The organism is Caballeronia catudaia, assembly GCF_001544755.2.
In the GTDB taxonomy this organism is placed as follows: Bacteria; Pseudomonadota; Gammaproteobacteria; order Burkholderiales; family Burkholderiaceae; genus Caballeronia; species Caballeronia catudaia.
On sequence record NZ_FCOF02000017.1, the window covers coordinates 57,672 to 113,742 of the forward strand.

Below are 56,071 nucleotides of genomic sequence, written 5' to 3' on the forward strand. Positions count from 1 at the left end.
CTTAATCGGTAAGACGCTCGCACTTCCTTATGTGGAACTCTCGGACATCGACGTATTCGCATCAGACTTGAAGTCTCCTGCGGAGCTGGCCAAAGCGCTGTCGATGGAGAAATGGTGCGCATGGCAAGCAGTCTATGAATTAAGCATGCCAGGCGTGTACAGCGAATATTTCGATTTATATCTTTCCCTTCTTTTAAATCCGGAAACAGAGCAATTCGCTTATCCGCCTGACGTCGTTCGATATGCTCGCACCCGTCCTGTCAGAATGCTTATGGGACTGAAGAAATTGGGGCAAGCAGAACTTGTTGAACGATTCGAACAAGTGATGTCGGCCGCCATACTGGAAGACGAGAGGCGTAGAAGCGATTCAGACCTCTCCGAGTAGGTCCGGTGGATTTGGAAGTTCACTGCCTTGTCACGCAGTGACTGGATGGCCGCGAGAAACTCGTATCGAACAGGAGTATTGTTATCTGATGCTATCGCGTCCCGATGCGCCATTCGACTCATCGGACGCGGCTGGCGGCACCCCACATTTTCGATGGAGGCAGTGATGAGCAAAGGAACAGGCGGCAGCCAAGGTGGCCCGCGCGGCAACTCGGGAGGCGCATCGAAGGGTTCGTCCGGCGGAGCCAAATCAGCCGGGAGTGGCGGCCGGTCGGGAGGTGGCTCTTCAGGCGGTAACTGGCCGAGCACGACTGGAAATCCGTCGGGCGGACGGCGTGGCAACGCCGCGCCTCGCGGAAGTCGTTGACGAACTGTGCGTCGAGGGTCGCACACGCGCACTGCCGGTCCGCCCAAAATATTTTTCTGGAAATTCCCCCCAGCAGACGGCGAGACTTTTAAGCGCGGACTCCAAACAAGAAATCATCACTCCTGTTGCGCGGTATACATAACGCTGCCCGTTCCGCGGAGCAGCCGCGCGACTGGTCGGACATCAACGGCAGCGGTCGCGGGATAGCCGGTGCTGTGGGATAGCCTTGAGACACCGGACAGGGTGGCGAAGTTAGCGCCCAGAGGCGAACGGCTGACGGGCGACGCTGGCTCGGAAGTTAGCTAGGTAAGCGTGTTTCCTTGGCGGTGCTGTTTGGCATGTACCCAACCTTTCGGGCTGCCTCTTGGGTACGCTGGATAACATCTTCGCGTACGACGTCTGGCCGGCGAAGGGGCGGGGAGCTTTAGCATCCGAGATGATGCTGCTGGGATAGCGGAGATGGTCGCCGTTGTCGCTGATGAAGCCGTTGAACATCCGCTTGACAGCTCGGCCTCTCCACGTATGTGCGCAGGTTCCGACATTACTTCTTCATGCTCGCGCCGAGGTCCGCGCAGAACGAGTTTCGTGGCGGAAACACTCGATGTCACAACCAATGCGAAGAAGCCCGCACGAAGCGGGCTTCCGGACAACACGAAAAGTGGGCGTTTAGGCGGCTGCGTCCTTCAGCTTTTTGAGAGCACGAACCTTCAGGCGCACCGTCGCCGGCTTGGCATCAAACCACCTGTCCTGCCCCGTGAACGGGTCCTTGCCGAAGCGCCGCTTCTTTGCTTCCACCTTTTGAACGTTGATTTTCAGCAGGCCGGACAGCGTAAATTCGCCCAGTCCTTTTTTGTGCACAGAACCCAGAATCGTGTCTTCAAGAGCGGCAAGCACTGCTTTCACCTGTTTTGGTTCAAGACCCGCCTGTGTCGCAACGTGAGTGACGAGCGACGCTTTGGTGAACTGGTCCTTCACCGGCTTGAACGTTGTGCCGGTGGCGGCTGCCTTCTTCGCCGGAGCTGCTGCTTTCTTCGCTGGCACTTTGGTCACAGCCTTCTTGGCTGCAGGTTTTGCGGTCTTCGTTGCCATTTGCATCCTCTTCATCGTAGATTGAGAGATGCTTAAGACGAAGCACCCCAGAGCACGGTCGCCTGGCACATGCGTCGTCGTAAGCTGTGGGCTAGCCTAGCAACGGTTCAGGGGTTTAGCAATAAGAAAACCCCTTGAAATAAGGCATTTTCGCGAGCTATGGGCGAATTTACAACGGAAGCGTGCTCAGCTTTCGAAGATAAGCCAACCGACGGCCTCGTCGGGGTAGTTCTGCGGCCAACGATTCGTGAGCCATTCGCGAGCGCGTCGGACGCGCGCTTTTGTCTGCTCTTGACGGCGCCCAGCGACATTCGAATCGTGGCAACCGAGCGGATGCCCCGCTCCTGCGAGGCGTCCAGGTTTCTCGCTCCCGGGCACGTCTTCGACTATTGCCTCCAGAATCTCCTGAGCGCAAGTGACTCGGTCGAGTGCACAGCGTAGCCGTGCGACCATCTCGTCGCGAAGTCCGAGTTCTCGTGCGACGACCGCAACGTCCGTTGCAGCGTCCGACGAGAGGAAGTCGAGCAACTGCAACAGCCGGGGCGACGAGGGGAAGGCAGGCGGACTGCTTGAGCTCGCGGAGTTGAGTGTGTTGTTCATCCGCAGTAAAGCGGATGCGCTTATACCTGGCGCGACGCGGGGCGTTACAAGTTGGGCCATGCCTTAGCGCTCGCAGCTTGTGCCTCCGTGGAGCCTTCAGGTGCCAGATATTCATCGCAAACGGCGATAGCGCGTGATACATCGGGCGTTGTTGCGTCTCCTCGCGCTAACAGCTCTTGCCGCCATCCTAAGACGTCTGCCCGCCCGCCGTGATTCAGATTCCAGACGACGAATCAAGAAGGTCGACCAACTCGCTGGCCGCGATGTCTGTTAGCTCTGCTCTTGCCATCATCTACTCCCTCCCGCTGCGCTACTGCATGAGCATTGCCAAGTGCGAGGTGTTTGACCTGCGCTCATTCGACGCTTGCGCTCATATCACTCGTTGTTCGGCTCAAGCCTTTATGCACCGTCCGCAAACATAGTGCTCAGCGTGAGCGTGCGAAAGGATTGATTGGCTGCACCTTATTCCGGTCTTTTACTCGCTCGAGCAACTGCACCGTGTCCCAATCGGCCGACATTGCTTCCAGTTCCCGCACGACGTTTGATTCCAGCGCCTGCAATCCCACGTCGCCTTGAAAGTTCGATTTGAATGCGTGGAGGAGGCGGTGCTGAAGAAGGCGGGTCACGCCCTCGACTCGTCGGGGCGCATTCACGTCAGCGAACAGAACCGACTCAGGTGAGAACGGGTCGTAGTAAATCAAGTTCTGATACTCGGTGTTCACCGCAACCTTCGGCTCGTCGGTGACTAGCAATGAGCCGAGCAGCTGGACAGAGCCCTTCATCCCCTTCGGCGTTTTGAACACCCACAGGCGCTTCGGCAACCGCTCCTTGAGTTCAGAAATCTTCGCGCTGTTGGAGCCAAAGTACCCCACCTGGCCGTTCTTCAAGTCCTGTTCGAACTTCTGCCAATAGTAAAAAATATCCATTTCCCGCCTGTCCGCCCTTGTCGGTTGTAATCATATTCGAGGACCTAATGGTACCAACTGCGCACGGCGAGCCCGATGAGGCATTTTCAGTTTCTTCGCGTGTACCCCGCACTTAAGCGTGGGAACCATGTCCGGCGGTTGGGAGCGTGGTCGCTTCCCTCCGGAAAACAAGAACGGAATGTTTCCGAGTTACCAACAGAAGCTTTGTCGGGTGTCGCAATGAATCACACACGTCGCTGCCGCGGCCCGGCGGCCTAGAGGCGATGGCTTCAGAATTGGTGTTTGTAAACAGTAAGTTAGGTCTGTTTGTCGTGACAGAGCGCGCTTGGCACAGAACGTGGATGGAGCTAAGCGAGCGTAGATTCGAACCGCTCATTCACATCCCGTCCCTTGCGCCAACTACTTTTAAGGTGAATCGAAATGAGCACACTCACTATTGTTGACCTGCATCACGAAGAAGAGCTGTCTCGTATTGAGATGGCACGCGTCGTCGGTGGGCATGACGTGGAAAAAGAGAAAGCGCTCGTCGAACTCTACGGCGTTATAAATTCGATAAACACTTTGGAGAACACGCCCGACCCGGCTCCCGGCCACGTGTCGATGAAGCTGTAATTACCGGCCCTTAATAAAGTGCAAGCGTTGTTGCTTCGACGACTTGCGTCCCGCGTGGCGTAGCATCTGCACCGCTTTCGTCACGCGGCGCTTGCACTCGAAGTTGCACGCCGAAGACATGAAGCAAATTCAGGAACCGATGGCCTTCATGGTTAGACCTCGAACGGGTTGCTAGTGTCTTTCGTTTCGGTACTAAGGTTGTACTCGGCGCGCACAGCCTTAAGCACGCCCTCAATGTCGCGCTCGAACCCGACTGCGTTCCCGAAGTTGGTCATGTTCCAGTTGCAACCGGTTTTGTCCGGCTCTTGCAGCTGGGGCCGCGGCACACGAATCTTCACTCCATCCTCGACGACTTCTTGCAGTCGATGAATTCGACGGTCGACCTCTTGCTGAAGCCGCGAAGCATTAAGCGTCTTGCGTATCACCCGAGCCTCCTGTCGAATATCTAAGCCAGTCTAGCGCACTAGCGGTGTACCGCGACCTATGGTCGATATGCGGCTTGCCATCAGAAACCGCTCGACCGGTGCGTCAGGGAGCATCGCCAAGTTGAGGCGGCGAATCACGGTGTCGCGGCAGCCAATGGTACGACCTTGATGCGCTAGCTCCGCTCCCAACGCCCTCGTTCGCCGAGTGCATCGTTACGCTGCAAGTCGATGCTCATAATATGGCCGGTCTCTGTCATCGAGGATGGCGTACATCGCCTTCAAAGCTGACGGATTCGGATTGAGCCACGCCCCAATATTCTCAGCTCTGATGGGCACAATGCACCGGTCGTGGCCTGCAGCCTCGACTTCCGGCGGCGGCTCATCCGTAATGGCAGCGAATGACAGCAAGTCGGGCTGCCCTGGCCCGGTCCATTTCGACCAGAGGCATGCGACGTGCATCAACTGGCCGTTGTTCGGACGGAACTCGAGGACGACCTTCTCGTCTTTCTCATGTGTCTCCAGCAGCGTGCCTTCCATTTTGGCTTTGCTGACGTTCTCGTAGAAGACATCGACGAGTATCAGGCCGTGCGTATAGCCGAAACACGGCTTCCAGAATCCTTCAAGATTGTCGCGTCGTGCGTTGTAGGTGCCTGGATACTTCACGTCGTAGTTCGCTGGTTTGCCAGCAATTCGGCACTGGTAACGCATCGGCTTGACCACGTACTTGTCGTTCTCCATGACAAGCACGGGTGCATAGGTTCCAGGAAAAATCCGTGAGTCGCGCGGCTTCGCCTCGGTTCGGTTGACGTCCTCGAGGCGGCGCAGCGACGCGTCGATTTTGTCTGTCGCGATGCGCTTACTCTCGGTGGCGGCCTTCGTTATCTTCGACTGCAACGTCCGCTCGGCATCTGCGAGGCGGGTTCGCTGCTTGAAGAGTTCCTGCTCGAGCTTCGTCGTCTGTTCGGCGTTGAACCGGTCGATAGACGCTTTTATTTGTCGCTCTTCATCTGTTTGCGGGTCGCGAAAGCTGTCGTCGACCGCCTTCGGAATCTTCGCCTTGCTACCTTCAGCTCGTTCGAAGTAGAGGCGCGCAAATTCCTCGATGTCCATGTGTGCACCGAAAGTCTTCACGTACTTGCGATAGTCCGCCTGGATTTGGGCCGAATAGCACATGGGTGGTTTCTATTGGTCGATTTGATAGCGGGCCAGCTCAAAGCGATTCCTTGCACAGCTTCATCATCTTCTGGACCACCGTGCTCGCGCGGTTGAGCGTCATTTCGCCGGTGAACAGTGCCGGCACGTCGCTCTGCCGAACAGCGATGCCGGAGTCCTGCAGCTCGTTCTTCGCAATCTTCAGCGCAAGCTGCCCGAGGAGCACTCGGTCGAGCCAGTGCATTGCCACGGCGTTGCGCGCGAGCCAGATTCGGCAGCTCTCGACAAGATGGTCGATTCGCCACTCATACGTCAGCGTTCGCGACGCAGCGAGGGTTGCGACCAGGAAACACAACAGGTCGGCGCGCGCGCCCGGAAGTTCGTCAATGTCGAGTCTGTCCATTTTCGCTGTCAACTGCGCTAGGGGTCCATGTCGTCAATATCAACGCTCTTACGGACATTCAGCGACCCGGCTAATTCCCGAATCGACAGGGTTTTCGCTCTGACGAGCACATCACCCTCGGGCGTGACGTGCCAGTGTAAGCGCGTACATGACTTGGCGTTGAGCACCTTTCTGACTTGAGCGGGGACGGTTGTTCGCCCCCTGGATGAAATTGTGGATTCAGCCATACACCGCTCCTTGCATCTCCGAGGGATAAGCACTGGCATTGACGGTCAGCATAACCCTTGGCGCGTCCAGTGACGACCTAAAAGGGGCAATTCACTGCTTCGGATTTTGAGTTACGATACTGTATAAATATACAGTGCTTTCGAGAAATGGCTGCCTTGCCCCAACACATCGAGTCGATTCATACGAGCCTCTGGCGCGGGTCTCAGCTCGCCCGTGCGTACTGCAAGGCAGTCGATACGGGGTATGCGGCCCTGAGCGCCGAGCTGCCCGGCGGCGGCTGGCCACTGGGAGCGTTGGTGGAGTTGCTCGTCCAGCAACCCGGAATAGGCGAGATGCGGTTGTTGAGGCCCGCACTCTCCGAATTGAGTGCCCGACCGGTGGTGCTTTTGCAGCCACCGCACATTCCCAACGCGTTGGCGTTTCCGTTTCTCGGGCTGCCGATGAACAAGCTGATGAGACTGCGAGCGCCGAGGACGGCGGACGCGCTCTGGTGCGCCGAGCGCGTGCTTCAGGCAAAAACCTGCGGCGCCCTCGTGTTCTGGCAACAGCACATCCGGGCCGAGGCACTGCGACGGCTTCACCTCGCAGCGCAGGCGACGGAAACCTTGCTGGTGCTAATCAGGCCGCTGGCCAGCGCTCAAGACGCATCGCCGGCGACGCTCCGATTGGGAGTCAGACCGGCTGACGGCGGCCTCGTCGTCGATGTTGTAAAGCGACGAGGCCCGACACGAACCGAAACATTGTCCGTCGCTCTGCAACCGTCACCGATTCTTCTCAGTCCTTATGGCCGTGTTCGTCGCCATCTTCCTGCCCCGGCTTTCGCTGGAGGTGTTCCGTCCGCGGTGGTCACCGCCGACTGAGCACGGGTGCGTCGTGCTGGAGCGCGACAAGGTGATTGTGATGGACTCAGTAGCGCGAGAAGCTGGGGTGCTCCCAGGAATGAAGCGAGGCGGAGTGATAACGCTTTCGCCTGACGCGGCGGTCTACGACAGAAGTGTAGAACGCGAGCGGGAGATGCAGCGCGAAGTCGCTTTCGGCTTATTGCGCTTCTCGCCGCAGGTTGCCGTTTGCGACGAAGAAACCATCGTAGTCGACGTGACGGCGAGCCTGCGTCTGTTTGGCGGCATCCGCAGTATCTGTTCGCAGCTGCGAAACGTCGTCAAGTCGATAGGCGTGACGGCTCGCATGAGCGTTGCACCAACAGGACAAGGTGCATGGCTGCTTGCAAAGCGTGGCCGATGCCGCGTGCTCAAGATGCGGTCGCTCGAGCGAAATCTCGATGCATTGCCGTTCATGGTTGTGCAAGAAGTTCGTGCGTTCGCCGATTGGTTCCATGGCCTCGGTTGTCGAGTGTTGAGTGATATACGGCGCCTGCCACGTGCCGGATTGAAGAAGAGGTGCGGCGTGGACTTGCTGGATTCGCTCGACCGGGCCTACGGTCTATCACCTGAGCTATATGAATGGCTGGACGTTCCTCCAACGTTCAGCGCGCGAACGGAACTGCCGGATAGGGTGGAGCACGCCGAAGCCGTTCTCTTCTCGGCGCGCCGGCTCATCGTTCAGCTCTGCGGCTGGTTGAGTGGGCAACAACTTGCGCTTACTCACGCGACCGTATCGCTCGAGCATGAGCGAGGACGTCAAGCTATTGAACCCACCGTCATCGAAATTGCACTGGCGGAGCCGACTTGGCATGAAGAGCATCTCGTCCGCTTGCTGAAGGAACGGCTTGGTCGCATCGAACTCGAGGCAGCTGTAATCGCTGTTCGTCTCACTGCATCAAAGGTTGAGGCGGCCGAGCCGCCCAGCGACTCGCTCTTCCCAGACCCGGGCGGTTCGGCCGAAGACCACAATCGTCTCATCGAACTGCTCGTGGCCAGACTAGGTGCCGAGAACGTGCTGCGCCCGGCACCAACGTCCGACCATCGACCTGAGGTCGCTAATCGATGGGCGCCGATTCAAGAAGACGTGAAGACGACCGCGTTGCCGCAGGCGTTGCCACGACCGACGTGGTTGCTGGACGCTCCTTTGCGCTTGATGGTCAAGAATCATCGCCCGTTCTATGGCTCACCTCTGAAACTCGTCTCAACTGGCGAGCGCATCGAGGCCGGTTGGTACGACGGCGAGTTGGTCACCCGCGACTATTACGTGGCCGAGGCGGATGACAAAAGTTGCTACTGGATTTACCGCGAGCGTCCAAGCGCAACGACGGAAGAGGTCCGCTGGTTTCTCCACGGCCTCTTTGGATAAGAGGGTGCGGTCGTGGACTTGCTATCGTCGATGCTTCCCGCTTACGCGGAGCTTTTCGCCTTCACGAACTTCTCTTTCCTTCACGGCGCTTCGCATGGAGAAGAGTTGGTGCTGCGCGCCTCACAGCTTGGCTACTCTGGCCTCGCAATCACCGACGAGTGTTCGCTTGCCGGAGTAGTGCGAGCGCACGTTCAAGCGAAAGAGGAGAAGCTACCGCTAATCATCGGCTCGTATTTTCGCCTCGTGCATGCAGACAAGAGCCCGGCGTTCGGCCTCATATTGTTAGCTCAAAATCGCAATGGTTACGGCAATCTGTCCGAACTCGTCACACTCGGACGTATGCGCGCGGTGAAAGGGACCTACCTGCTCACGCCGCATGACATTTCCAAGCCAGAGAAGGACTACGCACATCTGCGCGGGATGCCCGACTGCCTCGCTATTCTTGTTCCGGACTTTCCTGCGAAAGAAGACGCGCTTGCCGCTCAACTTGAGTGGATGAACGATGTCTTCGCCGAGCGGGCGTGGGTCGGTCTCACTCTGCAACAGCGCGCGATGGACGACATCCACCGCGGTGTCGTCGAGTACATCGCCGACCAATATCGCATTCCCGTCGTTGCGACGGGGAACGTCGTCATGCATGTGCGGTCGAGAAAGCCGCTGCAAGACACGATGACGGCAATCCGTATTGGGAAGCCCGTTGCCGAATGTGGTTATGACCTGGCGCCGAACGCAGAGGGGCATCTGCGCTCGCGGTTGCGCCTGGCAAATCTCTATCCACCGCATACGCTGTCCGAAACGCTCAACATTCTGGAGCGATGCAATTTCTCGTTGGACGAGCTTCGATACGAATACCCCGACGAACTCGTCCCCGAGGGGTTCACTCACGAGGCCTACCTGCGCCAAGAGACGTACATCGGCGCACATCGCCGGTTCCCGTCCGGCATCCCGCACGCGGTGCAGGAGCAGATTGAGCACGAATTGCAGCTCATCCGTGAACTGCGGTACGAGGCGTATTTCCTCACCGTCTATGACATCGTCCGCTTTGCGCGTAGTCAACACATCCTATGTCAGGGCCGCGGTTCTGCTGCTAACAGCGCCGTGTGCTACTGCCTCGGCGTGACCGAGGTTGACCCTTCGCGCGGCAACATGCTATTCGAACGCTTCATCTCGAAAGAGCGAGGCGAGCCGCCAGACATTGACGTCGACTTCGAGCATCAGCGTCGCGAAGAAGTCATCCAGTACATCTATCGCAAGTACGGTCGCGACCGCGCCGCGATTGCCGCTGCTGTTTCGACTTATCGTCCTCGCGGGGCGCTGCGCGAAACAGGGAAGGCGCTCGGCATCGACCCACAAATCGTCGACAAGGTCGCGAAGGCGCATCAGTGGTTCGACCATTCTCGGGACCTGCTCCGGCGGTTCGAGGAATCCGGCCTCGACCCTTCGAATCCACTCATTGCGATGTGGGCGACGCTCGCCGCGCAGATACTGAACTTCCCGCGCCATTTGTCGCAGCACTCTGGTGGGTTTGTCATCAGTCGCGGCAAACTTACGCGGCTGGTCCCCGTTGAAAACGCCGCCATGCAGGACCGGAGCGCGATTCAATGGGACAAGGACGACCTGGAGGCGCTTGGCCTGTTGAAGATTGACGTGCTCGCGCTCGGCATGCTGTCTGCAATCCGTCGCACGCTCGACATTGTGTCCGAGCAACGCGGTGAGCGCTTCGAGATGCAGGACATCCCGGCCGAAGACGAAGCGACGTACGAGATGATTTCGCGCGCTGACACGGTCGGCGTCTTCCAGATTGAGTCGCGCGCTCAGATGAGCATGCTGCCTCGCATGAAGCCGCGCGAGTTCTATGACCTGGTCATTGAGGTGGCCATTGTGCGTCCAGGTCCTATTCAAGGCGGCGCCGTTCATCCTTATCTTCGACGTAGGCAAGGCCTCGAGCCAGTAAGCTATCCAAGCGAGGCTTTGAAGACGGCGCTTGGGCGGACGCTCGGCGTGCCCATCTTCCAAGAGCAGGTCATGCAAGTCGCCATCCTGGCAGCCGGCTTCACACCTGGCGAAGCAGACCAACTTCGCCGGGCGATGGCAGCGTGGAAGCGCAAGGGCGGCTTGGACAAATACTATGACCGTATCGTTGGCGGCATGCTCCAACGAGGCTATGACAACGAATTCGCTGAGTCCATCTTTCAGCAGATTCACGGCTTCGGCGAATACGGCTTCCCAGAGAGCCACGCGGCCAGTTTTGCGCTTCTCGTTTATGCGAGCAGCTGGTTGAAATGTCACGAACCCGCCGCCTTCCTCGCTGCGATGCTCAATAGTCAACCGATGGGTTTCTATTCTCCGTCGCAACTGTTGCAAGACGCCACTCGTCACGGCGTGAAGGTCGTTCCTGTTGATGTGACCATTAGCGGGTGGGATTCTGTTCTCGAAAAGCAAGCTGACGGCTCCGTCGCAGTGCGCCTCGGACTCTCGCTACTCAAGGGCATGAAAGATGGTGCTGCAGAGCATATCGAGGCAGCGCGAGCCGTGAAGCAATTCTCGAGCGTGAGCGACCTCGTAAGACGTGCGCAACTAGACCGTCGCGACTTGCAAGTGCTCGCTGCGGCCAATGCACTTGCGTCGCTCTCCGGGAACCGGCGCGAGGCACTCTGGCAGTCAGTCGCCGCGGTCCCGGACCGCGACATTCTTGCGGAAGCGCGCATCGACGATGAAACCCCGATGCTCGGTTCGCCGTCAGAGGCCGAGAACATCGTCGCTGATTACAACTCGACCGGTCTTACCCTCGGGCGTCACCCGCTGTCGTTGCTCCGCTCGACATTGCTCGAGCAGCGGTTAATGCCGGCCTCAACCTTGATGACCTACCGGAACGGTCGGCTTGCTCGTGGCTGCGGCCTGGTTACTGTACGTCAAAGGCCCGGTACGGCGAAAGGCGTCATGTTCGTAACGATTGAAGACGAGACGGGGAATGTCAACCTCATCATCTGGCCGTCGCTGCTAGAGCGTCAGCGGCGAGAAGCACTTGGTGCTGCATTGCTGGGTGTGTACGGCACCTGGCAGTGTGAAGGTGAAGTCCGACACCTCGTTGCGCAGCGGCTTGTCGACATGTCCCATTTGCTCGGCGGCTTGAACACAGTGAGCCGTAACTTCTGCTGAATCCCAGCAGCGGCCCAAGGACGCGGGGCGTTGAAGTCGTGGCGCGCGAGCGGCGGAACGGCGATTGCTCTCGCTTCATTAACCACAACTTGGAGGCAACTATGGCTGGCGACACTGCATACAAGCCGGGCGAAATCGTGAAGGTTTCAGGCATCTACTCGGTCGTTCATGACGACGGCAAAGACACGTTTGAGGTGACGTGCGTAGAAGGCGAGCACTTCCCGCCGACTCGAAGCGGCAAGGGAGCGCATTTCGAACTGAAGTACGCTGCGACGCATTCGCACAAGCATGACGCCTTGAAGGGCGCAGAGGCGCGCAACTGACGTCGTAGTGTCCCCATGGCGCAGCGGACGCTGTGGAAGGTCAGCTGCGCCTGTCTTCCAGGTGGCTCTCGACTGTTGCCCGTACGCGATTGCCACCGCAAGCCCGAGCAGCTTGTATTTAGTCTGGAGCTTTCATGTCCGAACACGTGTACGAACTCCTTGAAGTCACCGGCTCTTCGCCGATTTCATCCGATAATGCGGTGCAGATAGCGCTCCAGAAGGCCTCTGTCAGCGTACGGAACCTTGAATGGTTTGAGGTTACGGAGGTTCGCGGGCACACCGACGACGTCGACATCCTTCACTGGCAGGTGACGCTCAAGGTCGGTTTTCGTGTCGAAGACTAAGCGACCGCGTGAAGAGTAAAGCGAAATGAACGGCGAAAGTGACGAGGCACGAGCCATCGCGCGTATTGCAGACGCGGCTCGCGAGGTATTGTCAGCCTCCGAGTCGCTGGAGGAGTTTGTCAAGACGTCGGTCGATGAAAGCTCGCGGGCCCTCCATTTGGCTCGTCTGACCGCTGCTGTAAATGAGTTACAAACAGCGCGTGAAGCGCTGGACGGGTTGCTGACACGGAACTTAGAGGTGTGAGCACGTTCGCCGAATCCCACGTCATTGCTGGACTGCAGCGTCGCCTATGGCAGACGCTTGATTGCCGCTGATAGGGAGTGACCGGAAGCCCAGAATTCTGACCAAGGGTCGCTCGATTGAAAGCTCAGATATTCGCGTGCTGTTTGAACGTTCCATTGTGCTCCGCTCTTAATTTCAGAAAGCTGCTCCCAGGCGACTGGCATCGATACCCCCATCCCGGGTCGAGCTCGAGCAGAGAATGCTGCGGCAGTGGTCTGTGCTTTTCCATTGCGCAGATAATCAACGTAAATCTTGCCGACTCTATTCGACGGACCGGATACTGCAGAGAAGCGCTCTGGAATTGTCTTCGCGAGGTGGCGGACGAATGACTGAGAGAAAGTTTTGACCGTCGCGTAGCCCAGCCGGGGAGCAAGTGGAACGACGACATGCAGACCCTTTCCGCCACTCGTCTTCAGCCAAGCCTTCAGGTCCAGTTCCGAAAGCAACGCTCGAACGAGTTGAGCAGCTTCTTGCACGTGAGGCCACTTCACGCCTTCACCGGGGTCGAGGTCGAAGATGACGCGGTCAGGTTTGTCCAACCGACAGACGACGGAGTTCCACGTGTGAAACTCGATGGTGTTCATCTGTGCAGCGGCTAATAGTGCGTCCGCCGTGTCGACGGTCAACAATGGCGGGTGACCCGGCCACAGTTCGCGGTCGTGAGCCGCTAAGCCTGGCATCGCGGTTCGCTCGGCATGCTTTTGAAAGAAGAGCTGACCGGACACACCCTCCGGCGCACGGACCAGTGCAACCGGGCGGTCCTTCAAGTGAGGCAGCATCCACTCGACGACGCTTGCGTAGTATCTGACAAGGTCACCTTTAGTGACTCCCGATGATGCGTCAATCACTCGCTCGGGGTGCGTGATTTTGAGCTCGGGAGGTGGCGTAGGAAGCTCAGTCTTCCCGCCTTCGCGTACGACGCTGCTGGCAGGCTTATCGAGTCGTAACCCTCGAAACGAAGCCTGTCGAATAACACCTTCCGCGGTCCATTCTGCAAACTCAACTTCGGCGACCTTGGTCGGCTTCACCCACAGCTCACTTCCGGCCGCACGTCTTGACCATCGTCCGGGCTTTTTCACGGGCGTGTCGAACGGCGCTCCATCCACTTGAAGCGGCGCTAGTTGCTGCCATAGTTCTCGCGCAGTCTTGGAACTCCAACCGGTCCCGACGCTTCCTGCGTCATGAAGCTTCTTTCCCGAGTAGTAGCCGAGAAGGAGGCTGCCAACCTCGCCTGCGTTGCCGCCACGACCGGTCATGCCGCAGACGACGAATTCCTGGCGCAACCGCGCTTTCGCTTTCAGCCACGTTTCCGTGCGACCTGATTGATACGGCGCGTCTCTGCGCTTCAGCACTAGGCCCTCAAGACCGAGGCCGGCTGCTGCCTCGAACACCCGAACGGGCGGAGCGTCGAAGTCTTGGCTGAAGATGAGGTGCTCGCTGCTGCCGTCGAGAAGAGACGCTAGCCGGGCGCGCCTCGCCCACAATGGCACCTTTCTCAAGTCTTGTCCTTCCAGATACATCAGGTCAAAGAGAAAGTAGACGATGTCTGCATTGGTCGCTCCGCCGATTGCATCTTGGAGTGCCGAAAAGCTGGGAATGCCGTCCTTCAAGACGACAATCTCGCCGTCGAGCCAGGCGCTCGAGACAGCGAGCTTTTGTATTTCCACTTTGAGCGTTGGAAACTTCGCCGTCCAGTCGTGACTATTTCGAGTGAACAGCTTGACTCGCTTTCCGTCTATACGAGCCAGCAGCCGATAGCCGTCCAGCTTTGTCTCGGTCACCCAATCGCCGGTCGTGGGAAGAGTGTTGGCAAGCGTTGCGAGCTGCGGCTCAAGCTTCGCAGGTAACGGTGCGTCTTCCGCAGCGGAGAAGTCAGCGTCTTGCTCTGTCGCCCGTGAACGTCTCGCTGCTCTCGGCTCACGTTCTTCGACGAGCCCGAGCGGATTTGTGATGACGCTGTCAGGAAGTGCTTTAATGACGTCGTATTCGTCGAGCGGGCGCGCCCATTCGTCCCGCTTCTTGAAGAGCATCCATTGGTCTTGTTTGTCGTCGGGCTTTGAGATGCGCACTAACTCCCATAAGCCGGCGAGCTTTTCGCCATGCAGGCGGAACACGAGCTTGCCGACTCCCATGCCCTTGACCGCGTCGCCTACCGGTTCCCATGTTCCCCGGTCCCACACAATCACCGTACCGGCGCCGTACTGCTTTGGCGGAATCGCGCCTTCGAACCCTGCGTAGTCGATAGGATGGTCTTCGACGTGCACAGCCATCTGCTTTCTGCTGGGGTCGTAGCAAGGACCTTTGGGAACGGCCCACGATAGCAGTACGCCACCCAGTTCGAGTCGGAAGTCGTAGTGCAGACGGCTCGCCCAGTGTTTTTGGATGACAAAACTCAGGCTGCCTGCATCGCCGGCCGTTTGAGCTGGCGATGCGGACGGCTCGGGAGTGATACTGAAGTCGCGCTTCTTTCGGTAGCGTGAAAGCGGCGGGGACTTCGTGTCATGAGGCGAAGCCATGTTGGGTGGTCAGCAAGGCGACGTGCGAGCCGGTCGCACGCCTTTCGCGATAGCGTCGGAACCCGCGCTCGGGAGCCATCGCTCACGCAGCATCGTTACGCTCGGAGCCGTCGCCGGCCTCCTTGTCGTCGTCTGTCTCGATGCGTGTAATGCCGCCGGTGGCGGGCGGGTCGCTTGCCGGAAAAGTCTCCTCGACCGATTCATCAATAAGGTCCTCGGACTTCTCGCTGTTGGGGTGCTGCTCTTTCGTCTTCGTAGCCATGTTTCCTCCGTATCTTGCACGACTGGGAAAGCAAGCGATATGCCGACATCTGTGTCGGCGCCCTAGCTGAGCGGCTGTGGCCGCGCCGCGGATGCCTCGGCACGGGCGGTGCTATTCTGTCTACGGCGCCCCGGCGGCCGTGGGCGACGATTGCGTCCTTTTCATCCGGCAAATCCCAACTGCCGGCTAGGAGAAGCCCATGGCAGCTCGCTCAATCGCGTCGCTCTCTCTATCTTTCGGATTGGTCTCCATTCCCGTCCGACTCTACTCAGCGACTGAAAGCTCGTCCGAGGTCCGGTTCAACATGCTGGCGCCGGATGGCTCGCGCGTGAAGCAGCAGTATGTCTCCGAGTCAACGGGAAAGGTTGTCGAACGAGCCTCGATGCAAAAGGGCTACCAGTTTGAAAAAGACCGATATGTTGTCTTCACCGGCGAGGAGCTGAAAGCACTGGAAGAAGGCGCAAGTCACGTTGTCGAAATTGTCTCCTTCGTTCCGGAGAAGGCGGTGGACCCTTTGTTCTACGACAAAGCTTACTTTATTGCACCGGACAAGCGAGGCGGAAAGCCATACAGCCTGTTACAGCGGGCGCTTGCTGAGACTGGCCGATGCGCGCTGGCGAAATGGTCCTACAAAGGGAAGACTCGAATTGTCCAGATACGCCCGACCGACGATGGCATGGTGTTCCAGCAGTTGCTCTTCGCAGATGAAGTCCGCTCGTTGAAGGACCTGGACATCGAGCACGTGGCGGTCTCTGACGCCGAGTTGAAGCTTGCGGTCCAAATCATCGAACAGGGCGCCGAAGACAATTACGACGCATCCGCATATGAGGACGAAGAGAAGAAGCGCATTCTCGCAGCAATCGACCAAAAGATTGAAGGCAAACAGATTGTCGCGCCTGCGGGCGGCGAAGCTGCACCGACTGGCGAGGTCATCGACCTGATGGAGGCGTTGCGTGCAAGCCTCGCAAAGAGCGGCGACAAAGCCAAACCCTCTGAAAAGCGCAAACCTGGAGTGAAGGCGGTTGAAGAGCCGGTGGTTCCGAAGACGCGCAAACCTGCCGCACGAGCGCCGAAAGTCGCCACCGAGGCTCCAGCAAAGGTGCGTGCCCGCAAGTGAGCAAGCGCGACGTATCACATCACGTCTCGCTCGCCAAGCTTCAATCGATGCTTGGCGTTTCGCGGCGCGTTGTTGGCGGGCTCGTTGACCTCGGGCTGGTCACGCCCACCCGCGGACCGCGTAACGCGCTGCGCTTTACTTTCCAGGACGTCGTCTTGTTGCGCACAGCACTGCAACTCCGTACGGCCAAGACAACTCCACGGAAACTGCGAGAAGCACTTGCGCGACTCAAGCGCGAGCTCCCGAATGAACTCCCGTTGTCCGGGATTCGCGTCGCCGCCGAGGGCGACGCGATTGTCGTCAAGACAGGTCCCTCACGCTGGGATGCAATCACGGGGCAAATGCTGCTGGACTTTGAAGTGGCGGAGGTTAAAGGCGATGTCGTCCTGTTAGATGCATCACCCGAGCGAAAAAGCGTTGCGGCAGCTCAAGCCCAGGAGCGCTACGAGCTAGCCGAGCAATTGGTAAAGACCGACGCGGATGCCGCTCAGCGCCACTATCGGCGCGCCATCGAACTGGCGCCAGAACCGTTCTATGCGGCGTTCGTCGATTTAGGCGCATTGCTATGCGAGCAGGAGCATCAATGTGGCAAGGCGCTCGAGGTATTTGACGAAGCGCTACGGCACTTTCCAGACGACGCAATTCTGCACTTCAATCGAGCGGTGGCGCTCGACACGATGGGGCGCCTCGAAGAGGCTCGGGCGAGCTACGAGCGGTGCCTCACCCTGAACCCCGACTACGCCGATGCCCATCACAATCTCGCAATGTTGCTGGAAAAGCGCGGTGACCGACGGGGGCTAATCAGGCACCTCAACGCCTACCGAAGACTGAGCAGCTGATGGACTGGCGACGTCGAAAACCAATGAACGGGGAGCTTCCATGGGTACGCAGATGCAAGTCAAAGTAGCGTTGGTGACGGGAGCAGCATCGTAAATAGGCCTTGCGAGTTCTCAGATGCTTGGCGCCGCTGGAGCGCGTGTGGTGTCGGCGGACCGCGATGATGCAGCACTCGCATCCGTTTGCAAGCAGTTGGGCTCTGCGGCGATTCCCCTGTCAGTTGACCTTCTTGACGCGATTGCATGCGCTGCGTTGGTGCCCCGAGCGCTCGATGCAGCGGGTCAAATTGACATCCTTCACGCGAACACGGGCACCTACGTCGGCGGCGAACTGGTAGACGCAGATTCAGCGGCAATCGACAGGATGCTGAATCTAAACGTCAATGTCGTCATGAAAAATGTGCATGATGTCCTGCCGCACATGATGGCGCGGAAGACCGTCGACATCATCGTGACGAGTTCCCTGGCGGCTCATTTCCCGACACCATGGGAGCCGGTATACGCCTCATCCAAATGGGCAATCAACTGCTTTGTGCAAACGGTGCGTCGGCAGGTCTTCAGGCACGGCATTCGAGCCGGGTCCGTTTCGCCCGGACCGGTGATTAGTGCCCTTCTCGCGGACTGGCCCGAGGAGAAGGAAAGAGGCGAAGGAGGCGGGCAGCCTCATCGAGCCTAGCGAAGTTGCAGACGCCATCAAGTTCATGCTGACACGACAACGAGGATTGACCATTCGTGATGTCGCGCTAATGCCGACGAACTTCGGCGCGGTGCATATTTAAGCTTTGGCAAAGCCTTGAACTCAGGCTGACGCGTCCTAAAATGCATGTCATCATGACCACGCCTTGCTGCTCTACCGATATGACATCTTCCGTTAGCGGAGATTTGCGCGCGCAGACAGAACTGCTGACCTTCCTCGTCATCTCGCACCTTGCGACTAAATTCGCGACCAGTGAGTGGATGTCGACAGAGAATACCGTGGAGTCATCGACTTACTGGTCAAAGGCATTGCAACGTGATGAAGACCTCGTGGCCAGGGTCATGCTAACAAGTCGAGCGCTATTGATTGCGAAGGTCATTGAAGCTGAGACCGGTCTCACGCTGAGCGGCAGTGCCTTAGCTGCTATTTTCGACAGCAATCTGCGGCTCGACTTCTCGTCTGCAACGACCCGCGAAATCTACCGCCGTTGTGAGACGTATTTGTTGGCGGCAAAGTAGTTGCGCGATGGGAACGGGCTTTTCAGTTATAGCCATCTCTCGGTCGTGCCCTTGGAGCTTCCTATACGTCTCAGCTTTTTGCGGACTTCGCGCACGCCATGGGTAAGCTGAATCGGTGGCAGCGTGTCGATTTTTATCATTTTCATGTGGTGCTCCAATCGCGTGCTTGGCGGTACTGCCATGCCGCGACAACTCGACGCAAGTCTCGCGCCCGTGCTTGACGCATCAGCGCGCAAGCCCGTTGCGCCCGCTAGCTAAGTCTGAACCAATGGCGAAGGACGGGAATGCCGCGGCTGATGGGACTGGCGAGAAGACGACGCGTTCGCCGTGCTGGAGGTCAGCAGGAGCCGCGCTACGGTCGACATGCTGCGGCGCACAATTTTGCTGCCAAGCAAAAGTCTGAAAGCTTTGACTTCTCTGTGCGGATGAAAAAGAGGAAAAAAGATGGTCACGACGCTGAAGTAGGGGCGACATTATTAAACCGGTGGCTGCTGAAATCTGGCGAGTCAGAGGCGCCCGAATCGACCTTTGAACTTCTGCCCGAGCGAGGACCAGGATTCCCCTGCTTCGCGGCCTGCTCTCCCACGCGGACGACGCGTGCGACGGGATGGAAGTCGAATGCCTTCCTTTCGAAGACGGCTCGCGTGTACTGCGGCTCGTTCGTTATCGACCGCCCTCATCCTTTCCCGATGCGTGGTCGAAGGCAGAACGCCGTCAACTACTGTCAGCCAGTGGTCGCGGCGGCCGCTCGACTTGCAACACCTGTTTCAGGTCCTCAAGCGCCGGCGGTTTCACGAGGTAGCAATCGAAGACTCCGTCTTGGCGCTCGGTCGGTGCAGCGTCTCCAGTGAGGGCCACGAGTCGAGTCATCGAACATTGGGGATACTGCTTGAGCAAACTGGCGAGCGTCGGACCGTCCATGCCCGGCATGTGTACGTCAATCAATGCGAAGTCCGGTATGAATGAATCAACGATAGCCAGCGCCTCGGAGCCGCTTTGCGCGCGCCGCACGTCATGCCCATCTAGCGCCAGCAACATCGAGAGCGCCTCTGTCGCATCGCAGCTATCGTCAACCAACAAGATTCGAGCAGGCGGAATGCCATGCGTGGTCGGAGCAGAATGCCCGACGCCGCTCTTGCATACGATGGGCAGCCGAATTGTCACGCAGGTTCCTTTGCCTACACCGTCGCTCGCGATTGTCGCAGTGCCATGATGCGCTTGGACGAGATATTTCACGACGGAAAGACCTAAGCCCAAGCCCCCGTCAGCACGCGTACCTAGGTAGGGCGACTGCTCGTACAACTCAAAAACCCGCGGTAGCAGGTCTGGCGCGATTCCGATACCAGTGTCGGTCACCGAGATGACGGCGTTCCATCTCGATTGCTCGTTTCCGGCCATCGCGTCCGGGTCGGGCGCCTCAACGACCAACCTAATCTCGCCGCCGGGGGGCGTATATTTCACCGCATTCGACAGTACGTTGCAGATAACCTGCGTCAGCCGAGCCGAATCGGCAAACACCGTCACGGGGTATGGCGGCAAGGATGCGCACAAATGTTGTCTGCGCTTTCTCGCATATTCGCCGACGGCGGCCATGGCGTCCTTGACAATGTCACCAATCAGACAGTACCCGAGGTTGACGCAGAGCTTGCCGTGCCGGACGCGCGATGCATCGAGCAAATCACTCACGAGGCGTTTAATCTGCTGAACCTGACGGTGCGCTAGGGCGAGGGCCGAAAGCACTGCGGGATTTCCCGCTGAGAGTTTCTGTGCTGCCTCCAACGCCGCGTCTATGGGCGCAAGGGGGCCACGCAGTTCATGGGCCAGTGTGGCGATGAAGTTGTCTTTATTCGCCTCGGCCCGCAGCAGCGATTTCTTGGCCGCTTCGGCCTCCTCCGCGCGCGCTTCAGCGTCGGCCTTTGCGTCCGCAACATTCAAGGCCGCGAACGCGAAGTCGGCCAAGCTCGACAGAATGCGACAATGCTCGGCGTCGAACTGTATCTCGCTATCATGGGATAGGACCCAAAGCGCTCCCCGCGGACCGTCTGCGCCCGGGACCGGTACAACGAGCTCTTCGGTGATGTGGGGTTCAATCACCGAAAGGCACGGGAATACCAGCTTCGGAGAAGATATGAGTTGAGGTGCGCCTAAGCAGAATGCCAGCCCGCCGGGGCTCTCGTCCGTCGGGATGACGTGGCCGGCGAGCCGAGCGCACTGACCCGACGCCGCAAACCAACGGAAGGTATCCGGCTGGCCTGGCTGCTGTTCGTGAAGGCTGATTCCCGCGCTTCCAGCGCGACACAGGGCAAGAGCGGTGTCGACCAACGTCTGCAGCATCGCCCTCTTCGACGTAGTAAGCGCCTTGGCCAGAGCGTGCAGAGCCGCATTTTCCGCAGCGTAGTCGGGCAAGCGTTGGGGACGAGAATCCAGTCGGGAAGTGACGATTGAACCCGTGCGTTGGACTCGCTCGACGATAGACATTTCCGACGACTCCTGCATGTTAGCTCTGATTTCAGGCTGAAGGCAGTGAGCGTGCATTAATTGTAGGCGTTCTACCTTCGTTCTGCGAGGCTGACTGTGTAGCGAAGTCGCCCTTTATGGACACTGGAGAAAGTGCATTAAGGTGATAGTCTCCCGCGCTGCGTGATACCTGGTAAGGGTTTGGGCGTTTCATCGATGAAGGTGCTCGCAGAACACCCAAGCGCAGAAACGCCTCTCTCTATCGAGCCTAAGGCATTTTGATTGCTACGAGTCGTTATTCGTGGCCGCTCCTCCCGTTCGCGTTCCTGCCCCGGTCCGCTGCATGGTGCTGTCGCCTGCGACTTACGACGGTTCGCTTGCTGCGAACTCGAATTTCAAACTTATAAAAAAGGCCAAGGTAATGACCGACATCGACAGCCCGTCGAACTGGCATCCGGGGGTTGAGAACAACGGGACGCGCACCGATGATGCGACGTTCAGGCTGCTCGTTGATTCAGTCCGCGAGTACGCCATCTTTCGGCTGAGCGAAACTGGAATCGTTTCCACATGGAACCCTGGAGCTCAGCGCGTCAAGGGCTACGCCGCCGACGAAATCATCGGGCGGCACTTCTCGGTTTTCTACACGCCCGACCAACGTGCGAACGGTCGGCCCGAGGAGGTGCTGCGTCGCGCGCTCAGTACCGGACAGTATTCGGAAGAAGGCTGGCGCGTACGCAAGGACGGCTCTCTTTTTTGGGCCAGCATCGTCGTCTCCGTTATTCGTGACGGTGACGGCAGACTGCTCGGCTTCGCCAAGGTCGTCCGCGATATGACCGAACGACGAAGGCTGGAGGAACTTGAGGCTTCCAGCCGTCGGATGAATGAATTCTTGGCAATGTTGGGACACGAGCTGAGGAACCCGCTGGCGCCAATACGCAACGCAGTCGGGCTTCTACAACAGCAGTCTCTCCCCACTGCCGACATTCTCCGCCGCACCCGGGACATCGTTGACCGGCAACTCGCGCACATGACCCGCCTCGTCGACGACCTTCTTGATGCCGGGCGGATTACGACGGGGAAAGTTCGAGTGACGCCAGCACCCGTTTCCATCCAAGAGGTCATTGACCGCGCGATGGAAGCTGTTCGGCCCAAGGTCGAAGCGAAGGACCAAACGCTTGATGTCGGTCTGCCCAATGAGCCCGTTATCGTCAACGGCGACATGACGCGCCTCATTCAGGTGATTCACAACCTCCTAGACAACGCCTCCAAATATACACACGCGGGCGGCCTTATTCGGCTCCAGGCGCTGCACGTCGACTGGATGATTTCGATTTCCATCGAGGATAACGGTCGTGGGATTGCGCCCGAGTCACTCGACGTCGTATTCGACCTATTTGCGCAAGAGAAGGACCCTGACGCGTCCACGGAAGAAGGTGGCCTAGGTATCGGTCTGACTTTGGCGCGCTCACTTGTTGAACTGCATGGCGGTCGCATCGAGGTCCAGAGCCCGGGCGCCGGCCGCGGCACTAAATTCACCGTTTGGCTACCCGCTTACAAAGAGAATCCGCAATTTGCAAGTCGAGAGACACGACCGCTAGGGCCCCGCACACCGCAGATAAAGGTTCTAGTAGTAGACGACAATCACGACTCGGCGGACAGCATGGAAATGCTACTAGAAGCTCTCGGTCACAACGCCTTGAAAGCATATAGCGGCGCGGAGGCAATAGACATAGCAGCTTCATTTCGTCCAGAGCTGGTTCTTCTTGACCTATCGATGCCCTTGGTGACGGGCTACGAGGCTATAGGTCGCCTGCGAGATGTCGCACGCAACGACGCGCTTGTCGTTGCAGCAGTGACCGGGTTTGGCCAGGCAGAGGACCGGCAAAGAACCCAAGCTGCAGGCTTTGATGCGCATTTGACGAAACCGGTTGGCTTAGCCGAGCTAGAGTCGGTCCTCGTACTGGCGGACGATAGGATGCGAAAAGGCGTTCCGACGCGAGCACCGGAGTGATTCTAAGGCCGCTGCGAGAGTACGTAGGAACACCAACGTACGGCCGAATACAAAGCCGCGCGCACAGCTTGTCCGTTCGTCATGCGGGCACGTGCTCTGCTCATTGCGCGCATCAATGCGTCTCAAAAGTGACTCGCGCAAGAAGACGTTTGGAAGACCGCATCTAAGCAGGGTCACCCGTTGTAAATCCAACGAGTGCGAGCCGCGGCTCTTTGAGCGGCGGCTCGCGCGGATACTAAAACAACTTGTCCCGCTACACCGGGATTTTTGCCCAGATGGGCGAGCGTTGCTCCAAGTATGAAGGCAGTTATCCGACTGACTTGTCGGTACTGTCATGCGCTTGACGACCAAATTTCCTGTTCAATTTCGATAGACTTACCTCCCACGAGTTTTTCCAACGTTTCCTCGCATCTGCGAGCTTCGAATTCGCTTGGATAACTACACGCCGAAATTTCAACGAATGGTTCTTCACGGACTGAGTCATCGCATTCTTGTAATGACTTGGTTGCGACAGCACCGTCTTTTGTGCGACGTGCAACAGCGGAGTCGCACAGGCAACCGTCGCTATATGAGTGACCTTGACGAACCAAAATTTAGTAACGACGGAAGCATGCGTCAATAAGCATTCTGGAATAATCGGCGCCCGCGTCCATAAATGAACTTGTATGTCACCGTATGGGCGGCGCCGCGCCAAACTTCTCCGCCAACATTCTCTCGTAGACACCGAAGTGCAAGTCAACCTCCTCCTGAGGTACGGTCTGCACGAATATGTTCACCTTCTCGGATGGTAGCCCCATCACTGTTGCTACGGCTGCTTCGAGTTGCGGCGCGCAGATGCGGTCCTCCGGCAAGGTTGAACCGACCGTGATGTCGTAGCTTTTTTCTTCTCGTAGAACGATGTCCACGAAGCGCGCCCGGGCGCTCATATTGTTGTCGACCGCGAGCCGCGTTACCTCGGCTAATTGGTGCATAACCTCGGTTGGGAAGCCCTGCGCCGACCGCAGTCGAATGCGGTGCTTACCCAGCGTGCGCCAGTCTGTATCGAATTCCATAGTGTCCTCCTAGTCAATACGGCGGCGGGAGGATATGGGCGAAGTGTGTGTTTTCAAGCTCCAAAATTTTTCGGTGAAGCTCTTGAAAACCTATATGCCGTTACTATTGTTGGCGATGCAAGGCAGTCGCTCGCAATCGCGCGCGCTGCGTGTTTCAACTTAATTGTCCGCGGCATCGGGGCAGCTGGGCTGATTCGCGTAAGCAGCTCCCCGCCCGCCGCAAGAGGAGAGCGCAAATGAGTGATGCATTCACCACACCCGACGTCTTCAGCGAACTGGACCGTCTGCAGCGCCAGATGTCTAGCCTGTTCGGCGGATTCCCTACCAGTCTTCGTTCGACGCGTGTCGGAACGTTCCCGCAAATCAACGTCGGGTCGACTGAAGATTCAGTCGAAATCGTCGCATTCGCGCCAGGCCTGGATGTGACCAAGATAGACGTGTCCGTCGACAAAGGATTGCTCACTATCGCTGGCGAAAGAGCTACGGGCTATCAGAATTTGCCCGAGGGCGCCCGACAGTATGCGCAGGAGCGCTTCAATGGGTCGTTCCGCCGGGTTATCGAACTCCCGCAGCAGGCAGACCCCGACAAGGTCCAAGCCAAGTATATCGATGGCTGTCTTCTGATTTCAGTTGGCAAGCGCGAGAACTCCAAGCCGCGCTCGATTACTGTACAGTGAGGTGACACCATGAGCGACAACACGAATACCCAAATCGCAGAAAGCAACCAGGGTGCGGTAACGCGTCAAGAAGCAACGGAGGCGCGTCGCCGACAAACGTTGGCGCCCAGCGTGGACATCGTTGAGGACCTTCACAAAGTCACGCTTTGGGCGGACCTGCCCGGTGTTTCGAGGGATAAGCTCGATGTGAAAGTAAATGACGGCAGCCTGACCATCGAGGCCGAATCGGTGGTTCCCGTGCCGGCAAACCTGCAGCTCGCACATACCGAAGTCCGGGCACCGTACTTCGGCCGAACCTTTTACGTCAGCGAGGACTTTGACACATCGAAGGTCGAGGCGTCACTAAAGGACGGCGTGTTGACACTCACTATCCCGCGTCGGGAAGAAGCGAAGCCACGAAGGATTCAAGTGTCGGCAGATTAGTGGGAGGGCGCGCGGCGGCGAAGCGAGTGCCTTGCCGTCGGCGCCAGTAGGAGAAACGCTTGTAGGGCGGGCGCCACATCGTTGGCGTTGCAGGTTTGCTAGTGGGCGGTCCGGTTACAATGAGACTGCCCATCCGGGCAAATCGAAACTTACCGTCCCTTCGAAGAAAGCCGCTATGAAAAACGTGTTCAAGACTACTCTTGCTTTGCTTCTTATCACTGCATTTGCAGTCCCCGTCGCAGCAACTGCGAAGACGCACCACCACAAGAAGCATCATCACCATCACACCGTGAAGCCGCACGCTTGAGCTGGTGATAGTCTAAAGACCGAATCGCGCATGTCGAACGCCTGTTTAGGGCACCGCCCCCGGAAGGGTTTTCAAAGCGGTTCGGTCCCAGTCGAGCTTGGCCATCGGAGACAGCCCGCGCCCGACAATTCGTGAGAAATGCACGCGAACTGTGTTGATTCTCGCCGCTTTAAGCTCCTGCTGAGAGGGAGGCGATAACGGCCTGCAACGTTTGCCCCTCGCTAGCTACTTGCGAGCCATAGGTCGAATCGCGGTACACCCGTCTGTCCTCATCGAATGCACCGAATCCAGCAGAGAATCGGACCCGCGCTCGAGACCCTGGCCCTTGAACGAGCGTTTAATGATATTCATTAGTGTGCGCTTGGCGCCATTCGAGTGGGACGACCGCCTTGCATAATGCACGATTGAACAGGCGGCAAAGGGAGAGCGCGATGGTGACCGAACTAGCGAACTGGACGCAACGTCGAGTTGAGCTTCTCGAACGGGTGCTCATTGTCGACGATTACCGAGGGGCGGCCGTCGCTACGGCCGAATGCCTATCGTTAGAGGGGCTTCAAACAAGAGTCGCAGGAGGTTGCAGCGAAGCGTTGGAAATTATTCGACACTGGTCGCCCGACGTGGTGTTGCTCGACTTAATGATGCCACAGAGGGATGGCTTTGCGACTGCGCGTGCCATTCGCAGCAATCCGCATTCGGCCGCGACGTTCATCTGCGCATACACATCGAAAGACGGAGATTTCGTCGCGCGAAACCGCGAAGGGGTTCTCTTCGACGCATATTTCAGAAAGGGCGCGTCGCCCGACCGCCTCCTAAAATTCCTACGCGGATTGTGTGTCTGTCATGAACTTCAATGAATGAGGGCCGCCATAAGGAGACGGCAACCTGCAGTCGCGTCCAACAGTGTCCGCGGCTGTTCTCCTTGATGACGCCAGAAGACGGTCGGAAGGTCGACGGCGTGCCCTCCGAACGCTCGATGTTCTCAACGAAGATGGCTCGACGGTCGCATCAATCGGCAGCGTCAGTGGTGCGCATACAGTGGCAAGAAAGGGTCCTTCGAGCGCGGAGCGCCCCCGCTCGTCGGTCTCGTAGCGCCGGCGGTTGTGATAGGCGTTGGGCAGACCGGAACTTCAGTGCGAGGGTTCGAAAGACTCAACTTCTTTGTAAAGTCATCGGCTGCGCGCACGCGTGCTGTCAGGCCGAGAAATCCATTGAGCCCAAGCAGCTTGTCCGTTGTCTTTAGAACGGATGTATGGTCGTATAGCGAATGGTCGATAGTACCAGCCGGAACGAAGGGCGAGACCACGATAGCAGGCACCCGTACTCCCAGCCTGTCGAAAGAAAAGTTATGCGTCTTCAGACGGGCGTTCTCGTCTGAGCCTGGCGGCACGGCAGTAGGAGGTGTCACCTGGTCGAAGAAGCCGCCGTGTTCGTCAAAGACGAGCAATAGCACGCTGCTAGACCAAACGTTTGATGCGCTGATAGCGTCATAAACCTGCTTCACTAAAGCTTCGCCTTTTCGGACGTCACCGGCCGGGTGCATCGAATTGCCATTTCGAAAGTCTTTCTTTGCGTCGTACGTCGACTCAATGAATATGAACTTCTCCGCCAGCGAATTGGAGGCAAGCCGGGAGAGAAGCGTATCCATTCCGACGATGCGGCTGAGCAGGTGCTGCATTCCGTAGATGCCGCGCGTCTGAGCGACGTCACCCTGTACGATGAGCCAATCCGACGCCTGACTCTTCGAAAACACTGTGCCGTTTAGGAAAGTAAAAATCGGCGCGTTGAAAAGCACGGCCTCCAGAAATTGCACATCACTCGGAGAATGGTTGCACTGGAAATACGAACATAGATGAAGGAGTCGTTACCTCTTCTTGGCATGCAGCGCCTCAGTCTTAACGGCTTCGCGGTTGAACACGTGCGACAGAGAGTTTGTTACTGATGCCCCCGTGCCAATCTTGCATCCTGTGTTACGCGGCATACACGAGATTCGGTGTTTCCCGACCGACCCAGAGAATACGCATCCGCCTCGGCATCGCTTCGGGGCCGGACGCTCTACTGTCCATGTCGGCGGCGAATTAGTCCGGTAAACGCTTTGCTAACTCCCCGCGGAGATTCCGTTCGGAGCAGAGGGAGGCCGTACAGCTTTCGCCTGTAACGACGATTGGAAGAGCCAACAGAGAGCCAAGGTGCACGTCGACCAAGAGAAAGGAGTCCATTTCGCTCGGGAAAGGCGTGGTCGCATCCGTGGCGTTCATCGCGTTTCCGAAGAACCCGTCGTCGACGTGTCTGCAGCGAACGGCGGCTAGCCCCCCCGATGGAACGTCAGAAGCGTTTCGTCCGCGCTAAGAATCAAGTAGCCCCTATGTGTCGGGTGAAGACGCGCGCCGGTGCGCATATTGCGACTTTGCACTTCGTACCCACCCTGTGCTCGCATGTTATTTGCTGGCAGAAGAGTGCCGCGATAATTCGCGGCGACCTCGAATCGATTTATCACCGTAGGAGAGACGTTCACCGGAATCGCAATTCGGCTTTCGACATTGACGAGGATACAAATGGCAACCGGTACAGTGAAGTGGTTCAACGACGCGAAGGGATTCGGCTTTATCAGTCCAGATGACGGTGGCGAAGACTTGTTCGCTCACTTTTCGGAAATCAGAGGCGAGGGCTTCAAGTCTCTGCAGGACAACCAGAAGGTGACCTTCGACGTCAAGGAAGGTCCGAAGGGCAAGCAAGCCTCGAACATCAAACCTGCCTAACTGAGATTTCGGCGAAGCGACGGTCGTCCCGACGTCGCTGGCCGAATTGGAAGGACCAACATGAATCGCTCCCGGGTTTGCAAGGGTCCAATGAAGTCGGGAACGGGGTGCGCGGTCTCGAAATCGTGCAAGTCGACCTCCGTACACCAGAGCGCTAGCCGGCGTGTTTCTACCATTTCGTAGCAGCCTGAGCAATTGTTTCATGTTCACTATGGCGATTGGCGTTCCGCGCCTGAAAAACACTGATACGCGCGTCTGCTCAGGGCTCGGAGGAGCCGATGTCTCCGAGGTCGAAGAGTCAGCCGTTATTCTGGTCGAGCGGGGTCAAAACTAAGGGTGCCTTGGTTTTTGTGATTGAGTCGTTGTCGTTCCCGTGGTCCCATACGCTCGATGCTGCACATGAGACGGCAGAATTTCTGCAAGGCTGGCCGGCGGCGAGGACGTCGCGCTCGAATCAAGCGCTCGAGGCGGCTTTGCCGACATTACGCAACGAACGCGCGGACAGAAGCGCGGGCCTATAGTCGTTCAGAGATGTGGATTGAACTCAGAAACTGGAGGCAAGCGCGTTTCTTACGGTGCGGTATCTCGGCCCGTCGGCGCTACGTCACGGACAGTCCGCGAGCATGCGCCGCGTGGCGGGTAACGTAACTATTTGGGTCCAAGCCGAAAAGTCGGCAACTGCTCCGTAACTGCAATGAGCTGGTAAAAATCGACTGGCTTTGTTAAGAACGCATCCCAAACGGGCGGCGTGATGGCCGGCGGTTGGCCGCCCGAAATTAGGATTATCGGAACGCACGCGAATGCCGGGTAACACTTCAATCGCCTGCAAAGCTCGACGCCATCAAGCTGAGGCATCTCCATATCCGTGACGATTAAGTCCGGTAAATGCTTCGATAACTCATCGAGCGCTGTATTCCCGTTCTGAGCCACGAAGACCTGGTAGTCGTGGACCTCGAACACGAACCGCAGAGCCAGCAAAGAGTCAACGTCGTCGTCGACGAGAAGAACGGAGCGCATTTCAGTGATTCAGAGAGCGCAAGATACTGTTACCTCGTCGCAACGACCGTACCGGGTTCGCCAAACCCAGAACTCCGCAGCGAGCGCGGGTCCCCGTCGGCTCGAAACCGGTTCAGCCTTTGCTCAGGCGGTGGCTCACCGTCCGATGAACCGCGAAGTGCTCGTGGTTCAATCGGTTGACCCCTCGTTAAAGTCTGGCCGGCGTTTTGAAAACACTGAAGTCAAATGAGCGGGCTATTCGCTTTTTGTCCTGGAGCGGACTCACATATTCCCCGTCTGCAGTTCGGCGGGGGAACTTTCTTTTGACGTTGCGGCCGGCGCATCTTCGGTCTGTCTTGTGGACAATCGGAGGTACGCTGCTGCGAGTCGACGAAGTTCCTCTTCGGACGCAACTTCTATCCCGATGAGCTGATTACTTGCCGCACGGTGAGAAGACAGCAACTCATTCAGTTTCAAATGAAGCGCCACACTGTCTTTGTTCTGGCTCTGTTGAATCAGAAAGACCATCAAAAAGGTAACGACTGTGGTGCCGGTGTTGATGACAAGTTGCCAGCCATCTGAATAATGAAACATTGGCCCAGTCACCACCCATCCGACCACCGTCAAGACGGCGATACAAAAAGCGGCGGGCGACCCCGCCCATCGCGTGACGAGGCTGGCGAATTTGTCGAATGCGCGCGTCAAAGGGTGCCGGCTAGCATATGCCGGACTTGATGTATCCGGTACCGTGCTGAGTTCGTCCGTGGGGGAACTCAAGTAGTTGTCATGTTTCATCATCGACTCCGCCAGTATTTCGCTTGGACAAAACCGCAACAGGCGTGCCAGTTGGCATGCTGTAAGCTGAAGAACACCAACGAAAGAGGCGAGAGTGCATCTCGGCGATAGCAAGAACGATTTTCAAATGACAGATTGCGTGCCCAGTGTTGCTGTTTTGGGAGTGCTTTGACAGCGGTTGCAGGTCGCGACGGTTGGACTACCTTTGCTTCCATGGAACTGAGGGGCCGTATTCATAAGCCCGCTAGCATACGTAGGAGTGCATATGAAGCGCGCTATCGAGGCTGCTCCTACTCGTTGGAGAGCACGACTTCGGTCGCATGCTGACCGTGTAGTCCGCGGTTACCAAGGGGCGCAGCGCTGCTGAAGCCACATGTCCAAGCGGCGCTTTTCTCTGAACAGCTGCTTAATCGGCAATTCAGCCGGGCCAAGCATTGGAATGCTACACTCGACCAACGAAGGACAGCCGCGCATGATTCTTCCCCGTTCGAGTGGCCGCCGACATGGTTATCTGGTTGCGGAACTCACACTGTGCAATAGTGCCTGAAGGTCATCGATATTGAAGGGCTTGGATAGAATCGTTACGCCAGCGTTCTTCGCTCGTTCGAACTCGTCTGCGTAGCCAGTCATCAGCGCAATTGCTTGCATCGGCCACCTGCGCCGCACCTTTTCCGCGACATCGATTCCGTTGTTGATGCCAGGCATTTGTATGTCAGAGAGGATGAGGTCGAACGTTTCGCCGTCGTCCAAAACACCCAGGGCTGCATCACCCGTCAGCTCGTGCCGAGATTGCCAGCCAAACACCTCCAGTACGGCCGATAGCCCAGCGGCCACCTCCTCGTTGTCCTCGACCAGCAACACGGAGCCCTGCATTGATTCCGTGGAGGCTGGCGTTTGCGCGGGCGCCGCTGTCGTCATAACGTCGGGCTCGCCCAATCCGCGCGGAAGGAAAAGAGAAACAGTGGTGCCTTCACCTTCCACGGTTTCGACGCGGGCGGTTCCGCCCGCTTGCTCACACATTGCCATGACCTGTGCAAGCCCAAGACCGGTACCTGCATTAGCAGCTTTCGTTGTGAATAGCGGCTCGAATGCACGTTGCGCGACGGAGTGCGGCATGCCGACACCAGTGTCGGAGCAAGCCACAACGACGTACTCGCCTGGCGTCAAACTTCCCTTTGCCGATTCGAAAATGATGTTCTCACAGCGAATCGAAAACTCACCACCGTTGGGCATCGCATCCTTGGCATTGACGGCGAGATTTATCAATGCTGACTGCAGTTCGGTCGGGTCGACGTACGTCGGCCAGACTTCGGCCGGCGACGTGATGCGCAAGCGGACGCGCTCGCTGAGCGACATCTGAATGAGGGATGCTTCTTGCTCCAACCAGTCGCGGACATCAATCAATTCCTCGTGCAGCGGCTGCTTGCGAGCGACACTGAGTAGCCGCCTTGCCAAAACCTCCGCCGTCGCGGATGCTCGCTCGACGGCGACGACTTCCTTCTCCAACCCATTAAAGTTCTTTCGGCGTGCCAACTCCATATTGGCTTTGACGACCATGAGCAGATTATTGAAGTCATGCGCTACATTCGCGACCAGATTGCCAAGCGCGCCCATGCGCCTCATCTGTCGACTGGTGGTTTCTGCCGATACACGCATTCCAAACTCAGCTTTCCAACGCTCCCACGCCGTTCGTTCACGTTTAAGACGGTTCAAGCTGAACAGGACCAGAATCCAAATGCCGACGCATGGTACCAACGTTGCAATGGCGATGAAACCGTCGTGCCTCAGCCACCGGTAAGTCACCGTAGAGACGGGGATGCCAGCGGTCACGTAAAGTGGATATGAACCGACCTGCCGGTAGACCAAGAGTTTCTCGACGCCGTCGAGCGCCGAGAACACCTTGAGCCGTCCGCCCTCCCGGTTGACTCGCACGGCTTCCAGGAGGGGTTGACTGCTCCCTGGTGCTCTTCGCGCCCTTGGGGCGGGAGTTCGAACGAGCGTGGTGCCGTTGCTTCGAAAAAGCCCGATTGTCAAAGCCCTGTCGTGCGTAGTGAGGCCCCAGTAGAACGACTCGAAATAGTCGCGCCGAAGCGAGACGATGATGACGCCCAGCATGTGTCCACTCCCGTCGAACCTGGGGAGGGTTACATTGAAAACGTCGGCTGCCGGGTCGGAGATTTGTTCGGGCCGGGAAATGGGTTGGGGGGTGTCACCGTCGCGCCGTTTAAGCGACAGTACAGCGCGGTCGCCAATCGATTGAAGTCCGACGGGGAACACGCTGCTGCTAGCCAGCAAATTCCCTTTGCGCCCGAAAATCGCGATGGACGCAACAGAGGGCAATCGCCCCGCAGTGTCCACCAAAAAGTTGTGAATGGCCAACTGTCGAGCGCGGATTTGCGTGTCGTCGTCTTCGCCGAGAAGCGCCAACACTCGTAGCGACATCTCCTGCGTGACGTCCAGGACCTTTACCGCATGCTCCTCGGCGACCCTTGCCAAGCGGTCAATTCCCTCAGACGAATCAGAAACGCGCGTCTGATAGCCGAAGTAGCCATACGCGGCCAGAAACAGCACCGGCGTTACGACGGAGGCAACGAATGCCGCGATGAGCATGCGTCGAGTCGAGCCGAAATCGCGCGGCGGGACAGGAACATCCAATGCCGAGTTTTCTGAAGCGGGCGGTTCGGGATTGGTAATCATAGGACTGCATGGCGATTCGCGAACGCGCAGTCTATTCAGATGTATGTTCGCCGTCAAACCCGCATGTCGGCCAGCCGCTCGAGCGCGGGAGTCCAAGGGATATGAAAGGGAGCGGGCAACCGTTCGGGGACGTCTGTTTGTAGCCGAAAGCGAAGACCGACACCATTTCGACTTTCGCGAAGCCCCTGTTACACAACCCAGGTTCGGCTCTTTCGGAAAATCATCGAGCACACGTCGGTCTGTCATTTCCCGTGTCGACGCTCATCTTCGCGCCGTTCATCGGCGGTCTGCTGAAACTTTTTTTGCAGGCAAACCTCCCGAGCCCGTGGTCAGTTTTCCGCGTGCGCACTTCCAATGCGAAATCATCATCCCTGCTGCGCGGTATACATAGTGCTGCACGCTCCACGGCGCAGCCGCGCGACTGGTCGGACATCAACGGCAGCGGTCGCGGGACAACCGGTACTGTGGGATAGCCTTGAGACACTGGACAGGGTGGCGAAGTTAGCGCCCTGAGGCGAACGGCTGACGGGCGACGCTGGCTCCGAGGGGCATCTCATGATGCTTTGGAACGTGTCTGAAGGCCTCGCTCAGGATAAGGCGGGGCTCAACTTCACCAAGGGGCATTCACAAAACCAAGAGATGTACGCTGGAGAGAATGCGCAACCTAGGAAGATGAAACCAGGGGCCTATGAGGAGGGCGGGGCTGCGGCGCGACGTTTTACCGTGAAAACTGAAGAGCTAGTTTTGCACCACGATGGGCGCCAGAAAACGAACTTCCTTTCCAGCGATAAAGTTTTTCGTTTCATCGTCGTAGATGGCTCGGTATGGTTTCTGAGGCTGCTCGCTGAGCCACTCTTCTTGGGTGCCGTTCCACACCTCGAATAAGACCAATCCGTCTGCGTCCGCGGCGTCTTCGCTGAGCACGGCGCTCACGAAAGTCGGCTCCTCCGCCATCGTCTTCATGAGTTCAGCAAGACGCGGTACGAACAGCGCCTTAGTTGCAGGGAACAGCCTGAAGCGCACGTAGAGAGATAGCATGGGACTGTCCTAGTATTGCTGTTTCGGCAGATTATCAGACGACCGCGCATCTCCAGTGAGGAGTGTCTTACGGGTGACCCGCGCGTCGAAGTCTCAAAAGCGAGCGACCGCAAGCATTTATCCGCGGCCGCTTGGCTGCTTTTTCCAAACCTCGTTCTCAATTCTCGAACTGCTGAATCGTCGCGTTATACGCGCGTGTGGCCATCTCTTCGAGCGGGAGCTTACGCTCGACTTCGGACAGGATTTCAACGCCCCACGGGCCGTTCCAGCCGGTGGCTTGAATCGCTTTGATGAAGCCCTTGACGTCGAGGACGCCTTCGCCAGGCAGGCGACGCTTGTGGCAGGTATCCATCCAAAGGGGTTCGATGGCGTAGCGGTCGGCGTCATCAAGCTCAATGCCTTTGATGAACTCAGGCTTTATGGTGGCGATTTCTTTAAAGTCGATGTTCCCGCGGCTCAGATGCCAGATGTCGAGCAACAGACCAGCGTTGGCCTTGTTCGCCCCTTCGACGATGGCCTTGCCCGTTTCAATCGTGCGGACGTTGCTGAACGGCATGATTTCGAGCATGACCTGCGTGCCGCGCTTCTCGGCGTCTTCTGCCAACTTGCCAAATTCTTCAACCATGAGCGGGACGTCCGCGGTGTCATCGCCGATGCCGGGACCAACCTTCACGATACGCGCGCGGAGTTCCTCGGCGGCTTTCAGGTAGTAGTAGCGCTGGCTATCGGAAGTGCGGCGACGCTCGCCCGTTTGATACCAGTCCACCAGGAACTCGAACTCGACATGCTTCATTCCGTTGGCTTCGAGGATGCGGCGCATTTCCGGAAAGCCAATCTTGTCGGCGGTGGCATAGATGTCCGAGTGAATCAGGCCGATGCCGTCCCAACCGGCCTTTGCCGCAGCTTCGACTCGGTCTTTAAAGCTGAAGGGGCTGATTTCGGTCGGACCGAACGGATAGACATCGCCTGAGAGCGTGAAATAGGCGGCGACGAGTTCGACTTTGGACTTGGACATGTGAGACCTCTTGAAAGTGACGACAGCGGTGTGATGGCGGTCGTAGGGAATCGATGCCCTGAACTATCACGTAGAAGTCGCAGCAGATAAACATCCCTGGAATCGTCTTTCCGTAGAGTTAAAGTACACAGTCGCAAATTTCCAGCGCAGTTCCCGCCTCGGGGACCGCCGCGTCGGACATCACCCCGATGCCGTCACCATTTTTCCAGTGAGAGGAAATAACTTTTCGTTCTGTTGCATTTCTCTTTCGGATACCAAGCCTTACTGTGCCTCCACCAAAACATGAAAACCCGGCTCCACCACATGGGCCTTTTGGAGACACAGCATGAACTTCCGCAAATCCATCATCTCCTGTTTCGCTCTCGCTGCCATCGCAAGCGCGCTTGGTACCAGCGCCCATGCGGCCGACCAGCCCCGTGTTGCGTTGCTCATGCCGACGCAGAGCGTTGAATACTGGGCGCTTTATGCGAAGGGCTTCGAAAAGGAGGCGGCTGCTCAGGGCCTCAAACTCGACGTGAAGGTAAGCAACTACGACGCAAACGAACAAGCCACTGTGGTCGACCAGACGCTTGCCCAGAAGCCCGATGTCATCGTTCTCATCCCTGTGGACTCGAGCGCCATGGTCCCGTCGATTCGCAAGATTGACCAAGCCAAGATTCCGTTGGTCGTCTCGAACTCGATGCCCGACCAGAAGTATTCCAGGTACTGGAAGGTCTTCACGGGCCCCAACGACATCAGCAATGGCGAAGTCGCCGCGAAGACCATGATTCAGGGCTTCAAGGAAAAGGGCTATGGCGACAAAGGCAAGGTCATCGTCATCAACGGACCTATGGGTACACCGCCTCAAGTTCAGCGCTATCAAGGCTTCGTGGACGGCCTTAAGAAGAATGCGCCTGGAATCGAAGTCGTCGGCTCGCAACCGGCGGACTGGGACGCTGTGAAAGCAGAGGCCGCAGCGTCGGCGCTCTTCACTCAATTCAAGGACGTGAAAGGCGTCTACACGGAAAACGATTCGCAACTTCGCGGCGTTGTGACTGCCGCACAGCGCCTTGGACTCGACCCGTCGAAGCTTGTAATTGTCGGCCACGGCTGCGACTCCGGTGCGGTGGAAGCCATCGCTGCTGGAAAGGCATACGCCACGGTCGAGCAGTCCCCGTTCGACGACGGTGCTTACGCTGCGCGGGCGGCCAAAGACCTCGCGGCGGGCAAGGCGCCGCAAGCCATCCAGTATTTGCCGAATCCTGCTGCGACCAAGGCGACGCTCAACGTCTGCTACTCGCAGAAAAAGTAACGCACGCTGCAGGGTTGACCGTCGCACACGCGCCGGGACGTTTTTCGCGACCCTTCGGGGTCGCTTTCGTTTGACGAACGGAGACAACGATGAGACGAGAGATTGGCGTAGCTGTAATTGGCACTGGCTTCATGGGGAAGGCGCACGCACTGGCATACCAAGCCGTGCCAAACGCCTTTCCGAACTCGCTGAGGCCGCGAATGGTGGTAGTGGCCGATGTCAGCGAGGTAGATGCTCAGCAAGCGGCAAAGCACTTCGGATTCGAGCGAGCCACGACCGACTGGCGCACGTTGCTGGACGACCCGAGCGTTCAGGTTGTCTCAATCACGACGCCATGTAGCCTACATCGGGAAATGGCGCTCGCGGCCATCTCCGCCGGCAAGCACGTACATTGCGAAAAGCCAATTGCTCCGTCTGCCGCCGACGCCTTCGAGATGATGAACGCTGCTGAGGCTTCGAAGGTCGTTACACAGGTTGGCTACAACTACATCAAAAACCCTGTGCTCAAGTTGGCGCGGGAAATGATTGCATCAGGTGAACTGGGTGAAATCACGAGCTTTCGAGGCGTTCACGCTGAAGACTACATGGCCGACCCGGATATTACATATGGATGGCGAGTCGACCCTCAGAACGGAGCCGGCGCGCTGGCTGAAATCGGTAACCATATCGTCGGCATGTCTCGATTCCTTCTCGGGTCCGTCACCCAGGTCAACGCGCAGCTTGAGACCGTCAACAAAACACGACCGGTAGCGCCGGGGTCGTCCGAGCGGCGCGAAGTCAAAGTCGACGACATCGCGCGATTGATGGTGACGTTTGAGCGGGGATGCTCAGGGTCTATCGAAGCAAATTGGGCGGCGACGGGCCGCAAGATGCAGCTCGAGTTCGAGGTCTACGGAACGAAAGGCGCCCTGTGTTTTTCACAAGCGCGCTTCAATGAGCTCCAGTATTTCAGGGCCGGGGGCGACCCGCGGACGTCGGGGTTCACTCGTATCGAAGCGGGCCCGGCACATCCTCCGTACGAAAACTTCACCGTGGCCGGCGGCCACCAGCTTGGCTTCAATGATTTGAAGACCATTGAGATGGCGGAGTTCATCGCAGCTATCGAGCACGGCGCGCCGACGTTCCCGGATTTCCGCGAGGCTTGGGAAATCCAACGCATCGTCGACGCGGCGATTCGCTCGTCGGCGCAGGGGCAACGAATCACTCTCTAAGGATGGCCGCAGCCTCATGCCACGCGCGTTAGTCGGGCATCACGCGCCGACTTCCGCGCGTGCTTTTTTGGTGGCTATGGACAGCACAGATATTTCCTTCCACCGAAAATATCATTTCGCTGCAGCGCATTTTTCTTTTCCAGGCGAACTAATAATCTGTGTCTCAACAATAACGAAGCCGCTGACGCGAGTTTCTGCTGGAGACGACATGCATTCCTGCGCACGCAGCGATTCTCTGCGAATTCCTCTCCTCAAAGACCACCGACAGCAGCGTCGCTGATACCGCAGCGCCTCCTGGCTCGTTCTGAGCCTTGGCAAGCACAGCTGCCCAGCATCGACGCAGGACATCGTTATTAAAGATGAATGCCGTCACCCACACGCGGTCAGCTATGCGCAGGAGGTGGGCGACAGTGACAGGCATCAGCCCGTGACAGCGGATGACGGAAGAGTGTCCGCGTTTGGAGGAAGACAATGCTGCAAGACGCGAATTCCGGCGCCGAGCCGGCAGCTGCTCAGAGTCTGCTCTGCGCTCGCAATCTCACAAAACATTATGGTGGCGTCAAGGCACTGACAGGCGTCAGCCTCGAATTGGCACCTGGTGAGATTCATGCGCTGTGCGGAGAGAACGGGGCAGGAAAAAGCACGTTCATCAAGATTCTCGGTGGCCTCGTGCAGCCTGACGACGGCGAAATCACCGTCGATGGCCACAATCTGAAACTTGGGAGTCGCACCGACCCCCGACTTATTTCCATCGTCCACCAAGAGCTCGCAATTGTCCCGACGCTCTCGGTGCTCGACAACATTCTTCTCGGTGGCGCCGGCCAGAGTGAAATCTACCGACGCAGTCAGTATCGCGACTCCGTCCGCGAGCATCTCGACTCGGTAGGGTTGTCACACGTCAGGCTCGACGCCCCGGCGTCCCGACTAAGCCTTGCCGAATGCCAGCTCGTAGAAATCGCACGAGGCATGTCACGGCAGGCGAAGGTGCTTCTGCTCGATGAGCCGACTGCTACGTTATCGGACGCGGAGATTGTTCGAGTCTTTGACGTCGCGCGCAAGTTGCGCGACCAAGGCACCGCAATGATATTTGTGAGCCACCGGCTCGATGAGGTCTTTGCGCTGACGGACCGGGTGACAGTTTTCCGCAATGGCCAGCACGTCCTGACGCAACGTACCTCCGACATGACGACCGCTGAAGTGGTCAAGGCGATGATTGGGCGCGAACTTGTGCATCGCAAGGTCAAGCCGCCCGAGAGTCGCGCTGATGTCGCGCCGCGACTGTCGGTGTCCAACCTGACGGTTTCAGATAAGGTCAAAGACCTGTCGGTCGATGTAGCACCTGGTGAAATCCTCGCGGTCGTCGGTCAGCTTGGTTCTGGAGCCGAAGTCCTTATCGAGGCACTCGCCGGCCTCCGCGGTAACATCTCCAACTCAGTCAAGGTCGACGGACAGCCCATCACGCTCGACAGCATCCGCGGTTCCCTGAATGCAGGCATCGCGTACGTTGCCGAAGACCGGGCTGATAAGGGTGTGTTTCTTGACGCGCCGATTGCTATCAACATCACGGCCTCCGTCATGGCGAAGTTCAGCAAGGCCGGAATCATGCGGCGTGCCGGTGAGCAAGAGGAGGCTCGACGTCTTGCGTCAATGTTCGCCATCGACCCGAAGCGGCTTCCTCATGAAGTGTCGACGCTCAGCGGCGGCAACCAGCAGAAGGTGTCGCTCGCGAAAGCCGTCGCGCTCGCGCCTCGCCTGTTGCTGTTGAACGAGCCTACCCGAGGCGTTGACATCGGCGCCCGCGCGGAAATCTATTCGACGCTTCGCAAGATGGCAGACGACGGCTTGGCGATTGTCTTCTACTCGACTGACCTCGAAGAAATTCTGGAACTCGCTGATACCGTTCTCACGGTCTTCCGTGGTCGGATGGTCCGCCATAAACCCCGATTCGAAATCGATGGTGACACGCTGCTCCACGACATCGTCGCTGGTGACAGCGACGCGTCTCACGGACATGTCTCTTTCCGAAACCAACCTGCGGAGGTGGGTAATGCATAAGACCGCTCTGGAGCCCACTCCACAAGTGTCGCCAACTGCGTTGCGACGGTGGGCATCGGCACTCTTTGGAACGACGAGCATTCATGCCGCGTCGATTCGAATCGCGACGCTCGTCCTCATCGTCGTCGCAGCCGCCATCGTGCCGCACTTTACGGAGTTCGGAAACCTGCAGTCGCTGATGTATTCGGTAGCGGCAGTTGGTATCGGCGCTATCGGTATGGCGCTCGTCACCCTCAGCGGCAATCTGTTCATGCTGTCGATGGGTGCGACGGCGGCGGTCTCGACCGTCATGTTCGCCGCGCTCATTCACTTGGGCTTGGGAGCGACGCTGCTGCTCGTCGTGTTGAGCGGCCTGCTGATGGGTGCCGTTCAGGGCGGAGTCATCGCTCTAGGGAAAGCGAACCCCATCATCACGACGATTGCCACCTCGTCAATCATTATCGGCGCAGGTGTCATCTACACCGGCGGCCTGACGGTCATCGGTAAGGGCGACGCCACCTGGCTTGGTCAAGGCAAGCTGTTTGGCTGGCTGCCGACTCAAATCCTGGTGCTGGCTATTTTTGCTGCAGTCGCGAGTTTCATTCTCCAGAAATCGCGCATTGGACGTGAAATCCGCTTGCTCGGAATGCGAGCCGAAGTTGCGCGGATTGCCGGACTTCGGACGATGGCCGCGACGCTCGTTTGTTACGCATTCGCTGGCGCAGCAGCTGCACTCGCCGGCTCCTTGATTGCCTCGTCGTCGGCTCAAGGCAATTTGACGTATGGCATCGACCTCGACTTCAACGCGATTGCCGCCGTGCTAGTCGGTGGCGTTTCGATTCGAGGTGGTCGTGGACAGATTTCGGATGCAGTCACTGGCGCCATCTTTCTCGCGGTCATCAGCAACATTCTGTTGGTCAGCGGCGTGAGCTACGAGTACCAACTGGTCGTAAAAGGCATCGTGGTTCTCGCAGCGGTGGTGTTCGGCGCGTTGCTCGCCCGGCTCGGCCCGGGATGGAAATAACAGGAGACTCGGAAATGGACCAATCTCAACGACTTCTCAATCTCGCGATTCGGCTCGTCCTGCTCGTCGGCATGCCGGTTCTCTTCGGCCTTAGCGTCAATCATTACTTTTCGCAGGCCAACTTGTACGCGATTTTTCAGGCATTCGCGTTCCTTGGCATCATCGCCCTCGGTCTTTCGGTCACGATGGTCGCTGGCGAATTCGACCTTAGCGTAGCGGCAATTTCGACGGTGGCCGGGCTCATCACCGTGAAGTTCGGCGGCGATAGTGCTTTGCTCGGCATCCTGTACGCGGTTATCTTCGGGGTGGTCGTCGGCGTTGCGAATGCAGCCTTGTTGCCATGGCTAGGCGTCTCGTCGTTGGTCACGACTGTCGGCTCGATGATGTTCCTGACCGGCGTCGGGTACTGGCTCGCAGGCGGTCGCGTCTTGAGCTACGGCAATCTCGACGTCAGCGACTTTCTTGACCAAAGCGTCGCAGGAATCTTCTCGCCGCGAAGCCTCATCACAATCGCCTGTTTTGTCGTGGTTTCGCTGTTCCTCCGCTTTACCACGCTCGGTCGGGACATTTACGCATCCGGCGGTCATCGAAAGGCGGCGATTCAGAGCGGTGCACGGGTTGGGAAGGCTCTGACGGTTGGCTTTGTCATATCCGGTGGACTGTCGGCTCTGGGCGGAGGCTTGCTCTCGCTGAGCCTCGCGACCGCCTCCGCGACGATGGGTAGCAACATCCTGCTCCAAGCGGCCTCGGCAGCTATCGTCGGTGGAGTGGCGCTGGGCGGCGGTATCGGTTCACCACTCGGTGTCGCAATGGGCGTCCTGATTCTCACCATCCTGAACAACGGGCTAGGCTTGTTGAATGCGACGTCCACTCAAATTCTTCTCGTGAACGGGCTGTTGCTCCTCATCGTGGTTCTGCTCGACGGGCGCCTGGGTGCGGTTTTGGCGTCACCGCTCGAACGGTTCGCTCGCAGAAAGGCACCCGCGCCCGTTTGAGTTCTGAGGGCATTGACGCAATCCGACGTGCTTTTGAAGAGCGCGTCGGCATTTCGTCGTTCTGCGGCCGGTGTACCACGACCGTACGGACCGTCGCTGCGCGACGAGGCTCAATTCGAGAGTCTCGATGATGCCTGTTCTCGAGAGCTCGAATGAGCTAAGTCGCGAAAGTCATCCAGCGCTCCTCAAGTTTGAGGCTCTGCACGCGCTCAATCAGGAACTCGGTGAACACTCGAATTTTCGCGGGTTGATACCGCCGGCTTTGGTACGCCAGATTGATGGTTAGCCGTGGCAACTGCCAGTCCTCGAGCACCGGGATAAGACGCCCGGACACGATGTCATCGTGAATGATGTAGAGAGGTTGAACGACAATGCCCAGACCTGCTCGCCCTGCCGCGACGATGACCTGACCTTCGTTTGAGTCTAGGGCGCTCTTAATCGAGATATTGGATTCTTCCTTGCCTCTACGCAGGTGGAGAAGATAGGGGTCGACGGCGAGGTTGTAGACGAGCATGTTGTGCTGTTCAAGGTCCTCGGGAGTCTGAGGGCGCCCGTGTGTCGCGAGGTAGGCAGGCGATGCTGCCATGACTCGTCTCGTTTCGGCCAAGCGTCGAATCGTGATGCCCGAATCTTCTTCATGCTCTTTTGTACGTATGGCGATGTCTATCCCAGCCTCGATGAAGTTTTGGTATTGATTCGCCGCGACAATTTGAACTGACAGATTGGGATAGCGCCGGACGAACTCAGGAAGCGCGGGAGCGATATGCATCATTGCGAATGAGACGGAACCGGTCACCCGGAGCACGCCTTTGGGACTGACCGCTTCTTCAGAAGCAATCGAGTCAGCTTCGGCCAACTCCGAAATCACGGCTGTGCATCTTCGGTGGTACTCGCGGCCAGCGTCAGTCAGCCACATGCGCCGTGTCGTCCGCTCGATGAGCCTCGCACCGAGACGCTCCTCGAGAGAGCTAAGCGTGCGGCTTGCAGCGGCATTGGACATGTCGAGTTGTTCTGCGGCCTTCGACAGGCTGCCCAAGTCTGCGGTAAGCACAAAGAGTTGCAGTTGCGTCCAGCGGTCCATCGTCTCCCTCATCCGGTTCCACTGGAAGAATCAAGTGCGATTCTTCCAGCTCGTTCAGGCCAAATATGCCGAAGACGACGGGATAGATAAACCGACTGAAATTCGTCGATTTGTAGAGGCGATTTCTACAATTGGAGTCGAAACCAACGAATGGCGGGCTTCGATAGTTCAAGCTCACACGCATGCGAGCCTACTTTTCCTTCGAGAGGAAATGTCATTTCACTTCCGGGCATTTTTTTTACTCGGGCGACCCTTTACCTTTCGTTCTTAGACGCCTGAGCGCACAACGGAGACACGCACGATGCGCAACATCAACGAAGACACCATCACACAAGCCGTTATTGCCTCATTCGTGAATTGCGAGAACGCGAGACTGAGGACTGTGATGACGAGCCTGGTTCAACACCTCCATGCTTTTGCCCGCGACGTTCATCTCACCGAGGACGAGTGGTTCAAGGCAATCAAGTTTATGACGGAGGTCGGTCATATCACTGACGACAAGCGACAGGAGTTCATCCTCTTGTCCGATACGTTGGGACTCTCGATGCTTGTCATGTCCCAAAACAATCGCAAGCCTGCGAACTGCACGGAAGCGACCGTCTTCGGGCCTTTCTTCGTCGAGGGCGCTCCGCTCTACAGTAACGGCGACGACATCTCGAACGGAGCGAAAGGCGCGCCCTGCTATGTTAGCGGCCAGGTGCGTGGCGCGGGTGGTGAAGCCATCGGAAACGCGCTTCTCGATGTTTGGCAATCGGACGAAGACGGCTTCTATGACGTGCAGAACCAAGATGAAGCTGGCAATGTCGTCCATAGCGCGCGAGGCAGATTGAGAACGAACGCGGAAGGTTTCTTCAACTTTCGTTCGATTCTGGCTGAGGCGTATCCCATTCCTCATGATGGGCCCGTCGGCCGCATGCTGTCGGCCGTTGGCCGCCATCCTTGGCGCCCCGCGCATCTGCATTTCATGATTGAAGCGCCCGGCTACGAGACGCTCATCACTCACGTGTTCCGGGACGGTGACCAGTACCTCGATTCGGACGTTGTATTCGGTGTGCGCTCATCGCTTATCTCAGAATGGAAGCGACACGAGCCGGGCATCGCCCCCGATGGCCGAGAAATTCCCGTCCCGTGGTATTCGCTCGAATATGACTTCGTGCTCAATCCGTCGGAGGTGCATGCATGATTCGGCATATCGTCATGTGGCGAGTTCGAGGTGACACACCGACCGAGCGCCTGGCCGCTTCGAACCGTGTGAAAACAAGCTTCGAAGGATTGCGAGGTCGGATTCCAGGAATGAGTCATCTCGAAGTCGGGCTCGACCACAGCCGGGTCGACTATTCGTGCGACGCGGTTCTCGTTACCGAATTCGACTCACAGGAAGCCTTGGAGGCGTACGCGTCACATCCTGAGCACCTGCGCGTGCGCAACGAACTCGGTGACCTGCGCACCGCGCGATTCCAGGTTGATTATCAGGCAAACGCTGGTGCCGGCACCGAGCGCAAAGCGGAGGTTCTTCATGCAAAAGCGTGAGTTCGTATATCAAGCGCGGGCCGGACGGGTCGTGTTTGGCCCTGGCAGCCTGCAGCACCTTGAGCGAGAAGTGCTCGAGTTGAAGTCGGAGAGGGCTCTCATTCTGTGCAGCCCGGAACAGAAGGGAACCGGCGAAGCCGTGGCGGCTCGCCTCGGCGCACGGGCCGCAGGAGTATTCGACCAGGCGGTCATGCACGTGCCGCTGGAGTTGGCGAAGGAAGCTCGTGCGCTGGCTCGTGAACTGAAGGCAGATTGTGCAATCGCTGTTGGTGGCGGCTCGACTATTGGGCTGGGTAAGGCAATCGCGCTAGAGTCGGACCTCCCAATCCTTGCGGTGCCGACAACTTACGCCGGCAGTGAGATGACGCCCATCTATGGCATCACTGACGCCGGCTTGAAGAAAACCGGTACTGACCTGCGGGTTTTACCGAAGACCGTGATTTACGATGCCGACCTGACGATGTCACTCCCAGTCGCGCTGTCGGTCACCAGTGGAATCAACGCAATCGCACATGCAGCGGAAGCGTTGTATTCCCGCGAGGCAAATCCCGTGACCAGCTTGATGGCAGAAGAAGGCATCGCCGCTCTTGCCCATGCGTTGCCAGCAATCGTGGCCGACTCGCAAAACGTTGAGGCTCGCGCCGACGCGCAATATGGTGCCTGGCTCTGCGGAACAGTATTGGGCAGCGTTGGCATGGCCCTTCATCACAAGTTGTGTCACACGCTCGGCGGCAGCTTCAATCTTCCTCACGCACCGACGCACACTATCGTCCTGCCACACGCGCTCGCGTACAACCGACACGCTGCACCGGAAGCGATGCAACGCATCGCACGCGCGCTGGGTTCGGATGACGCCGCGACCGGTGTCTACGAACTCGCGAAACGCTGCGGCGCACCGCTCGCGCTCAAAGATGTAGGCATGGCAGCTGATGACGTGTCGAAGGCCGCAGACATTGCCAGCTCAAACCCGTATTGGAATCCGCGTCCGATTGAGCGCGACGCGCTTCTCGAGCTCTTGCAGAATGCGTTTGACGGCGTTGCACCGAGTGCGGCATCGGCCTGAGCCAAGAACCGGAGCAAGGAGACAACAATGAATTTCACCGTCTATTGCCTCGACCATCCGAATATGGTCGAACGTCGCCTCGAAAATTACGATGCCCACAAGGCCTATCTGCAGACAGCGCCGGTGAAGACGCTCATCTCTGGCCCGCTGACGAGGTCGGATGGTCAAACCATGATTGGCAGCTTCTTTCTCTACGAAGCCGATGGCATCGAAGAAATCCAAAAGTTTGTCGACTCAGACCCGTTCAATAAAGCGGGAATCTGGGCGACGGTCGACATCAGGCCTTTCATCAAGCGGGTAGACAACCGCTAGGGCCATTGCTTCATTGCTGGTGAAAGATGCTCCTCGCAATCTTCGAGGAGCGGGAAACGCTCGCCTTTATGCAAAGGCTGTCGGGTGACTAACCTCTCCGATTCAGTAAGCGTGGGCGCCGACATACAACATTAGAACGGAGACATCATGCAGACCGGACTTGACGGGAAGATTGTGCTCATCACGGGCGCTGCGCAGGGCATCGGACGAGCTACAGCACTTGGATTTGCGCGCGAAGGCGCACGGCTTTGCCTCATCGACATCGACGGCAACGCGGTGAAAGAAGCCGAGTCCGAGCTCCGAGCGCTTGGCACGAATGTGACGATTGCACAGGCGGACCTGTCGACAGCAGAAGGAGTCAAAGGTGGTATCGATACAGCTCTGGCGTCCTACAACGGTCAGGTGGACATTCTCGTGAACAACGTCGGCGCCGGTAAGGTCCGCACGTTCGACGAACTTTCGGATGAGGAATGGGATTTCACGATGAATCTCAACTTCATGAGCTACGTGCGGACCTGTCGCTACTTGCTGCCCGTGCTGCGAAACCGTGAGAAGGCGGTCATCATCAACAACGCGTCGGACCTTGCACGGCAGCCCGAACCTGTACCGATTGATTATTCCGCGTCCAAGGCTGCGGTGCTTGCCCTAACGAAAGGTCTTGCCCGCGCCGAAGCGCCGAAGATTCGCGTGAACGCTGTCGCACCGGGACCGGTCTGGACGCCATTTTGGACGAAGGAAGGCGGCTTCGCTGACACCATGGGCAAGTTCCACGGTATGGCGCCCAAGGATGCGGTCGAGCATGAACTGTCCTTGCGTCACTTGCCACTCAACCGTCTCGGGCAGCCGGACGAAGTGGCCAACGTCATTGTGTTCATGGCCTCGGACCTCGCGTCGTTCGTCACTTCTGCGGTATGGGGAGTAGACGGCGGCAGTATCCGCAGCCTCATTTAACTAGGCCGGTTGCCGAACGGCATCCACGGATGAACCGCCCAAAGGACCAGCGCATGTCTGCTCATGACCGCTTCCTTGCTTCTAACGTATCGTCCAAAGAGCGAGCCTTTCTCGTTGAAGCATTGGAGTTATTGATGCGCGAGCGCTCGAATGCGCTACGCATTGCGACAGCTGTGGCCGCAGCGCGCGGCGACCCGATTCCCGATGTTCAGGACTTCGGACTCGACGACATCTTGCGTCTAAGCCGACAACTCGCTGATGGCGCCGGTACTGACCCACGCGAGAGTTGGTTGGAAGCACAGGCACCGGTGAAGAAACGGGGAAATACAAGTCGACGACGGACGTCCTAGACTTCTGAAAGCAAGTTTGAACAGTCGGCGCACGTTGATGCGTCGACGAATAATTGGAGACTCGAATGTTGCGAATTGCCGTTCTCGGTGCTGGACGCATCGGAAAAATCCACGCCGCTAATGTTGCTGCCGACCGTCGAGTGAAACTCGTCGCCGTTGCAGACCCGTACAAGGAGGCCGTCGAGGCGCTCGCCGCCGACCTCGGTTGCGATGCTTCCCTTGATTGCAAGTCAGTCGTGGACCGCGAGGACGTCGATGCGGTTATTGTCGGAACGCCGACGGACACTCATATCGACCTGACACTGCAAGCGGTCCGCCTCGGCAAGCCCGTGTTCTGCGAGAAGCCCATCGACCTTGATATTGACCGCGCACTGGCGGCCGTGGAGGAAATCGAGCGCCTCAATGGCCGCGTGATGCTTGCATTCAATCGTCGATTTGACCCGGACGCAATGCGGCTAAAGCAGGCAATAGATGAAGGGGAAGTCGGTGACGTTCGCCAGGTGATTATCACCAGCCGCGACCCCGGGCTTGCTCCACGCGAGTACCTCTGTCATTCGGGCGGCATTTTCCGTGACATGACTATCCACGATTTCGATACAGCTCGTTGGCTGCTCGGCGAGGACCCGGTCGAGGTGATGGCAATGGGTAGCCGTCTGGTCGACCCGGGCCTTGAAGAGCTTCCGGACTACGACAGTGTGATGGTGTTGCTTCGGACGGCTTCTGGCAAGCAGTGCCATATCAACGGTTCGCGTCAGGCTGTGTATGGCTTCGACCAACGTGTCGAAGTCTTCGGTTCAAAGGGGATGCTGTTGAACGAAAACCATCGGCCGTCAAGCCTTCGCCGGTGGACGAGCGAAAGGACGGAGGCGCGTGAGCCGCTCTTGAACTTCTTCCTTGAGCGACATGCGGACTCGTATAAGGTCGAACTCGACCGCTTTCTGACGGCACTCGAACGGAACGCACCGATGCCGGCAACACCCAGGGACGGTATCCGCGCGCTGCGTATTGCGAACGCGGCCATCGAGGCAGTCAATTCAGGGTGCACGGTCAAAATCTGACAATCCGACCGCCTTGTATGGTCTCTGGGACACTCCGGGTTGACAATAAGCGGCTTACTCCCCTATATGAGGAATAAAACTCCTCAGTGGGGCTCGTCATGGCGCAGGTCGACAGTTTCAGCGGCATTGTTATCTTCGTCACGGCGGCACGCTCGCGCAGTTTCACGGACGCTGCCGAACAACTTGGGCTGACAAAGTCCGCTGTTGGAAAAGCGATTGCGAAGCTGGAGGAGCGCCTGGGCGCTCAGCTCTTCCATCGCACAACGCGCAGCATCTCCCTCACAGCCGATGGCGAGGCCTACTTCGCCGCGTGCGCCTCTGCGCTCGACGAAATTTCCGCGGCAGAAACTGCGCTCGGACCGGAGCTTCATCGTCCTGTCGGCCGCCTGCGCATCGACATGCCAGCAGCATTTGGGCGCCGCATACTCGTTCCCATCTTGCTGGACATCGCGCGGGAAAATCCCGACCTGCAGTTCACGATGACGTTTTCCGACCATCTCATCGACCCGATTGAGGAAGGCGTCGACCTTGTTATCCGATTCGGGGAGCTCGAAAGCTCGAGTGGTCTGGTTGCCCGTCGTCTGACTAGCCAACGGATGGTGATTGCGGCATCGCCCGCGTATCTTGCCCAGCGCGGCACTCCGAGCACACTCGGAGATTTGAAGAAGCAATCTTGCATTCTCGGCTACCGCCGTGGCCAGCCGCTCTCGTGGCGAGTAAACGTCAATGGCGTGTCCACTCGGATTTCGCCCCCAGCAACCCATCAAGTCAGCGACGGCGACTCGATTGTCGAAGCGGCTCTCGCCGGTTTGGGGCTTTGCCAGATGCCGATGTCACTCCTGCGGCCTCACCTAGAGTCGGGCATGTTGTTGTCAGTTCTCGATGACATATCGACTGAATTGATAGGCGTGCACGCTGTCTGGCCGAAGGTTGCTCATCTACGACCTAAGGTGCGACACGTGGTCGACACTTTAGTGGCACTCGGCGAACAAGGCGGACTGAACTGAACTGTAGAAGGCGACGAAAATGCTGCGCGGCGACAAACAGGCTTCCTAGAACCAGCCACACCGCATGTGCGTCTGCTCTCCAGTCTCGCGCGTGCAAAGAACGTGACCATCACATCCTTTGCTACGCTGAGCCGTGACAGCTTGACACACAAGAGCGTGTCGGCCGGCACGGCGTTGCTCTGGCTATGTGTTGAGCGCTTCCAGGCATCAGGTCATGCGGTGCGCTCTCATGCATTAGCCAACCGCTATTCGTCGCCCTCAGGCAGCAGCAGTTGCCGCGTGCGCTTGATGACCCAAGCCACCTCAAGCTGCGAAAAATCCCATTCCCCGGCGTCGACCTTCAACCTCATTCCCTTTTCGGCCCGGTTCAGCGCGACGTCACGCGTCAATCCAGACGTCGCAATCTTCCGCAATGCGTATTCGGATAGCTGAGCCGCCAAGTCTTCGCAGGCGTCGTAGCGCACCCACAGTTCCTCGTCGGTTAGAGCGCTTAGATAGCGACCGTCGACTTCGCGAACCAAGAGCTTTGGTTGAACCCCGGTTACCCCACCTGGGTCGGGCTCTCTCGGAAAATCGGCGGGAACTTGTCGGTCCGTCATTTCGTCCTCGATAGCTGTGGCGACTGCCGATTCGGTGTGACCATCGGACAGGCCTCGCATGTTATTGCCCCGCGCGTGAATTCGCTCTGCGGAGCGCGAACACATTGCTGCCGAGGTGTACCCGCACTATGGGGTTGGATGTGATTTGCAAAAGTCACAAGTGGGCGTCAAGCATTTTGAGCGTCGCAGCGGCGGAGCCTCCTAAGCCGACTCCATGCGACGGATTCGTGTTCGACTCACGAAGGTTGATTCGAATGAGCCTCTGTGCCGAGAATCGTTCGCTGAAACGTCGTACCGTCGGCAAGGCTTTCCCGGCACCAACTTCGACGACAACAAGCTTTGACACGGAAGAAATCCAGGCTGCAAGTCGCTGCTGCTGTTTCTCATAGGGAAGGCCGACCCACCCCCAGTCGCCAAACATTAGGATATTCGGACGCGCGAGAGCGCCACAACGAGGGCAACGGGGCATCGGGCTCTCCAACTCGGAGGTTGTTTCATTTACGAGCGGATGAAAATCTGTCGCCGACCAAGTATCGTGCGTACAGGTCACCAGACATTGGAGTGCGTGAATCGACCCATGGCATTCGTGCACACGGTGTTCTGGGAATCCGGCCTTTTGGAACTGTCCATCGACGTTGCTCGTGAACACGAACGCGCCATGACTCATGCGGTCAGCCCATCGGCGCAGTATCGCAAAGCCGTCGTGTGGAACAGTCTCGCGGTACAACTTTAGGCGGTGTCCGTAAAAGCCCCACGCAAGCTTCGGTTGCTCCGCAAACCGAACGGGGTTCGCCATGTCCTCGAACGAAAGGTCTTGATGCTGAAGCGCGGGGTACGCTCGCCAGAAACCTTCCTGACCGCGGAAATCAGGAAGGCCCGAGTCGACGCCCATACCAGCGCCAGCTGTGATGAGCAGACCGTCGGCTTCTCGCAGCCAGGCGACAGCTTTCTCCCGCTTTTCGTCGTGCGAATCAAGCACTTCTATGCTCCCATTACAATGCGACGACTACCGATGGGCTGAAACGCAGATGCATCAATCTAACGCGCCGCGGAAGCGACGTGTGCGGCAGCTTGCCTTGCAATCGTCCTCATCGTCGAAACCGCCGACGAAATTTGGCCTCGCTGATTACGCGCGGTGTCGTCGCCACGCTTTCATGTCCTCGATGGTCACCCCTTCGACCGGGAATTCCACGGCTCCTGCCAACTCCAGAATCGACTTCGATTTTGCTCGTACCAGGACGTTGCCATCGGGCATGACATGCCACACCCGCCGCGTGCCCGGCTTCATGCCTAACGCTTTCCTGACCTCGGCAGGCACCGTGGTACTGCCTCTGGTTGTAAGCCGCGATTCAGCCATGTAACTTCCCCTTCGATGTTCGGGTAGCCTACCGGCAAAAGCAATCTCCGTGAGTGCTACTCTGACACGCGCTAGTGCATTCAGGCGATATTCAGATAGGTCGCGCTCGCGATGATTTGAATGCATCGCCGCCGGTTGGCGTACAGCTTCGACGTGGTTTGATGTTGCTGGTCGTCCCAAAACGCGCACTTCAGCACGAACTGGCGACAACGCGCCTTCATGAGCTTGGCCCCCGTTCGTCGGACGTCCACTTTGACAGGTATGCCGTCGGCACAGCAGGAGTAAGCCAAACTCCGTTATCCGACCGCGCGAAAGAGTACCCGTCAGCGTGCATCCGCGCTGCGTCCACCACCAATACCAGTGGTTGGCCGTGGCGAGCTCCTACGCGCGTCGCTGTGTTGACGTCCGTGCTCAGATGGACAGCGTGCCGGGTCCGAGGCGTCAATCCGTCAGCCGCGATACTCTCCCAGTTGCTCCACGCGGTGCCATGATAAAGGACAGCCGGCGGCTCCATATCGGCATATCCGAGGTCCACGCCTATCGAGTGACCCTGTGCCGCTCGTATCCGCAGGCCATCCTGAGATAACGAAAACCGCTGCTTATCGTTTGTGGCCACGACCGCGAGGATGAGTTCTCTGGTCACTGTCGGCAATGTCCTCAGTCGCTTCGATGCGTTCGCATTGCGCGCAGTACGTTCTATCGCGCGTATCAGTTCATCGACAGACGCCCAGCCCTGACGGTCGAGGCGTATGCCGACCATCTCGGGCTCATGGCGCAAAATCTTCGAGAGAAGTCTGCTAACCGCGGCGTGGCCGGCCGCAACGCGTGAATCGGAGTTCGTGTTCATGTGACTATACTTCCGCCGGAATGTCCCGAACTTGCAGCGAAGCCAAGCTTTGAATCCTTAGCCAACTGGTTGCCCCGAATAGTTTTGTTATGACAGCATGAGGCAGAAAATTTAGTTCAACGTTGCCCCGGTTCCGCATGCCACCGTCTGTGCTTCGCTGGGAATACCGTAGTGCCCCATTACTCTTCGTCGGTTGTTGAAGCTTGGTAGGCTTTTGCCGCAGCATCCAGGTGCGCCTGATAAGCTAGCACTGATGCCGTCGTCAGGAACCGGTTGTTCCGAGTTGTGTGGTGTAGCTTCAGTTTTCCTTGCTCAAGCAGCTTCACGACATGTGGACGGGAAACGAATAGGAGCTTCGCGGCTTCGGCGGTGGACATGAAATCGTCGGCGTCAGGCGGCGGTGAAATTTTCACGCTTGTCGCCATTGTGGCTCTCCAGTTAGATTGCGCGGCTCAGACTATGCACGTAGGTACCACTCGCCAGCGCCGTAAATCCTATTCCGTGTATCAATGTCACGCTTGTAGCCGAGCTCCTTCACGAAGCCCAGCGACCGAAGCACGTCGCGGGCACGCATGATGTCGCTCCTGTCGGCCCAGTCATGCGTGTAGACACAGATGACGTGCCCATTGTGACCGATGCTGCGCAGAGCGGTGGACACCTTGGCACACATCAGCTGGTTGTTCTCGATAGCGCCGCTGATTTTGCTCCACGTCCCGTCCACCTCAGTGGGGCTCGCAAAGATGCACCATTTCCCAGATAAATCTGTCGAGACAAAGTCGCTGTAGTCCGCGGATTTCTTGTAGTGCCAGTTGCAACTCAAGTCCTCAGAAGGCTTGTCCGATTTTCGGAACAATCTCTCTTCCACACTAATCCCTTCCTTCATGGAGGCCTCCTCGCGCCGGGCGCTTTCATGTCAATCCGCTTTCTTGAGCCTCGCGCGGCATCGTTCCAACTCCTTACTGAGCGAATCTATTTGCGCTTGCATCCCGACCGCTCGTTTGAGTAGCTGTCCAACTCCATACCAGTACGCATATCCTAAGTCCACGCCCTCCAGACCTAGTTCGTGGAACTTGCGAAGAGCAATGTCGAGGTCGAGATGGCTATGCGGGTTCATCACTTCTCCCACCGACTTTGAGGGACAGTTGGTGCGCGCGGCGGTAGGCAAACCGCCTAGACAAGACACTCTCCTTCACGTATCGCCTTTTGATGCGTAAAACGAACAGGCTCAGTACGAATCCGGCTGCTGGTATGAGCAACAACCACGCGTTTTGAAGAGCAACGCCTAGAAAATCCTTCACAACTTTGGTGGCCTCGAGGCTTTCTGCTTCGCGAAACCACCGGCGGCCTTCGCTACTGCGGTGACATCTTTAATCGCTAGGAGTTGGAGTGGCGTGGAGCCTCCAAGGTCCGCGACCGGTGTGGTGAAGAAATGCCATTTTTCCAGACCCGATGTAGCAACGCCCAACCGACGTATGACCTTCTCGAAGTCATCTCGGTGAATCAGCGATGAAAGAAAGAACGCCGGGATGTACGTCTCTTGCGCCATTTCAACGCTGAAGATTCGCGCTGACTCGAGATACTTGTTCAGCTTCTTCTCCGTGATACCTGTGGCCTTGCAATAGTCTTGTGTGCGTAGCAATTTTCCTTCGCGCACAAGGGAGCTATGCCCCGAGCCTTCCAATGCGCTTTGTGTCAAATCGTCGTGCGATGTTCGCAGTTTCGATATACGGTTAGCTCGCTTGCGTAGCCTCTCTTCTTCGTCGCGCATCGACTGTATGTCGAGATTTAGAATGGTTGCCACGCCTACGATTTCCCACACACGATTCTTGATTAGCCGGCCTAGCTCCTCGTCGGGGATGTCGAGAAGTGCCATGGCGCCTATGGGGTCAACCAGGACGGCAACGACGACCGCACGATGAATCGCATGGTCTATCCGCGCAAGCCGCGCTTCTTCGGGCGAAGGTGCGTCTCGCCTTTGATGAGACGGCCGCGGCGTTGCAACTCTTTTGGTCGTGATTCGATTCATCGCGGTTGGAGCTGGTCAGAGAGCGGTGTCGTTCTTGCGATACTCACGGATAAGCGCGTTCTGCCGCCCGCCGCAGATTTCGAATCACGCACGTACTCATCCGTTATCGAAGCTCAATACTTTGACCAACCGTGGTCTCTTAACATGCCTACCGGATTTGGCAGGCCAACACCGTCTTGTCTCCCCGTCGGTGGTCGAATACCAGTAGTGCATGACGCCCTTATCATTGCCCTCCGCCTCCTGCCACAACCCGGTTACTCGGCAGAGCGTGACGGAAGCGTCAGCTTCATTGCGAGCCAACAGGTGAACGGAGAAGCTGACATCGCCAAGTTGCAGTACCAATTGAATCAGCGCCTCGGCACCGTCCACCACCCAACCGTCCGGGCTCCAGTCCGCACCGCGAGAGGAGGCAACGACGAAGAAGTTCGGCGTGGCGTCCGACCATCCAACGCAGCGCCACGGAAGAAATGGCTGCATGAGCCTCTTCTTTATGGGATGTGGCTCTTCCCAACTGCTGTCAGTGAATAGCATCCAAGTAACCAACGAAATGAGCAACGTTTGACCTACTTTGCTGACTACACGACATTTTATGTCGTATACCAACATACCATGCCGTTACCATAAATGCCAGTTGAGACGACCATATCTGTCGGCCAACGACACATAATGTTGAGTAGTGACGCAAATAAAGGAAAAAAGGCTGGCCAACCAAATTGGCTCTACGCTCGCTCGCCTTCGTGCGGAGCGGGGATACACACAAGAATTTCTCGCCGAGCGGCTGGATGTAACGATTGAGACCATCGGACGATTCGAGCGAGGGATTGTCCTTCCGACTTTGCCTCGTTTGTATCAGCTGGCTGAGGTGCTGGCAGTGCCAGTGGTTGACCTTTTACAAAGCGGCTCGTCTCGGTCAGGAGACGTTGCACTAGAAATGACGTCGTTGCTCGAGCGACTCTCGCTTGACGACCAGAACTTCGTCCGGAAGTGGCTCTGGGAAATGTGCGAGCACCTCGGCAAGCCGCGCCATTCACGCAAAAAATGACCTGAAAGCTCCCTCAGAATGCCATTGGCTGACGCTCGCCCCGACTGCTGTCGTCGGGATATACCCACACAACTTTGCCTCCGCAGCGCTCGAAGCGAGCCGGGGCGGACGCAACATCCGCGACACTGATAGTTTGGCAACTACTCCGACTCGGGCCCGTTGCGCTCACATCGAGCCAACGAGATGCTTTTCGGGGCCATATCGCTCCAAAGACAGTCCGCAAATCAGCGCAAAAGTCAGCACGAAAAACGTTACGGAAGAACCCCCTCGGGACGGCCCGGATGCCTGCCGCTTCCCCGTGTGCACAACTTCGCTGCCCACACCACGAGGGTGTGGACAGCCGCCTGACGGCGGTGCCGAAGTTGCACACACTTGAGGCTGACGCGCCGGCATTGCCGGCTTGCCACGATTTTATTTATGAGGAGCAAGACGTCGACGGCCGACCGGTTCGACGTCACAGTTAGCGGCGGGAGGACTCACAACGCGGGTGAACCTATCTCTGATGCGAGGCTCGCCGCAATGCGCGCAGGCCGGAGGGACCTGAGAGATTAGGTGTGGTGCCCCACGGTAGATGTCCATAGGCCCCAAGTTCTGGGGTGGGTGTCCATGCCCCCTTATGTGCGGGTGAACAAGAAGTTCATGACATCCCCGTCATGCACAACATATTCCTTCCCCTCGGCCCGCATCTTCCCGGCTTCCTTAGCCCCTTGCTCGCCCTTGAACGCGATGTAGTCATCGAACGAGATGGTCTGCGCGCGAATGAACCCGCGCTCGAAATCCGTATGAATCGCGCCGGCCGCCTGAGGTGCCGTATCGCCGATATGAATCGTCCACGCGCGCACTTCCTTCACGCCCGCCGTGAAATACGTCTGCAATCCAAGCAACTTGAAACCCGCGCGAATCACGCGATTCAGACCCGGCTCGTCCATGCCCATGTCGGCGAGAAATTCGAGCTTGTCGGCATCGTCGAGATCGGCGATTTCCGCTTCGATCGCCGCGCACACCGCGACCACCGGCGCGTTCTCCGCTTCCGCGTGCTTGCGCACTGCGTCGAGATACGGATTGTTCTCGAAGCCGTCGTCCTTCACGTTGGCGACGTACATCGTCGGCTTCGACGTGATCAGGCAGAGCGGCTTGATCGTCAACTGCTCTTCGTCGGAGAGCGAAAGACCTCGCACCGGCTTCGCCTGATCGAGCTGCGCGCGCACTTTTTCGAGCACGGCGACGAGCTTCGCGGCTTCCTTGTCGTTGCCCGACTTCGCGGCCTTCGAGTAACGGGTGTACGCCTTCTCGACGGTCGCGAGATCCGCGAGCGCGAGTTCGGTGTTGATGACTTCGATATCCGCGATCGGATCGATCTTGCCCGCGACGTGAATGACGTTCTCGTCCTCGAAGCAGCGCACGACGTGCGTGATCGCATCCGTCTCGCGGATGTTCGCGAGGAACTGGTTGCCGAGTCCTTCACCCTTCGACGCGCCCGCCACGAGTCCCGCGATGTCGACGAATTCGACCACCGCCGGCAGGATGCGCTCGGGCTTCACGATTTCGGCGAGCGCCGTGAGGCGCGCGTCGGGCACTTCG

Annotated in this window: 56 protein-coding genes and 1 pseudogene (2 of these 57 only partly in view); 31 read left to right on the forward strand and 26 right to left on the reverse strand. The window is 57.9% G+C overall.

Annotated elements, in window-relative coordinates; genetic code table 11:
• Positions 1-385: the 3' end of a hypothetical protein gene (locus AWB75_RS19230; RefSeq protein WP_143746456.1), read on the forward strand. 719 nt of this gene lie to the left of the window's left edge; only the last 385 of its 1,104 coding nucleotides appear in the window; its start codon lies off the left edge, out of view; it ends in the stop codon at positions 383-385.
• A gap of 1,032 nt (positions 386-1,417) precedes the next feature.
• Here AWB75_RS19230 and AWB75_RS19240 read toward each other — a convergent pair.
• Together AWB75_RS19240 and AWB75_RS19250 are read right to left on the reverse strand one after the other, a co-directional pair.
• A complete protein-coding gene (locus AWB75_RS19240) occupies positions 1,418-1,840 on the reverse strand; it encodes an HU family DNA-binding protein (RefSeq protein WP_087086693.1) in 423 nt (140 codons plus the stop codon).
• Positions 1,841-2,865: 1,025 nt separating this feature from the next.
• Entirely contained in the window at positions 2,866-3,366 is a 501-nt protein-coding gene (locus AWB75_RS19250; RefSeq protein ID WP_061125677.1) for a hypothetical protein, read from the reverse strand.
• A 420-nt stretch (positions 3,367-3,786) separates the two neighbouring features.
• Between AWB75_RS19250 and AWB75_RS19255 the strand changes: the two genes are divergently transcribed.
• Positions 3,787-3,978 (forward strand): hypothetical protein, encoded by a 192-nt coding sequence (locus AWB75_RS19255; protein ID WP_061125678.1) that lies wholly within the window; start codon positions 3,787-3,789, stop codon positions 3,976-3,978.
• A 152-nt stretch (positions 3,979-4,130) separates the two neighbouring features.
• Here the strand turns inward: AWB75_RS19255 and AWB75_RS19260 are convergent, their stop codons facing one another.
• The 4 genes from AWB75_RS19260 to AWB75_RS19275 form a co-directional block, all read right to left on the reverse strand.
• Positions 4,131-4,403 carry a hypothetical protein gene (locus tag AWB75_RS19260; RefSeq protein ID WP_061125679.1) on the reverse strand — a complete coding sequence of 91 codons (273 nt, stop codon included), beginning with the start codon at positions 4,401-4,403 and terminating at the stop codon, positions 4,131-4,133.
• 213 nt (positions 4,404-4,616) lie between these two features.
• Entirely contained in the window at positions 4,617-5,576 is a 960-nt protein-coding gene (locus tag AWB75_RS19265) for an SOS response-associated peptidase family protein (protein ID WP_061125680.1), read from the reverse strand.
• Between the two features lie 37 nt (positions 5,577-5,613).
• Complete coding sequence (locus AWB75_RS19270; protein WP_061125681.1) at positions 5,614-5,958, reverse strand: hypothetical protein; 345 nt, start codon at positions 5,956-5,958, stop codon at positions 5,614-5,616.
• A gap of 17 nt (positions 5,959-5,975) precedes the next feature.
• The gene (locus tag AWB75_RS19275) at positions 5,976-6,224 is read right to left on the reverse strand and encodes an AbrB/MazE/SpoVT family DNA-binding domain-containing protein (protein WP_327219361.1); all 249 of its coding nucleotides are present in this window, start codon (positions 6,222-6,224) and stop codon (positions 5,976-5,978) included.
• 108 nt (positions 6,225-6,332) lie between these two features.
• Here AWB75_RS19275 and imuA point away from each other — a divergent pair, with 108 nt between their 5' ends.
• The 6 genes from imuA to AWB75_RS19305 all read left to right on the forward strand — a co-directional run bounded on the left by imuA (position 6,333) and on the right by AWB75_RS19305 (position 12,503).
• Positions 6,333-7,046 (forward strand): translesion DNA synthesis-associated protein ImuA, encoded by a 714-nt coding sequence (gene imuA, locus AWB75_RS19280; RefSeq protein ID WP_061125682.1) that lies wholly within the window; start codon positions 6,333-6,335, stop codon positions 7,044-7,046.
• Positions 6,970-8,433, forward strand: a complete 1,464-nt coding sequence (locus AWB75_RS19285; protein WP_061125683.1) for a Y-family DNA polymerase — start codon at positions 6,970-6,972, stop codon at positions 8,431-8,433. Before imuA ends, AWB75_RS19285 begins: the two co-directional genes overlap by 77 nt.
• Before the next feature lie 30 nt (positions 8,434-8,463).
• Positions 8,464-11,592: an error-prone DNA polymerase gene (locus tag AWB75_RS19290; RefSeq protein WP_200823005.1), complete on the forward strand. Its 3,129-nt coding sequence runs from the start codon at positions 8,464-8,466 to the stop codon at positions 11,590-11,592.
• 101 nt (positions 11,593-11,693) lie between these two features.
• Positions 11,694-11,915: a hypothetical protein gene (locus AWB75_RS19295; RefSeq protein WP_061125685.1), complete on the forward strand. Its 222-nt coding sequence runs from the start codon at positions 11,694-11,696 to the stop codon at positions 11,913-11,915.
• A gap of 134 nt (positions 11,916-12,049) precedes the next feature.
• Positions 12,050-12,259, forward strand: coding sequence for a dodecin (locus AWB75_RS19300; protein WP_061125686.1), 210 nt, complete (start codon positions 12,050-12,052; stop codon positions 12,257-12,259).
• Positions 12,260-12,284: 25 nt separating this feature from the next.
• The gene (locus AWB75_RS19305; RefSeq protein ID WP_061125687.1) at positions 12,285-12,503 is read left to right on the forward strand and encodes a hypothetical protein; all 219 of its coding nucleotides are present in this window, start codon (positions 12,285-12,287) and stop codon (positions 12,501-12,503) included.
• 44 nt (positions 12,504-12,547) lie between these two features.
• Here AWB75_RS19305 and ligD read toward each other — a convergent pair whose 3' ends face one another.
• Entirely contained in the window at positions 12,548-15,058 is a 2,511-nt protein-coding gene (gene ligD, locus AWB75_RS19310) for a DNA ligase D (protein ID WP_061125688.1), read from the reverse strand.
• Between the two features lie 82 nt (positions 15,059-15,140).
• The gene (locus tag AWB75_RS19315) at positions 15,141-15,320 is read right to left on the reverse strand and encodes a hypothetical protein (RefSeq protein WP_061125689.1); all 180 of its coding nucleotides are present in this window, start codon (positions 15,318-15,320) and stop codon (positions 15,141-15,143) included.
• A 199-nt stretch (positions 15,321-15,519) separates the two neighbouring features.
• On the opposite strand from AWB75_RS19315, the gene ku reads away from it, so the two are divergent.
• From ku to AWB75_RS19335, 4 genes and pseudogenes are all read left to right on the forward strand, one after another.
• Entirely contained in the window at positions 15,520-16,437 is a 918-nt protein-coding gene (ku, locus tag AWB75_RS19320) for a non-homologous end joining protein Ku (RefSeq protein WP_061125690.1), read from the forward strand.
• Entirely contained in the window at positions 16,434-17,276 is an 843-nt protein-coding gene (locus AWB75_RS19325; RefSeq protein WP_061125691.1) for a tetratricopeptide repeat protein, read from the forward strand. Before ku ends, AWB75_RS19325 begins: the two co-directional genes overlap by 4 nt.
• Before the next feature lie 94 nt (positions 17,277-17,370).
• A pseudogene (locus AWB75_RS19330) lies at positions 17,371-18,052 on the forward strand (SDR family oxidoreductase).
• A 40-nt stretch (positions 18,053-18,092) separates the two neighbouring features.
• A complete protein-coding gene (locus AWB75_RS19335; protein ID WP_143746457.1) occupies positions 18,093-18,488 on the forward strand; it encodes a hypothetical protein in 396 nt (131 codons plus the stop codon).
• Between the two features lie 714 nt (positions 18,489-19,202).
• Here AWB75_RS19335 and AWB75_RS19340 read toward each other — a convergent pair.
• On the reverse strand, positions 19,203-20,966 hold the full coding sequence (locus tag AWB75_RS19340) for a hybrid sensor histidine kinase/response regulator (protein ID WP_235012159.1): 1,764 nt from the start codon (positions 20,964-20,966) through the stop codon (positions 19,203-19,205).
• Positions 20,967-21,288: 322 nt separating this feature from the next.
• Here AWB75_RS19340 and AWB75_RS19345 point away from each other — a divergent pair, with 322 nt between their 5' ends.
• The gene (locus AWB75_RS19345; protein WP_061125694.1) at positions 21,289-22,956 is read left to right on the forward strand and encodes a hybrid sensor histidine kinase/response regulator; all 1,668 of its coding nucleotides are present in this window, start codon (positions 21,289-21,291) and stop codon (positions 22,954-22,956) included.
• Between the two features lie 668 nt (positions 22,957-23,624).
• Here the strand turns inward: AWB75_RS19345 and AWB75_RS19350 are convergent.
• Positions 23,625-24,008, reverse strand: a complete 384-nt coding sequence (locus tag AWB75_RS19350) for a hypothetical protein (protein WP_061125695.1) — start codon at positions 24,006-24,008, stop codon at positions 23,625-23,627.
• A 236-nt stretch (positions 24,009-24,244) separates the two neighbouring features.
• On the opposite strand from AWB75_RS19350, the gene AWB75_RS19355 reads away from it, so the two are divergent.
• From AWB75_RS19355 to AWB75_RS19365, 3 genes are all read left to right on the forward strand, one after another.
• On the forward strand, positions 24,245-24,685 hold the full coding sequence (locus AWB75_RS19355; protein WP_061125696.1) for an Hsp20/alpha crystallin family protein: 441 nt from the start codon (positions 24,245-24,247) through the stop codon (positions 24,683-24,685).
• Positions 24,686-24,694: 9 nt separating this feature from the next.
• On the forward strand, positions 24,695-25,108 hold the full coding sequence (locus AWB75_RS19360; RefSeq protein WP_061125697.1) for an Hsp20/alpha crystallin family protein: 414 nt from the start codon (positions 24,695-24,697) through the stop codon (positions 25,106-25,108).
• A 738-nt stretch (positions 25,109-25,846) separates the two neighbouring features.
• Positions 25,847-26,269 carry a response regulator gene (locus tag AWB75_RS19365; protein ID WP_143746458.1) on the forward strand — a complete coding sequence of 141 codons (423 nt, stop codon included), beginning with the start codon at positions 25,847-25,849 and terminating at the stop codon, positions 26,267-26,269.
• A 164-nt stretch (positions 26,270-26,433) separates the two neighbouring features.
• Here AWB75_RS19365 and AWB75_RS19370 read toward each other — a convergent pair whose 3' ends face one another.
• Entirely contained in the window at positions 26,434-27,225 is a 792-nt protein-coding gene (locus tag AWB75_RS19370) for an alkaline phosphatase family protein (RefSeq protein ID WP_061125699.1), read from the reverse strand.
• Between the two features lie 742 nt (positions 27,226-27,967).
• Between AWB75_RS19370 and AWB75_RS19375 the strand changes: the two genes are divergently transcribed.
• Positions 27,968-28,171 (forward strand): cold-shock protein, encoded by a 204-nt coding sequence (locus AWB75_RS19375; RefSeq protein ID WP_061125700.1) that lies wholly within the window; start codon positions 27,968-27,970, stop codon positions 28,169-28,171.
• 648 nt (positions 28,172-28,819) lie between these two features.
• Here AWB75_RS19375 and AWB75_RS39460 read toward each other — a convergent pair.
• The 5 genes from AWB75_RS39460 to AWB75_RS19400 form a co-directional block, all read right to left on the reverse strand.
• Positions 28,820-29,188: a response regulator gene (locus tag AWB75_RS39460; RefSeq protein WP_061125701.1), complete on the reverse strand. Its 369-nt coding sequence runs from the start codon at positions 29,186-29,188 to the stop codon at positions 28,820-28,822.
• 261 nt (positions 29,189-29,449) lie between these two features.
• Complete coding sequence (locus AWB75_RS19385) at positions 29,450-29,962, reverse strand: low affinity iron permease family protein (protein ID WP_061125750.1); 513 nt, start codon at positions 29,960-29,962, stop codon at positions 29,450-29,452.
• A gap of 507 nt (positions 29,963-30,469) precedes the next feature.
• Complete coding sequence (locus tag AWB75_RS19390) at positions 30,470-32,659, reverse strand: hybrid sensor histidine kinase/response regulator (protein ID WP_061125702.1); 2,190 nt, start codon at positions 32,657-32,659, stop codon at positions 30,470-30,472.
• 738 nt (positions 32,660-33,397) lie between these two features.
• Complete coding sequence (locus AWB75_RS19395; RefSeq protein ID WP_061125703.1) at positions 33,398-33,697, reverse strand: antibiotic biosynthesis monooxygenase; 300 nt, start codon at positions 33,695-33,697, stop codon at positions 33,398-33,400.
• 157 nt (positions 33,698-33,854) lie between these two features.
• Entirely contained in the window at positions 33,855-34,712 is an 858-nt protein-coding gene (locus tag AWB75_RS19400; RefSeq protein WP_061125704.1) for a sugar phosphate isomerase/epimerase family protein, read from the reverse strand.
• A 325-nt stretch (positions 34,713-35,037) separates the two neighbouring features.
• Here AWB75_RS19400 and AWB75_RS19405 point away from each other — a divergent pair, with 325 nt between their 5' ends.
• The 5 genes from AWB75_RS19405 (at position 35,038) to AWB75_RS19425 (ending at position 41,267) form a co-directional block, all read left to right on the forward strand.
• Positions 35,038-36,003: a sugar ABC transporter substrate-binding protein gene (locus AWB75_RS19405; RefSeq protein WP_061125705.1), complete on the forward strand. Its 966-nt coding sequence runs from the start codon at positions 35,038-35,040 to the stop codon at positions 36,001-36,003.
• A gap of 89 nt (positions 36,004-36,092) precedes the next feature.
• The gene (locus AWB75_RS19410; RefSeq protein WP_061125706.1) at positions 36,093-37,214 is read left to right on the forward strand and encodes a Gfo/Idh/MocA family protein; all 1,122 of its coding nucleotides are present in this window, start codon (positions 36,093-36,095) and stop codon (positions 37,212-37,214) included.
• 471 nt (positions 37,215-37,685) lie between these two features.
• Positions 37,686-39,269, forward strand: coding sequence for a sugar ABC transporter ATP-binding protein (locus tag AWB75_RS19415; RefSeq protein ID WP_061125707.1), 1,584 nt, complete (start codon positions 37,686-37,688; stop codon positions 39,267-39,269).
• A complete protein-coding gene (locus tag AWB75_RS19420; protein WP_061125708.1) occupies positions 39,262-40,272 on the forward strand; it encodes an ABC transporter permease in 1,011 nt (336 codons plus the stop codon). The genes AWB75_RS19415 and AWB75_RS19420 overlap by 8 nt, the downstream gene beginning before the upstream one ends.
• 14 nt (positions 40,273-40,286) lie before the next feature.
• Positions 40,287-41,267, forward strand: coding sequence for an ABC transporter permease (locus AWB75_RS19425; protein WP_061125751.1), 981 nt, complete (start codon positions 40,287-40,289; stop codon positions 41,265-41,267).
• 157 nt (positions 41,268-41,424) lie between these two features.
• Here the strand turns inward: AWB75_RS19425 and AWB75_RS19430 are convergent, their stop codons facing one another.
• Positions 41,425-42,348, reverse strand: a complete 924-nt coding sequence (locus AWB75_RS19430; RefSeq protein ID WP_061125752.1) for a LysR family transcriptional regulator — start codon at positions 42,346-42,348, stop codon at positions 41,425-41,427.
• Positions 42,349-42,649: 301 nt separating this feature from the next.
• Here AWB75_RS19430 and AWB75_RS19435 point away from each other — a divergent pair, with 301 nt between their 5' ends.
• From AWB75_RS19435 to AWB75_RS19465, 8 genes are all read left to right on the forward strand, one after another.
• Positions 42,650-43,531 carry an intradiol ring-cleavage dioxygenase gene (locus AWB75_RS19435; RefSeq protein ID WP_061125709.1) on the forward strand — a complete coding sequence of 294 codons (882 nt, stop codon included), beginning with the start codon at positions 42,650-42,652 and terminating at the stop codon, positions 43,529-43,531.
• Entirely contained in the window at positions 43,528-43,878 is a 351-nt protein-coding gene (locus AWB75_RS19440; protein WP_061125710.1) for a Dabb family protein, read from the forward strand. Before AWB75_RS19435 ends, AWB75_RS19440 begins: the two co-directional genes overlap by 4 nt.
• Positions 43,865-44,941 carry a maleylacetate reductase gene (locus tag AWB75_RS19445; RefSeq protein ID WP_061125711.1) on the forward strand — a complete coding sequence of 359 codons (1,077 nt, stop codon included), beginning with the start codon at positions 43,865-43,867 and terminating at the stop codon, positions 44,939-44,941. Before AWB75_RS19440 ends, AWB75_RS19445 begins: the two co-directional genes overlap by 14 nt.
• A gap of 27 nt (positions 44,942-44,968) precedes the next feature.
• On the forward strand, positions 44,969-45,253 hold the full coding sequence (locus tag AWB75_RS19450) for a YciI family protein (RefSeq protein WP_061125712.1): 285 nt from the start codon (positions 44,969-44,971) through the stop codon (positions 45,251-45,253).
• 147 nt (positions 45,254-45,400) lie between these two features.
• Positions 45,401-46,204 (forward strand): SDR family NAD(P)-dependent oxidoreductase, encoded by an 804-nt coding sequence (locus AWB75_RS19455; protein WP_061125713.1) that lies wholly within the window; start codon positions 45,401-45,403, stop codon positions 46,202-46,204.
• A gap of 53 nt (positions 46,205-46,257) precedes the next feature.
• Positions 46,258-46,554, forward strand: a complete 297-nt coding sequence (locus AWB75_RS37120) for a hypothetical protein (RefSeq protein WP_143746459.1) — start codon at positions 46,258-46,260, stop codon at positions 46,552-46,554.
• A 65-nt stretch (positions 46,555-46,619) separates the two neighbouring features.
• Positions 46,620-47,612 (forward strand): inositol 2-dehydrogenase, encoded by a 993-nt coding sequence (gene iolG, locus AWB75_RS19460; protein ID WP_061125714.1) that lies wholly within the window; start codon positions 46,620-46,622, stop codon positions 47,610-47,612.
• Positions 47,613-47,710: 98 nt separating this feature from the next.
• The gene (locus tag AWB75_RS19465) at positions 47,711-48,619 is read left to right on the forward strand and encodes a LysR family transcriptional regulator (RefSeq protein WP_061125715.1); all 909 of its coding nucleotides are present in this window, start codon (positions 47,711-47,713) and stop codon (positions 48,617-48,619) included.
• 245 nt (positions 48,620-48,864) lie between these two features.
• On the opposite strand, the gene AWB75_RS19470 is transcribed toward AWB75_RS19465, so the two are convergent.
• From AWB75_RS19470 to AWB75_RS19510, 8 genes are all read right to left on the reverse strand, one after another.
• Positions 48,865-49,218, reverse strand: coding sequence for a hypothetical protein (locus tag AWB75_RS19470; RefSeq protein ID WP_061125753.1), 354 nt, complete (start codon positions 49,216-49,218; stop codon positions 48,865-48,867).
• A gap of 154 nt (positions 49,219-49,372) precedes the next feature.
• Positions 49,373-50,197, reverse strand: a complete 825-nt coding sequence (locus tag AWB75_RS19475; RefSeq protein WP_061125716.1) for an SIR2 family NAD-dependent protein deacylase — start codon at positions 50,195-50,197, stop codon at positions 49,373-49,375.
• 147 nt (positions 50,198-50,344) lie between these two features.
• On the reverse strand, positions 50,345-50,506 hold the full coding sequence (locus tag AWB75_RS39465) for a hypothetical protein (protein ID WP_235012160.1): 162 nt from the start codon (positions 50,504-50,506) through the stop codon (positions 50,345-50,347).
• Between the two features lie 286 nt (positions 50,507-50,792).
• Complete coding sequence (locus AWB75_RS19485; protein ID WP_061125718.1) at positions 50,793-51,422, reverse strand: RNA 2'-phosphotransferase; 630 nt, start codon at positions 51,420-51,422, stop codon at positions 50,793-50,795.
• 179 nt (positions 51,423-51,601) lie between these two features.
• Positions 51,602-51,847 carry an excisionase family DNA-binding protein gene (locus tag AWB75_RS19490; RefSeq protein WP_061125719.1) on the reverse strand — a complete coding sequence of 82 codons (246 nt, stop codon included), beginning with the start codon at positions 51,845-51,847 and terminating at the stop codon, positions 51,602-51,604.
• A gap of 32 nt (positions 51,848-51,879) precedes the next feature.
• On the reverse strand, positions 51,880-52,305 hold the full coding sequence (locus AWB75_RS19495) for a putative phosphothreonine lyase domain-containing protein (protein ID WP_061125720.1): 426 nt from the start codon (positions 52,303-52,305) through the stop codon (positions 51,880-51,882).
• Between the two features lie 411 nt (positions 52,306-52,716).
• Positions 52,717-53,448, reverse strand: a complete 732-nt coding sequence (locus tag AWB75_RS19505; protein WP_143746460.1) for a hypothetical protein — start codon at positions 53,446-53,448, stop codon at positions 52,717-52,719.
• Between the two features lie 96 nt (positions 53,449-53,544).
• Positions 53,545-53,925 (reverse strand): hypothetical protein, encoded by a 381-nt coding sequence (locus AWB75_RS19510; RefSeq protein WP_143746461.1) that lies wholly within the window; start codon positions 53,923-53,925, stop codon positions 53,545-53,547.
• A 199-nt stretch (positions 53,926-54,124) separates the two neighbouring features.
• On the opposite strand from AWB75_RS19510, the gene AWB75_RS19515 reads away from it, so the two are divergent.
• The gene (locus tag AWB75_RS19515) at positions 54,125-54,490 is read left to right on the forward strand and encodes a helix-turn-helix domain-containing protein (protein ID WP_087086688.1); all 366 of its coding nucleotides are present in this window, start codon (positions 54,125-54,127) and stop codon (positions 54,488-54,490) included.
• 614 nt (positions 54,491-55,104) lie between these two features.
• Here AWB75_RS19515 and ychF read toward each other — a convergent pair.
• A protein-coding gene (gene ychF, locus AWB75_RS19520) for a redox-regulated ATPase YchF (RefSeq protein WP_061125724.1) crosses the window boundary here: on the reverse strand, positions 55,105-56,071 show its 3' portion. The gene runs 131 nt beyond the window's last position; 967 of the gene's 1,098 nt are visible here — the last part of the coding sequence; its start codon lies beyond the right edge, outside the window; it ends in the stop codon at positions 55,105-55,107.

Excerpts from the sequence above, each read along its gene's own strand:
- AWB75_RS19240 (WP_087086693.1), bottom strand. The coding sequence starts at position 1,840 with ATGGCAACGAAGACCGCAAAACCTGCAGCCAAGAAGGCTGTGACCAAA.
- AWB75_RS19250 (WP_061125677.1), bottom strand. The coding sequence starts at position 3,366 with ATGGATATTTTTTACTATTGGCAGAAGTTCGAACAGGACTTGAAGAAC.
- AWB75_RS19255 (WP_061125678.1), top strand. The coding sequence starts at position 3,787 with ATGAGCACACTCACTATTGTTGACCTGCATCACGAAGAAGAGCTGTCT.
- AWB75_RS19265 (WP_061125680.1), bottom strand. The coding sequence starts at position 5,576 with ATGTGCTATTCGGCCCAAATCCAGGCGGACTATCGCAAGTACGTGAAG.
- AWB75_RS19270 (WP_061125681.1), bottom strand. The coding sequence starts at position 5,958 with ATGGACAGACTCGACATTGACGAACTTCCGGGCGCGCGCGCCGACCTG.
- AWB75_RS19275 (WP_327219361.1), bottom strand. The coding sequence starts at position 6,224 with ATGCCAGTGCTTATCCCTCGGAGATGCAAGGAGCGGTGTATGGCTGAA.
- imuA (WP_061125682.1), top strand. The coding sequence starts at position 6,333 with ATGGCTGCCTTGCCCCAACACATCGAGTCGATTCATACGAGCCTCTGG.
- AWB75_RS19285 (WP_061125683.1), top strand. The coding sequence starts at position 6,970 with ATGGCCGTGTTCGTCGCCATCTTCCTGCCCCGGCTTTCGCTGGAGGTG.
- AWB75_RS19290 (WP_200823005.1), top strand. The coding sequence starts at position 8,464 with ATGCTTCCCGCTTACGCGGAGCTTTTCGCCTTCACGAACTTCTCTTTC.
- AWB75_RS19295 (WP_061125685.1), top strand. The coding sequence starts at position 11,694 with ATGGCTGGCGACACTGCATACAAGCCGGGCGAAATCGTGAAGGTTTCA.
- AWB75_RS19300 (WP_061125686.1), top strand. The coding sequence starts at position 12,050 with ATGTCCGAACACGTGTACGAACTCCTTGAAGTCACCGGCTCTTCGCCG.
- AWB75_RS19305 (WP_061125687.1), top strand. The coding sequence starts at position 12,285 with ATGAACGGCGAAAGTGACGAGGCACGAGCCATCGCGCGTATTGCAGAC.
- ligD (WP_061125688.1), bottom strand. The coding sequence starts at position 15,058 with ATGGCTTCGCCTCATGACACGAAGTCCCCGCCGCTTTCACGCTACCGA.
- AWB75_RS19315 (WP_061125689.1), bottom strand. The coding sequence starts at position 15,320 with ATGGCTACGAAGACGAAAGAGCAGCACCCCAACAGCGAGAAGTCCGAG.
- ku (WP_061125690.1), top strand. The coding sequence starts at position 15,520 with ATGGCAGCTCGCTCAATCGCGTCGCTCTCTCTATCTTTCGGATTGGTC.
- AWB75_RS19335 (WP_143746457.1), top strand. The coding sequence starts at position 18,093 with ATGCATGTCATCATGACCACGCCTTGCTGCTCTACCGATATGACATCT.
- AWB75_RS19340 (WP_235012159.1), bottom strand. The coding sequence starts at position 20,966 with ATGTCTATCGTCGAGCGAGTCCAACGCACGGGTTCAATCGTCACTTCC.
- AWB75_RS19345 (WP_061125694.1), top strand. The coding sequence starts at position 21,289 with ATGGTGCTGTCGCCTGCGACTTACGACGGTTCGCTTGCTGCGAACTCG.
- AWB75_RS19350 (WP_061125695.1), bottom strand. The coding sequence starts at position 24,008 with ATGGAATTCGATACAGACTGGCGCACGCTGGGTAAGCACCGCATTCGA.
- AWB75_RS19355 (WP_061125696.1), top strand. The coding sequence starts at position 24,245 with ATGAGTGATGCATTCACCACACCCGACGTCTTCAGCGAACTGGACCGT.
- AWB75_RS19360 (WP_061125697.1), top strand. The coding sequence starts at position 24,695 with ATGAGCGACAACACGAATACCCAAATCGCAGAAAGCAACCAGGGTGCG.
- AWB75_RS19365 (WP_143746458.1), top strand. The coding sequence starts at position 25,847 with ATGGTGACCGAACTAGCGAACTGGACGCAACGTCGAGTTGAGCTTCTC.
- AWB75_RS19375 (WP_061125700.1), top strand. The coding sequence starts at position 27,968 with ATGGCAACCGGTACAGTGAAGTGGTTCAACGACGCGAAGGGATTCGGC.
- AWB75_RS39460 (WP_061125701.1), bottom strand. The coding sequence starts at position 29,188 with ATGCGCTCCGTTCTTCTCGTCGACGACGACGTTGACTCTTTGCTGGCT.
- AWB75_RS19385 (WP_061125750.1), bottom strand. The coding sequence starts at position 29,962 with ATGAAACATGACAACTACTTGAGTTCCCCCACGGACGAACTCAGCACG.
- AWB75_RS19390 (WP_061125702.1), bottom strand. The coding sequence starts at position 32,659 with ATGATTACCAATCCCGAACCGCCCGCTTCAGAAAACTCGGCATTGGAT.
- AWB75_RS19395 (WP_061125703.1), bottom strand. The coding sequence starts at position 33,697 with ATGCTATCTCTCTACGTGCGCTTCAGGCTGTTCCCTGCAACTAAGGCG.
- AWB75_RS19400 (WP_061125704.1), bottom strand. The coding sequence starts at position 34,712 with ATGTCCAAGTCCAAAGTCGAACTCGTCGCCGCCTATTTCACGCTCTCA.
- AWB75_RS19405 (WP_061125705.1), top strand. The coding sequence starts at position 35,038 with ATGAACTTCCGCAAATCCATCATCTCCTGTTTCGCTCTCGCTGCCATC.
- AWB75_RS19410 (WP_061125706.1), top strand. The coding sequence starts at position 36,093 with ATGAGACGAGAGATTGGCGTAGCTGTAATTGGCACTGGCTTCATGGGG.
- AWB75_RS19415 (WP_061125707.1), top strand. The coding sequence starts at position 37,686 with ATGCTGCAAGACGCGAATTCCGGCGCCGAGCCGGCAGCTGCTCAGAGT.
- AWB75_RS19420 (WP_061125708.1), top strand. The coding sequence starts at position 39,262 with ATGCATAAGACCGCTCTGGAGCCCACTCCACAAGTGTCGCCAACTGCG.
- AWB75_RS19425 (WP_061125751.1), top strand. The coding sequence starts at position 40,287 with ATGGACCAATCTCAACGACTTCTCAATCTCGCGATTCGGCTCGTCCTG.
- AWB75_RS19430 (WP_061125752.1), bottom strand. The coding sequence starts at position 42,348 with ATGGACCGCTGGACGCAACTGCAACTCTTTGTGCTTACCGCAGACTTG.
- AWB75_RS19435 (WP_061125709.1), top strand. The coding sequence starts at position 42,650 with ATGCGCAACATCAACGAAGACACCATCACACAAGCCGTTATTGCCTCA.
- AWB75_RS19440 (WP_061125710.1), top strand. The coding sequence starts at position 43,528 with ATGATTCGGCATATCGTCATGTGGCGAGTTCGAGGTGACACACCGACC.
- AWB75_RS19445 (WP_061125711.1), top strand. The coding sequence starts at position 43,865 with ATGCAAAAGCGTGAGTTCGTATATCAAGCGCGGGCCGGACGGGTCGTG.
- AWB75_RS19450 (WP_061125712.1), top strand. The coding sequence starts at position 44,969 with ATGAATTTCACCGTCTATTGCCTCGACCATCCGAATATGGTCGAACGT.
- AWB75_RS19455 (WP_061125713.1), top strand. The coding sequence starts at position 45,401 with ATGCAGACCGGACTTGACGGGAAGATTGTGCTCATCACGGGCGCTGCG.
- AWB75_RS37120 (WP_143746459.1), top strand. The coding sequence starts at position 46,258 with ATGTCTGCTCATGACCGCTTCCTTGCTTCTAACGTATCGTCCAAAGAG.
- iolG (WP_061125714.1), top strand. The coding sequence starts at position 46,620 with ATGTTGCGAATTGCCGTTCTCGGTGCTGGACGCATCGGAAAAATCCAC.
- AWB75_RS19465 (WP_061125715.1), top strand. The coding sequence starts at position 47,711 with ATGGCGCAGGTCGACAGTTTCAGCGGCATTGTTATCTTCGTCACGGCG.
- AWB75_RS19470 (WP_061125753.1), bottom strand. The coding sequence starts at position 49,218 with ATGACGGACCGACAAGTTCCCGCCGATTTTCCGAGAGAGCCCGACCCA.
- AWB75_RS39465 (WP_235012160.1), bottom strand. The coding sequence starts at position 50,506 with ATGAAGCCGGGCACGCGGCGGGTGTGGCATGTCATGCCCGATGGCAAC.
- AWB75_RS19485 (WP_061125718.1), bottom strand. The coding sequence starts at position 51,422 with ATGAACACGAACTCCGATTCACGCGTTGCGGCCGGCCACGCCGCGGTT.
- AWB75_RS19490 (WP_061125719.1), bottom strand. The coding sequence starts at position 51,847 with ATGGCGACAAGCGTGAAAATTTCACCGCCGCCTGACGCCGACGATTTC.
- AWB75_RS19495 (WP_061125720.1), bottom strand. The coding sequence starts at position 52,305 with ATGAAGGAAGGGATTAGTGTGGAAGAGAGATTGTTCCGAAAATCGGAC.
- AWB75_RS19505 (WP_143746460.1), bottom strand. The coding sequence starts at position 53,448 with ATGAATCGAATCACGACCAAAAGAGTTGCAACGCCGCGGCCGTCTCAT.
- AWB75_RS19510 (WP_143746461.1), bottom strand. The coding sequence starts at position 53,925 with ATGCAGCCATTTCTTCCGTGGCGCTGCGTTGGATGGTCGGACGCCACG.